This window comes from Amycolatopsis sp. CFH S0740 (assembly GCF_004522315.1).
GTDB lineage: Bacteria > Actinomycetota > Actinomycetes > Mycobacteriales > Pseudonocardiaceae > Amycolatopsis > Amycolatopsis nivea.
Map to the genome: position 1 here is coordinate 1 of NZ_SDLS01000026.1, position 56,373 is coordinate 56,373.

53 protein-coding genes (1 of these 53 only partly in view) are annotated in these 56,373 nt (G+C 69.0%); 35 read left to right on the top strand and 18 right to left on the bottom strand.

Annotated features, from left to right (window positions below; all coding sequences use genetic code 11):
• Positions 1 to 134: 134 nt before the first annotated feature.
• From EIZ45_RS33545 to EIZ45_RS33565, 5 genes are all read left to right on the top strand, one after another.
• On the top strand, positions 135 to 662 hold the full coding sequence (locus EIZ45_RS33545; protein WP_037815899.1) for a general stress protein: 528 nt from the start codon (positions 135 to 137) through the stop codon (positions 660 to 662).
• Between the two features lie 294 nt (positions 663 to 956).
• Positions 957 to 2,276: an ABC transporter substrate-binding protein gene (locus tag EIZ45_RS33550; protein WP_134668968.1), complete on the top strand. Its 1,320-nt coding sequence runs from the start codon at positions 957 to 959 to the stop codon at positions 2,274 to 2,276.
• Complete coding sequence (locus EIZ45_RS33555; RefSeq protein WP_037815896.1) at positions 2,273 to 3,220, top strand: carbohydrate ABC transporter permease; 948 nt, start codon at positions 2,273 to 2,275, stop codon at positions 3,218 to 3,220. Before EIZ45_RS33550 ends, EIZ45_RS33555 begins: the two co-directional genes overlap by 4 nt.
• Positions 3,220 to 4,062, top strand: coding sequence for a carbohydrate ABC transporter permease (locus tag EIZ45_RS33560; protein ID WP_134668966.1), 843 nt, complete (start codon positions 3,220 to 3,222; stop codon positions 4,060 to 4,062). Before EIZ45_RS33555 ends, EIZ45_RS33560 begins: the two co-directional genes overlap by 1 nt.
• A gap of 3 nt (positions 4,063 to 4,065) precedes the next feature.
• Positions 4,066 to 5,241 (top strand): ABC transporter ATP-binding protein, encoded by a 1,176-nt coding sequence (locus EIZ45_RS33565; RefSeq protein WP_134668964.1) that lies wholly within the window; start codon positions 4,066 to 4,068, stop codon positions 5,239 to 5,241.
• A 54-nt stretch (positions 5,242 to 5,295) separates the two neighbouring features.
• On the opposite strand, the gene EIZ45_RS33570 is transcribed toward EIZ45_RS33565, so the two are convergent.
• A complete protein-coding gene (locus tag EIZ45_RS33570; protein ID WP_240690914.1) occupies positions 5,296 to 6,204 on the bottom strand; it encodes a hypothetical protein in 909 nt (302 codons plus the stop codon).
• Between the two features lie 114 nt (positions 6,205 to 6,318).
• Between EIZ45_RS33570 and EIZ45_RS33575 the strand changes: the two genes are divergently transcribed.
• Together EIZ45_RS33575 and EIZ45_RS33580 are read left to right on the top strand one after the other, a co-directional pair.
• Complete coding sequence (locus tag EIZ45_RS33575) at positions 6,319 to 6,819, top strand: DUF4265 domain-containing protein (protein ID WP_167754456.1); 501 nt, start codon at positions 6,319 to 6,321, stop codon at positions 6,817 to 6,819.
• A 144-nt stretch (positions 6,820 to 6,963) separates the two neighbouring features.
• On the top strand, positions 6,964 to 7,158 hold the full coding sequence (locus tag EIZ45_RS33580; RefSeq protein ID WP_051172855.1) for a PspC domain-containing protein: 195 nt from the start codon (positions 6,964 to 6,966) through the stop codon (positions 7,156 to 7,158).
• A 56-nt stretch (positions 7,159 to 7,214) separates the two neighbouring features.
• Here EIZ45_RS33580 and EIZ45_RS33585 read toward each other — a convergent pair whose 3' ends face one another.
• The 4 genes from EIZ45_RS33585 to corA form a co-directional block, all read right to left on the bottom strand.
• On the bottom strand, positions 7,215 to 7,562 hold the full coding sequence (locus tag EIZ45_RS33585; protein WP_037815884.1) for a ClpX C4-type zinc finger protein: 348 nt from the start codon (positions 7,560 to 7,562) through the stop codon (positions 7,215 to 7,217).
• A 54-nt stretch (positions 7,563 to 7,616) separates the two neighbouring features.
• Positions 7,617 to 8,456: a chromosome partitioning protein ParB gene (locus tag EIZ45_RS33590; RefSeq protein WP_134668958.1), complete on the bottom strand. Its 840-nt coding sequence runs from the start codon at positions 8,454 to 8,456 to the stop codon at positions 7,617 to 7,619.
• Positions 8,453 to 9,106, bottom strand: a complete 654-nt coding sequence (locus EIZ45_RS33595; protein ID WP_043836938.1) for a metallophosphoesterase — start codon at positions 9,104 to 9,106, stop codon at positions 8,453 to 8,455. The genes EIZ45_RS33590 and EIZ45_RS33595 overlap by 4 nt, the downstream gene beginning before the upstream one ends.
• Positions 9,107 to 9,301: 195 nt before the next feature.
• Positions 9,302 to 10,390 (bottom strand): magnesium/cobalt transporter CorA, encoded by a 1,089-nt coding sequence (gene corA / locus EIZ45_RS33600; RefSeq protein ID WP_037815877.1) that lies wholly within the window; start codon positions 10,388 to 10,390, stop codon positions 9,302 to 9,304.
• 383 nt (positions 10,391 to 10,773) lie between these two features.
• On the opposite strand from corA, the gene EIZ45_RS33605 reads away from it, so the two are divergent.
• On the top strand, positions 10,774 to 11,277 hold the full coding sequence (locus EIZ45_RS33605) for a MaoC family dehydratase (RefSeq protein WP_037815874.1): 504 nt from the start codon (positions 10,774 to 10,776) through the stop codon (positions 11,275 to 11,277).
• A 24-nt stretch (positions 11,278 to 11,301) separates the two neighbouring features.
• Positions 11,302 to 12,420 carry a DUF2332 domain-containing protein gene (locus EIZ45_RS33610; RefSeq protein WP_167756629.1) on the top strand — a complete coding sequence of 373 codons (1,119 nt, stop codon included), beginning with the start codon at positions 11,302 to 11,304 and terminating at the stop codon, positions 12,418 to 12,420.
• 302 nt (positions 12,421 to 12,722) lie between these two features.
• On the opposite strand, the gene EIZ45_RS33615 is transcribed toward EIZ45_RS33610, so the two are convergent.
• Positions 12,723 to 13,124 (bottom strand): NUDIX hydrolase, encoded by a 402-nt coding sequence (locus EIZ45_RS33615; RefSeq protein WP_134668956.1) that lies wholly within the window; start codon positions 13,122 to 13,124, stop codon positions 12,723 to 12,725.
• Positions 13,125 to 13,291: 167 nt separating this feature from the next.
• Between EIZ45_RS33615 and EIZ45_RS33620 the strand changes: the two genes are divergently transcribed.
• The 6 genes from EIZ45_RS33620 (at position 13,292) to EIZ45_RS33645 (ending at position 17,449) form a co-directional block, all read left to right on the top strand.
• Entirely contained in the window at positions 13,292 to 13,477 is a 186-nt protein-coding gene (locus EIZ45_RS33620; RefSeq protein ID WP_037815868.1) for a hypothetical protein, read from the top strand.
• Between the two features lie 22 nt (positions 13,478 to 13,499).
• Positions 13,500 to 14,060: a PH domain-containing protein gene (locus tag EIZ45_RS33625; protein WP_037353298.1), complete on the top strand. Its 561-nt coding sequence runs from the start codon at positions 13,500 to 13,502 to the stop codon at positions 14,058 to 14,060.
• 66 nt (positions 14,061 to 14,126) lie between these two features.
• Positions 14,127 to 14,990, top strand: coding sequence for a PHP domain-containing protein (locus EIZ45_RS33630; protein ID WP_370318215.1), 864 nt, complete (start codon positions 14,127 to 14,129; stop codon positions 14,988 to 14,990).
• 1 nt (position 14,991) lies between these two features.
• A complete protein-coding gene (locus EIZ45_RS33635; RefSeq protein ID WP_134668952.1) occupies positions 14,992 to 15,621 on the top strand; it encodes a MarC family protein in 630 nt (209 codons plus the stop codon).
• Between the two features lie 71 nt (positions 15,622 to 15,692).
• Positions 15,693 to 16,541 (top strand): PD-(D/E)XK nuclease family protein, encoded by an 849-nt coding sequence (locus tag EIZ45_RS33640; protein WP_037816395.1) that lies wholly within the window; start codon positions 15,693 to 15,695, stop codon positions 16,539 to 16,541.
• 464 nt (positions 16,542 to 17,005) lie between these two features.
• Positions 17,006 to 17,449 carry a hypothetical protein gene (locus EIZ45_RS33645; protein WP_240690913.1) on the top strand — a complete coding sequence of 148 codons (444 nt, stop codon included), beginning with the start codon at positions 17,006 to 17,008 and terminating at the stop codon, positions 17,447 to 17,449.
• Positions 17,450 to 17,455: 6 nt separating this feature from the next.
• On the opposite strand, the gene EIZ45_RS33650 is transcribed toward EIZ45_RS33645, so the two are convergent.
• Together EIZ45_RS33650 and EIZ45_RS33655 are read right to left on the bottom strand one after the other, a co-directional pair.
• Positions 17,456 to 18,790 (bottom strand): hypothetical protein, encoded by a 1,335-nt coding sequence (locus EIZ45_RS33650; protein ID WP_370318219.1) that lies wholly within the window; start codon positions 18,788 to 18,790, stop codon positions 17,456 to 17,458.
• An 809-nt stretch (positions 18,791 to 19,599) separates the two neighbouring features.
• On the bottom strand, positions 19,600 to 21,198 hold the full coding sequence (locus EIZ45_RS33655; RefSeq protein ID WP_167756635.1) for a DEAD/DEAH box helicase: 1,599 nt from the start codon (positions 21,196 to 21,198) through the stop codon (positions 19,600 to 19,602).
• A 501-nt stretch (positions 21,199 to 21,699) separates the two neighbouring features.
• Between EIZ45_RS33655 and EIZ45_RS33660 the strand changes: the two genes are divergently transcribed.
• Both EIZ45_RS33660 and EIZ45_RS33665 read left to right on the top strand, forming a co-directional pair.
• Complete coding sequence (locus EIZ45_RS33660; RefSeq protein WP_199817816.1) at positions 21,700 to 22,380, top strand: ferritin-like fold-containing protein; 681 nt, start codon at positions 21,700 to 21,702, stop codon at positions 22,378 to 22,380.
• 103 nt (positions 22,381 to 22,483) lie between these two features.
• Positions 22,484 to 22,714, top strand: a complete 231-nt coding sequence (locus tag EIZ45_RS33665) for a DUF3107 domain-containing protein (RefSeq protein ID WP_009072973.1) — start codon at positions 22,484 to 22,486, stop codon at positions 22,712 to 22,714.
• A gap of 61 nt (positions 22,715 to 22,775) precedes the next feature.
• On the opposite strand, the gene EIZ45_RS33670 is transcribed toward EIZ45_RS33665, so the two are convergent.
• Both EIZ45_RS33670 and EIZ45_RS33675 read right to left on the bottom strand, forming a co-directional pair.
• A complete protein-coding gene (locus tag EIZ45_RS33670) occupies positions 22,776 to 23,096 on the bottom strand; it encodes a DUF4873 domain-containing protein (protein ID WP_134668945.1) in 321 nt (106 codons plus the stop codon).
• Between the two features lie 14 nt (positions 23,097 to 23,110).
• Positions 23,111 to 23,896, bottom strand: a complete 786-nt coding sequence (locus EIZ45_RS33675) for a TetR/AcrR family transcriptional regulator (protein ID WP_037815860.1) — start codon at positions 23,894 to 23,896, stop codon at positions 23,111 to 23,113.
• Positions 23,897 to 24,012: 116 nt separating this feature from the next.
• On the opposite strand from EIZ45_RS33675, the gene EIZ45_RS33680 reads away from it, so the two are divergent.
• The 3 genes from EIZ45_RS33680 (at position 24,013) to EIZ45_RS33690 (ending at position 27,539) form a co-directional block, all read left to right on the top strand.
• Positions 24,013 to 24,921 (top strand): diiron oxygenase, encoded by a 909-nt coding sequence (locus EIZ45_RS33680; protein ID WP_037816391.1) that lies wholly within the window; start codon positions 24,013 to 24,015, stop codon positions 24,919 to 24,921.
• Positions 24,922 to 24,955: 34 nt separating this feature from the next.
• Positions 24,956 to 25,858 (top strand): alpha/beta fold hydrolase, encoded by a 903-nt coding sequence (locus EIZ45_RS33685; RefSeq protein ID WP_037815858.1) that lies wholly within the window; start codon positions 24,956 to 24,958, stop codon positions 25,856 to 25,858.
• Between the two features lie 100 nt (positions 25,859 to 25,958).
• Positions 25,959 to 27,539, top strand: coding sequence for a hypothetical protein (locus EIZ45_RS33690; protein WP_134668943.1), 1,581 nt, complete (start codon positions 25,959 to 25,961; stop codon positions 27,537 to 27,539).
• Between the two features lies 1 nt (position 27,540).
• Here EIZ45_RS33690 and EIZ45_RS33695 read toward each other — a convergent pair whose 3' ends face one another.
• Both EIZ45_RS33695 and EIZ45_RS33700 read right to left on the bottom strand, forming a co-directional pair.
• A complete protein-coding gene (locus EIZ45_RS33695; RefSeq protein ID WP_240690912.1) occupies positions 27,541 to 28,215 on the bottom strand; it encodes an alpha/beta fold hydrolase in 675 nt (224 codons plus the stop codon).
• A 5-nt stretch (positions 28,216 to 28,220) separates the two neighbouring features.
• The gene (locus EIZ45_RS33700) at positions 28,221 to 28,844 is read right to left on the bottom strand and encodes a TetR/AcrR family transcriptional regulator (RefSeq protein ID WP_009072985.1); all 624 of its coding nucleotides are present in this window, start codon (positions 28,842 to 28,844) and stop codon (positions 28,221 to 28,223) included.
• 108 nt (positions 28,845 to 28,952) lie between these two features.
• Between EIZ45_RS33700 and EIZ45_RS33705 the strand changes: the two genes are divergently transcribed.
• The 11 genes from EIZ45_RS33705 to EIZ45_RS33760 all read left to right on the top strand — a co-directional run bounded on the left by EIZ45_RS33705 (position 28,953) and on the right by EIZ45_RS33760 (position 43,409).
• Entirely contained in the window at positions 28,953 to 29,939 is a 987-nt protein-coding gene (locus tag EIZ45_RS33705; protein WP_134668940.1) for an alpha/beta hydrolase, read from the top strand.
• A gap of 80 nt (positions 29,940 to 30,019) precedes the next feature.
• On the top strand, positions 30,020 to 31,192 hold the full coding sequence (locus EIZ45_RS33710) for a DUF3152 domain-containing protein (protein ID WP_037815856.1): 1,173 nt from the start codon (positions 30,020 to 30,022) through the stop codon (positions 31,190 to 31,192).
• Positions 31,193 to 31,290: 98 nt separating this feature from the next.
• Positions 31,291 to 32,472: an adenylyltransferase/sulfurtransferase MoeZ gene (gene moeZ, locus EIZ45_RS33715; protein ID WP_037816386.1), complete on the top strand. Its 1,182-nt coding sequence runs from the start codon at positions 31,291 to 31,293 to the stop codon at positions 32,470 to 32,472.
• Between the two features lie 618 nt (positions 32,473 to 33,090).
• Positions 33,091 to 33,888 (top strand): TIGR02569 family protein, encoded by a 798-nt coding sequence (locus EIZ45_RS33725; protein WP_043836923.1) that lies wholly within the window; start codon positions 33,091 to 33,093, stop codon positions 33,886 to 33,888.
• A 115-nt stretch (positions 33,889 to 34,003) separates the two neighbouring features.
• On the top strand, positions 34,004 to 36,040 hold the full coding sequence (locus EIZ45_RS33730; RefSeq protein WP_134668936.1) for a molybdopterin oxidoreductase family protein: 2,037 nt from the start codon (positions 34,004 to 34,006) through the stop codon (positions 36,038 to 36,040).
• Positions 36,037 to 37,461 carry an FAD-dependent oxidoreductase gene (locus tag EIZ45_RS33735; protein ID WP_134668933.1) on the top strand — a complete coding sequence of 475 codons (1,425 nt, stop codon included), beginning with the start codon at positions 36,037 to 36,039 and terminating at the stop codon, positions 37,459 to 37,461. Before EIZ45_RS33730 ends, EIZ45_RS33735 begins: the two co-directional genes overlap by 4 nt.
• A 26-nt stretch (positions 37,462 to 37,487) precedes the next feature.
• Positions 37,488 to 38,825: a NarK/NasA family nitrate transporter gene (locus tag EIZ45_RS33740; RefSeq protein WP_240690911.1), complete on the top strand. Its 1,338-nt coding sequence runs from the start codon at positions 37,488 to 37,490 to the stop codon at positions 38,823 to 38,825.
• Between the two features lies 1 nt (position 38,826).
• Complete coding sequence (gene nirB, locus EIZ45_RS33745) at positions 38,827 to 41,331, top strand: nitrite reductase large subunit NirB (protein WP_134668928.1); 2,505 nt, start codon at positions 38,827 to 38,829, stop codon at positions 41,329 to 41,331.
• The gene (gene nirD, locus EIZ45_RS33750) at positions 41,328 to 41,660 is read left to right on the top strand and encodes a nitrite reductase small subunit NirD (RefSeq protein WP_370318216.1); all 333 of its coding nucleotides are present in this window, start codon (positions 41,328 to 41,330) and stop codon (positions 41,658 to 41,660) included. Before nirB ends, nirD begins: the two co-directional genes overlap by 4 nt.
• On the top strand, positions 41,657 to 42,784 hold the full coding sequence (locus EIZ45_RS33755; RefSeq protein ID WP_134668926.1) for a uroporphyrinogen-III synthase: 1,128 nt from the start codon (positions 41,657 to 41,659) through the stop codon (positions 42,782 to 42,784). Before nirD ends, EIZ45_RS33755 begins: the two co-directional genes overlap by 4 nt.
• 10 nt (positions 42,785 to 42,794) lie before the next feature.
• The gene (locus EIZ45_RS33760; RefSeq protein ID WP_205670272.1) at positions 42,795 to 43,409 is read left to right on the top strand and encodes an SUMF1/EgtB/PvdO family nonheme iron enzyme; all 615 of its coding nucleotides are present in this window, start codon (positions 42,795 to 42,797) and stop codon (positions 43,407 to 43,409) included.
• Here the strand turns inward: EIZ45_RS33760 and EIZ45_RS33765 are convergent.
• From EIZ45_RS33765 to EIZ45_RS33775, 3 genes are read right to left on the bottom strand one after another with little or no spacing between them, the layout of a single operon-like run.
• Positions 43,406 to 44,356 (bottom strand): squalene cyclase, encoded by a 951-nt coding sequence (locus EIZ45_RS33765; RefSeq protein ID WP_134668924.1) that lies wholly within the window; start codon positions 44,354 to 44,356, stop codon positions 43,406 to 43,408. The genes EIZ45_RS33760 and EIZ45_RS33765 overlap by 4 nt on opposite strands.
• Positions 44,357 to 44,378: 22 nt before the next feature.
• Positions 44,379 to 45,497: a DNA glycosylase AlkZ-like family protein gene (locus tag EIZ45_RS33770; protein WP_134668922.1), complete on the bottom strand. Its 1,119-nt coding sequence runs from the start codon at positions 45,495 to 45,497 to the stop codon at positions 44,379 to 44,381.
• A gap of 11 nt (positions 45,498 to 45,508) precedes the next feature.
• Positions 45,509 to 45,904, bottom strand: a complete 396-nt coding sequence (locus EIZ45_RS33775) for a DUF3224 domain-containing protein (protein WP_134668920.1) — start codon at positions 45,902 to 45,904, stop codon at positions 45,509 to 45,511.
• Between the two features lie 62 nt (positions 45,905 to 45,966).
• Between EIZ45_RS33775 and EIZ45_RS33780 the strand changes: the two genes are divergently transcribed.
• Together EIZ45_RS33780 and EIZ45_RS33785 are read left to right on the top strand one after the other, a co-directional pair.
• Positions 45,967 to 46,944 carry a YafY family protein gene (locus EIZ45_RS33780; protein ID WP_134668918.1) on the top strand — a complete coding sequence of 326 codons (978 nt, stop codon included), beginning with the start codon at positions 45,967 to 45,969 and terminating at the stop codon, positions 46,942 to 46,944.
• A gap of 95 nt (positions 46,945 to 47,039) precedes the next feature.
• Complete coding sequence (locus EIZ45_RS33785) at positions 47,040 to 47,846, top strand: uroporphyrinogen-III synthase (RefSeq protein WP_134668915.1); 807 nt, start codon at positions 47,040 to 47,042, stop codon at positions 47,844 to 47,846.
• On the opposite strand, the gene EIZ45_RS33790 is transcribed toward EIZ45_RS33785, so the two are convergent.
• Both EIZ45_RS33790 and EIZ45_RS33800 read right to left on the bottom strand, forming a co-directional pair.
• The gene (locus tag EIZ45_RS33790; protein ID WP_051172850.1) at positions 47,843 to 48,664 is read right to left on the bottom strand and encodes a siderophore-interacting protein; all 822 of its coding nucleotides are present in this window, start codon (positions 48,662 to 48,664) and stop codon (positions 47,843 to 47,845) included. The genes EIZ45_RS33785 and EIZ45_RS33790 overlap by 4 nt on opposite strands.
• Positions 48,665 to 49,068: 404 nt before the next feature.
• On the bottom strand, positions 49,069 to 49,398 hold the full coding sequence (locus EIZ45_RS33800) for an MGMT family protein (protein ID WP_134668913.1): 330 nt from the start codon (positions 49,396 to 49,398) through the stop codon (positions 49,069 to 49,071).
• 116 nt (positions 49,399 to 49,514) lie between these two features.
• Here EIZ45_RS33800 and EIZ45_RS33805 point away from each other — a divergent pair, with 116 nt between their 5' ends.
• Together EIZ45_RS33805 and EIZ45_RS33810 are read left to right on the top strand one after the other, a co-directional pair.
• The gene (locus EIZ45_RS33805) at positions 49,515 to 52,688 is read left to right on the top strand and encodes an ATP-dependent DNA helicase (protein WP_134736096.1); all 3,174 of its coding nucleotides are present in this window, start codon (positions 49,515 to 49,517) and stop codon (positions 52,686 to 52,688) included.
• Positions 52,685 to 56,065 (top strand): ATP-dependent DNA helicase, encoded by a 3,381-nt coding sequence (locus tag EIZ45_RS33810; protein WP_134668908.1) that lies wholly within the window; start codon positions 52,685 to 52,687, stop codon positions 56,063 to 56,065. Before EIZ45_RS33805 ends, EIZ45_RS33810 begins: the two co-directional genes overlap by 4 nt.
• A 3-nt stretch (positions 56,066 to 56,068) precedes the next feature.
• Here the strand turns inward: EIZ45_RS33810 and EIZ45_RS33815 are convergent, their stop codons facing one another.
• On the bottom strand, positions 56,069 to 56,373 hold the 3' portion of the coding sequence (locus EIZ45_RS33815) for a DoxX family protein (protein WP_134668906.1). 79 nt of this gene lie beyond the right edge of the window; the window shows 305 of its 384 coding nt (coding positions 80-384); its start codon lies beyond the right edge, outside the window; it ends in the stop codon at positions 56,069 to 56,071.

Genomic DNA, 56,373 nt, shown 5'->3' on the forward strand with positions numbered 1-56,373 from the left:
CAGCGAAATCCAGAAAACCATCATCAGCCGCGGCCTCCTGCGGGATTACAAAGCCTGACCCGCGCTTCGCCGGAGTTCGCGCGCTTCGCCGGTTCTTGACAAGATGGAACCCTCGGACCGGACGAGCGCAGGTGATGATGGTGAGCAGTCCCTTTGGTGGCGGCCAGAGCCCGGCCGGGCTGCCGCGGCTCCCGACGCCGCCCACCGGCTGGCCGATCGGGTCGTACTCGACCTACGGCGAAGCGCAGCAGGCGGTCGATTTCCTGGCCGAAAGCGAGTTCGCGGTCACCGACGTGACGATCGTCGGCGTCGACCTGATGCTGGTAGAACGCGTCATCGGACGGCTGTCGTGGGGCCGCGTGCTCGCCGCGGGCGCGATGTCCGGCGCGTGGTTCGGCCTGTTCGCCGGGCTGCTGCTGGGGATGTTCGTCAACCAGGGCGGATTCACGCTGCAACTGCTGACCGGGCTGGTGCTGGGCGTGCTGTCGGGGCTGGCGTTCTCCGCGATCGGTTACCGCACCTCGCGCGGGCGGCGGGATTTCTCGTCGGCGAGTCAGCTTGTGGCTGGCCGGTATGACGTGCTGTGTCAGCCGCGCAGTGCGGAGCAGGGTCGGGAGTTGCTGGCGAAGCTGGCGTTGCGTCCGCCGCCTGCGACCGCCTGAACTCGCGAGACCCGCCCAGCGCCTTCCCCCGCCCGCCACCGCATAACTACCCACGGGACTTTTTCACCCGTCCTTCCGATGGTTCGCGCGCACCTGGCTGAATCGTTACCGACCCTGCTTGCGGCAGGTGATCGCCGGGCATAGGTTGACCGACACCGGTTGGCCGGTCGTGTCCTCCAGCGCGGCCTGCCGGCAACTGGCACGTCGGGGTGCTGGCTCGGGTCCGCCTCGTCGCGGCGTGCTGTCTGGGGGCGGCGCCGGACGGTGCCGTGTGCACATGGCGAGGAGGCTTGAATGGGGAAGAAACGGCCCAGCGGAAAGAAACGAGGACCTGCCCGCGCGGCGGCGCTGCTCGCCGCGGGCTTGGCGGGCAGCGGCCTGATAGCGGGCTGCGGAACGGCTTCCGGGACGACGATCAACGTCTACTACTCCCCGGAGGACCACTTCCAGACGGTCGTCGACAACTGCAACAAGACCGCCGCCGGGCGGTACCGGATCGTCTACAACAAGCTGCAGCGCGGCTCGGACGACCAGCGGATCCAGATGGCGCGCCGGCTCGCCGCGGGCGACACGTCGATGGACGTGCTCGGACTCGACGTCACCTGGGTTTCGGAGTTCGCCGAGGCGGGCTGGGTCGACGAGTGGACCGGGCAGAACAAGTCAGCCGCGTCCGAGGGCGTGCTCAAGGGGCCGCTGGAAACCGCGACGTATCAAGGAAAGCTCTACGCCGCGCCGAAGAACACCAACGTGCAGTTGCTCTGGTACGACGACCGCCTCACCCCGACCCCGCCGAAGACGTGGGACGAGATGATGCAGATGTCGCAGCGGCTCAAGAGCGAGCACAAACCGTATTCGGTCGTGTTCACCGGCGCGCAGTACGAGGGCCTGGTCGTCATCTACAACACGCTGGTCGAATCGCTCGGCGGGCACATCCTGTCCGACGACGGGAAATCGGTCGTGATGGACGAGGGCGCGGTGCAGGCGCTGGAGCTGCTGAAGAAGGTCACGTCGTCGGGCATCACCGACCCGTCGCTGACGAACCAGAAGGAGGACGACGTCCGGCGGACGTTCCAGGGCGGCGGCGCCGCGTTCGAGCTCAACTGGCCGTTCGTTTACGCCTCCTACGCCGAGGAAAAGCCGCAGGACCTGTCGCACTTCAAGTGGGCGGTGTATCCGCAGGCGAAGGCGGGCATTCCGTCGAAGAGCACGATCGGCGGGTTCGATCTCGCGGTGAGCGCCTTCTCGCAGCACAAGCCCGAGGCGTACGAAGCGGCGTTGTGCCTGCGCAGCAAGGAAAACCAGAAGGTGTCCGCGATCAACGACGGGGTGCCGCCGACGATCGAGTCGGTGTACCACGACGACACCCCGCTGGATCCTTCGAAGCCCGCGTCGGCGGACAACCCGAACATGGCCGAGAAGTACCCGATGCGCGACTCCATTCTGTCGGCGCTGAAAACCGCCGCGGTACGGCCGCTCACGCCGGTCTACCAGAACCTGTCCACGGTGATGTCGAAAATCCTTTCCCCGCCCTCGGCGATCGATCCGCAGACGACCGCGCAGAAACTGCGGGAACAGCTCGATGACGCGCTCCAGTCGAAGGGAGTGATCCCGTGACCGTCCAGGATCCCGCCGCCGCCACCAAGGAAGCGGCGCACCGCAAGGGAAAGCCCGAGCTCTCCGAGGGCAAGAAGGCGGAACGGCGGCTCGGGCTGTGGTTGTGCGCGCCCGCGTTCCTCGTGATGATCGCGGTGACCGGATACCCGATCGTCTATTCGGTCTGGCTTTCGCTGCAGCGTTACGACCTGCGGTTCCCGGCGAAGCACGAGTTCATCGGCTTCGACAATTACGCCGCGGTGCTCACGAATTCCTACTGGTGGACCGCGTTCGGCACCACGATGTTCCTCACCGTCGTGTCGGTGGCGATCGAGTTCGTGCTCGGCATGGGCCTCGCGCTGATCATGCACCGCACGCTCGTCGGCCGCGGACTGGTGCGCACCGTCGCGCTCATCCCGTACGGCATCGTCACCGTGGTGGCCGCGTTCTCGTGGTATTTCGCGTGGACGCCCAAAACCGGCTACCTGGCGAACGCGCTGGGCGAGGGCGTCGCGCCGCTCACCGACCAGTGGCCGTCGCTGTTCATCATCATTCTCGCCGAGGTGTGGAAGACGACGCCGTTCATGGCGCTGCTGCTGATGGCCGGGCTGGCGCTGGTGCCGGACGACCTGCTGAAGGCCGCGGCGATGGACGGCGCGACCGCGTGGCAGCGGTTCACCAAGGTGATGCTGCCGGTGATGAAACCGGCGATTCTCGTCGCGCTGCTGTTCCGCACGCTCGACGCGTTCCGCATTTTCGACAACATTTACGTGCTCACCGGCGGCGCGCAGGACACCGGATCGGTGTCCATGCAGACCTACGACAACCTGGTCAAGGGGCTCAACCTCGGGATCGGCTCCACGATGGCGGTGCTGATCTTCATCACGGTGGCGATCATCGCGTTCCTCTTCATCAAGGTGTTCGGCACCGCCGCGCCCGGCACGGACGACGGGGGGAAGCGCTGATGGCTATCGGAGGTGCGGCCACTACCGGCCGCAAGGTCGGCTGGGGCCTGCTGGACATCCTGGTGCTGGTGTTCGCGATCGTCCCGGTGCTGTGGGTGCTTTCGCTGTCGTTCAAGACGAAGGCGACGCTCACCGACGGCAATTTCATCCCGGTGGAATGGACGCTCAAGAACTACGCGGACATCTTCCAGACCACGGAGTTCCTGCGCGCGCTGGTGAACTCGATCGGCATCGCGGTGATCTCCACGGTCATCGCGGTGGTGCTGGGCACGATGGCCGCGTACGCGATCGCCCGGCTGGATTTCCCCGGGAAACAGGTGCTGGTGGGGCTTTCCCTGCTGATCGCGATGTTCCCGCAGGTATCGCTCGTCACCCCGCTGTTCAACATCGAGCGCGGGCTCGGCCTTTTCGACACCTGGCCAGGGCTGATCCTGCCCTACATCACGTTCGCGCTGCCGCTGTCGATCTACACGCTGTCCGCGTTCTTCCGGGAAATCCCGTGGGAACTGGAAAAGGCGGCGAAAATGGACGGCGCGACGCCGGCACAGGCGTTCCGGAAGGTGATCGCGCCGCTGGCCGCGCCGGGCGTGTTCACCACGGCGATCCTGGTGTTCATCCTCTGCTGGAACGACTTCCTGTTCGCCATCTCGCTGACGTCCACCGAGTCGTCGCGCACGGTGCCGGCGGCGTTGTCGTTCTTCACCGGGTCCTCGCAGTTCGAGGACCCGACCGGCCAGGTGTGTGCGGCCGCGGTCGTCATCACGGTGCCGATCATCCTGTTCGTGTTGTTCTTCCAGCGTCGCATCGTGGCGGGGCTGACGTCCGGTGCGGTGAAGGGCTGACCCATGGCTGAAATCGTTCTCGACAAGGTTTCCAAGCGCTACCCCGACGGTGCGCTCGCGGTGTCCGAAGTGGACATCACGATCGCCGACGGCGAGTTCATCATCCTCGTCGGCCCGTCCGGCTGCGGGAAGTCGACCACGCTCAACATGGTCGCCGGGCTGGAGGACATCTCCTCCGGCGAACTGCGCATCGACGGCAAGCGGGTCAACGAGAAAGCTCCGAAGGACCGGGACATCGCGATGGTGTTCCAGTCGTACGCGCTGTACCCGCACATGAGCGTGCGGGAGAACATGGCGTTCCCGCTGCGGCTGGCCAAAGTGGACGACAAGATCGTCCGGTCCAAAGTGGAGGAAGCGGCGCAGATCCTCGACCTGACCCAGCATCTCGACCGCAAACCGGCCAACCTGTCCGGCGGGCAGCGGCAGCGGGTGGCGATGGGCCGGGCGATCGTCCGCAACCCCAAGGCGTTCCTGATGGACGAGCCGCTGTCCAACCTGGACGCCAAACTGCGCGGCCAGATGCGGACGTCGGTGTCGAAGATCCAGAAGCAGCTCGGCACGACCACGCTGTACGTCACGCACGACCAGACCGAGGCGATGACCCTCGGCGACCGCGTCGTGGTGCTGCGGGCCGGGTACGTGCAGCAGATCGGTTCGCCGCAGTTCCTTTACGACAACCCGGCGAACCTGTTCGTGGCCGGATTCATCGGCTCCCCGTCGATGAACTTCGTTCCCGCGACGCTGGAAAACGGCGAGCTGCGCAGTTCGCTGGGCACGACCCCGCTGACCGACCGGATCCGCCGGATGGCCGAGGCGGCGAACGCCCCGCGCGAGGTGATCATGGGCATCCGCCCGGAGCACTTCGAGGACGCCGCCCTGGTCGAATCGGGCCGGGAGGGTGCGACGTTCACCGCGCACGTGGACGTCCTGGAGTCGATGGGTTCGGAGAAATTCGCGCACTTCACCGTGGACGGCGAAGCCGCGACCTCGGCCGAACTGGCGGAACTGGCCGCGGACAGCGGTTCGGCCGACGTCCCCGGCGCGGAATCGCTGATCGTGGCCCGGCTGTCGGCCGAATCGGCGGCCGCGGAGAACCAGGACCTGCAGATGTGGTTCGACGCGGACAAGGTGAAGCTCTTCGACCCGTCCGACGGCCGGAACGTCACCTACTCCGACTGAGTTGCCAGTCCGTGAAGGGCTCCTTGAGGGAATCAGATTCCGTCAAGGAGCCCTTCACGGGATGCGCGAAAAGATCGCCGCGGCAGCGGTGCGGGCGGCGGGGCAAGCAGCTTCCCCGCCTGCGCCGCTGGTGTCGACCACGCTCACCGTCGCCTGCTCCGCGCGTCCCGGAGTGGCCGGGGAGGGCTGCACCGTCCGGACGCGGCAGAACGCTCCGTCGGCCGCCACCCGCGCGGTCCGGTTGCCGAGCGTTTCCGACGGCCCCGCCGGAGCCTGCCGCACCACCGCGAACTCCAGGCTCACCTTGTCGAGGATGCAGGAATGCCCGGCGAACCCGGCCGTCGCGTCGGCACCCTGCGCCCCGGACGCGCTGAGAATCGCGCAGGAATCCACCCGCCCCCACGACCGGTCCGGCAACTGCGGATGCCGTACCCGGTTGCCGGTCACCGCGTCCAGCACCCCGCCGACCACGTCGTCCGCCGCGGTGCACCGATCCTCCGCACTGCCGCTGTCGTCCTTGTCCGTGATCGAGACGGCAAGCCGAACCCCGTCGGCGAACGTGACGGCCCGCCCGCACGTCCGCGGGGGCACGAACCCGGCCTGCTGAACCGAAACCCCGTCCGGCACCTGACCCGGATACGCGTACGCCTGCACATTGGGATCGCGATCGGCGGCAAGCGGCCCGATGGTGACCGTCCGGGGCCGCCCGGCCTGCACGAAGTCCGCCTGGCAAGCGGTGAACGAGGAATCCGGCGTGTCGGCAGTGCTGTTCTTGAGCCGCTTCGGGTCGAGCAGGCTGCAGTAGTCGAGCGTGGCGAAGTCCCCGAGCGCCGAGATCGCGGTCAAGGGCACCGGCGTGGATTGCGTCGGCGCCGTCGTCGGGGCAGACTCCGCGGCACATCCGGCCGCCGCGGCGAGAAGCACCGAACAGCCGACTGCGAGGACTCCGAGTGGGTTACGCACGGGGTGCAGTATCACCGTGAGTGGCGAAAAATCCAGCCCCCGCCGGGAAATCCCACACTTCGCTGCGTCATCACCGCTGGTCGGGCGGTTTCGGACGGGTGGCGGGATACCGCGGTGCCTGAACAATCCGCCGACCTTGATCAGCCGACCCACGTCGAGGTGGTGTTCGAACTCCCTTCCGAGTACGACGACTGGCCGCCGGTGAGCCGGGAAGGGCTGTGGGCGGTCCCGCTCGGACCGGATCACGTCCGGCTGGCCACCATTCCGTGGTTCGCCCGGGGCACCGCCGAAGGCGACGTCTTCCGCGTCGAGCGGGACGAGGAGGGGGTGCTCCGGCCGGTCGAACGGGTGGAATGGTCCGGGAACTGCACCATTCGGATGATCGTCTGGGCGGACGGCCCGTTCGGCGGCGACCTCGGCCGGGCGATCGACCATTTCGCTCCGTTCGGCTTCGAGGGCGAACAGCTCAGCCAATTCGGCATGGTCGGGTTCACGGTCCCGCCGGGAGCGAACCTCGCGGAGGCGAAGCGTGCGTTGCAGGAGGGCCGGGCGGACGGTTCGTGGGCCTACGAGGAGGGCTGCGTCAGCGACGCATGGCTCGCGACCGGGTCCTGACCTGCGAGTTCCCGCCCCGACCCCGACTTCTCCCCACCGCCGCCCCCCCAACCCCTTAGGGGTCCAGATCGTCCCCCGGAGCGATGTGCCCGGACGCCGGACGTGGTGACATAGAGGTACGAACCCAAACGGGAGGGGAACACGATGACCGCACCTGTCACTCGCCGGTTGAGCCGGCCGCGGGAGGGGCGCATGATCGGCGGCGTCTGCGCCGGGCTCGCCCGTCGCTTCGGGACCACGCCGGGCAAGGTCCGGGTGCTCGCGCTGCTGTCGTGCCTGCTGCCGGGGCCGCAGTTCGTCGCGTACCTGATCCTCTGGGCCATCATCCCCAACGACTGAGCAGACCATCGAGCTCGATCGGCCCCCTCCCGCCGCCAGACGGGAGGGGGCCCTTCTCATTTCCGCTCGGCGGAAAACCGCTCCCAGGCCGATTGCCGTGTCACTCCGAGCGCCTCGCCGATCCGCGCCCACGCCACGCCGCGGTTCCGCAGCAGGTCCACCTGTTCCTGGATCCGCGCGTCCGTCTGCGCGCTGACCTTCGCCATCCGCGGGATGCTCTCCAGGATCTCCTCGTCCGTCTTCCGCTCCCACAGCGTCACCTCGGGCGTTCCCGGCTCGTGTTTCCCGGCCAGGATCTGTTCGCACAATCCGACGCAGCCGTCGCAGATGTAGACGCCGGAGCCGGCGATCAGCTTGGCCACCTCGTCGGCCGGTTTGAGGCAGAACGAGCAGTACGAAGTCATCGGCAACCTCCTGGTGTCAGGATCATCCTGACACGTCAGGGGTGGCCTGACAAGTCACCGCTGGGAGCGCAGCGTCTCGATGACCTCCTCGTCCCAGCGATGCGTCCGGATCAGCCGGTACCGCTCGCACGCGACCCACAGGTACGCCTCGGCCTCGGTGCGGTCGCCGATCAGATCCGCTTGCCGCAGCATCGCCACCACCGGCGTGAATTCCTCGTCGAACCAGCGTTGCGCGATGGTCGCGCGGTCGGTGAACCGGCCCTCGTCCTGCATGAGCCGGAAACCCCACGCTTCGACGTGCTCGCCGAGTTGCGCGTAGTTCCATGGATCCGTCATCAGCACCGACGCGCGGGCGTGTCCGGACAGCGGGACTCGTTCCAGGAACAGCCGCCGGTAGTCCTTCACGATCAGGTCGCCGCGATACCGGATGCCGCTCGGGTCCAGTTTGGTGCGCACGACCGTCACCGAAGCTTCTATTGTGGACAGTCCTTGCGCCAGCGCGACCGAAACCCGGTGGTGGCCGTCGATGATGAAGTGCAGCTCGCCGATCCGGTACACCTCGATCGGCGGGATCGCTTCGCCGCGCCGGGCGGCCAGTGCGAGCCGTTCCCAGCGTTGCCGGACGCGGGCGGACGTCGGACGGAAGCGGCGGTCGAAATCGCGGCTCCGGTCGACGGTGCCGACGATCGAGTCCAAAGTGATCACTCGCGTCCCGATCCGCGCCTCGCTGACGTAACCGAGCGCCTGCACCACTTCGTGGAACGGCAGCATGATGTTGACGTCGTCGGGTTCGCGGCGCAGCCACGTGGAAAGCCGCGACAGCACCTGCCTGCGGCGGGCGCGCAGGAAGTCGTTTTCGGCGTCGGCACGCGGGAAACCGGTCGGTCGGGTCATCGCGGGAACTCCATCACCTGATAGCCCACCACATTGCGGATCCGGGTACGGCCTGCCACGCGATCGGGCACCGGTTCGCCGTGCGGGTGGATGTGTCCGTGCAGCAGCCACTGCGGCCGCAGGGTGTCGATCGTTCGGTGCAGACAGGTGAAACCTTGGTGCGGCGGGTCTTCGCGGTCGCCGAGATGCCGCGGCGGCGAATGCGTCAGCAGGATGTCGATTCCGTTGCCGTCGCGCCATTTCCGCCAGCGGAACCGGCGCTCCAGCCGCCGGGCCCGGCGCGCCTGCTGCCGCTGCGTCCATTGATTCGGGCCGTCGCGGTAGCGGATCGAACCGCCGAGCCCGGCGATGCGGAGCCCGGCGACGTCGACGATCCGGCCGTCGGCGTTGATCCCGCCTGCCGGGCCCGGCCATTCGGTCGGGAAACCGTCCTTCATGGACAGTCCGCCGTAGCGGGTGAAGCCGCTCAGGTCCGGATCGTGATTGCCGGGGACGAACACGCACGGCACGTCGAGCATGCCGGCGAGGAACTCGAGATACGCGAACGGCAGATCGCCGGCGGCGACGACGAGGTCGACCCGCAGCGAGCGGACCGCGGAGGTCCACAGCCGCTCGTCGGCCTCGTCGGCCACCACCAGCGCTTTCGGCATGCGCCAAGGTTACGGCGCACGCGGCGTCACTTCATGCCGTGCGCGAACCCGGGGTTGAGCGCGATCATCGCGACGATGCCGACGATCCAGACGAGGCAGAGGGCGAGAGCCCAGAACTTGAGGTTGGACAGCAACCGGGACATGACGAGACAAACCTCCTGCGACCGGGGGAAGAAAAGGGGACCGCGAGGGCGGCTACAGCCAGCCGTTCTTCCGGAATATTCGGTACAGCAGCAGACAGATCGCGAGAATGATCGTGACCACGATCGGATAGCCGAACTGCCAGTGCAGTTCGGGCATGTAGTCGAAGTTCATGCCGTAGATGCCCGCGACCATCGTGGGCACCGTGATGATCGCCGCCCACGCGGTGATCTTGCGCATGTCGGTGTTCTGCTGCAGCGAGATCTTCGCGACGGTCGCGTCGACCAGGGTGCTGAGCAGTTCGTCGAACGCCGCCACGCGTTCGGACACGGTGGCGAGGTGGTCGGCGACGTCGCGGAAATACGAGCGGACCTCGTCGGGCACCAGCCGCGTGTAGCCCTCGGCGAGCCGCGACACCGGCGTGGCGAGCGGGACCACCGCGCGCCGCAGTTCGAGCACTTCCCGCTTCATCAGGTAGATCTGCTCGGCGCTCACCGACGAACGCGGCGCGAACACCTGCGCCTCGATCTCGTCGATGTCCGCCTCGATCCGGCTGGTGACCTCCAGGTAGTGGTCGACCACGTGGTCGGCGATGGCGTGCACGACCGCCGCCGCGCCGAGGGCGAGCCGCTCCGGGTCGTCGTCGAGGTCGCGGCGCAGCCGGGCGAGCCCGGAGTGGTTCCCGTGCCGGACGGTGATCACGAAATCGCGGCCGAGGAACACCATCAGCTCGCCGGTTTCCACGATCTCGTTCGCCGTGGTCGGCGACTGGTGCTCGACGTAGCGGACTGTCTTGAGCACCAGGAACAGCGTGTCGTCGTAGCGCTCCAGCTTCGGCCGCTGATGCGCCTCCAGCGCGTCCTCGACCGCCAGTTCGTGCAGGCCGAAGGTGTCCGCGATGCCCTGGATCTGGTCGGAATCGGGCTCGTGCAAGCCGATCCAGACGAAACCCGCGTGGCGCTTGCGCACCTCGCGGATCGCCTCGGCGTGCGTCCAGCGCCCGGGCAGCCGCTTGCCGTCGACATACACCGCGCAATCGACGACATAGGCCGACAGCGGCACCGGGATCGGCCGGTCGAGATTGGCCTTGGCCCGGTTGTTGCCGCGGCCGCGAAGGCCGCCTAGCGAGGGAATGGCAGGCATGGGTTCTCCTGGGCAGGCGTCGTGAAGCACGAAGACGACGGCCAGGCGGACTGCGGGGGTCCGTCCGGCGGCACCGTGAGTTCCCGGACGCGGGCTACCAGGAAGGGAGAAGGCCGGCCGGCGAGGCGGGAACACTGGGCAAAGCTGCGCGGCGCAGCCGCACCGTTGAGGGCGGGGGTGGGGCGGCAGCCGGGCTACTAGTGAGCGGACTATCACCACTGCTCATGAGCGGTTCCTCACCTCCTTTCGGCCGGGACACGCCAGGGCGTGCGAAGTGGCAGGGGTCGCGTTGACGCGCGATCACCGATGGTCGAGGGTACTCCTCACCACGGATACGTGTCGCACCTGGTTCGGCAGGTGTTACCCGGACAGGAGGCGCAAGCGTGCAATTCGGCCGGTATTACGAGGAGTTCGAGGTCGGCGCGGTCTACAAGCACTGGCCCGGCAAGACCGTCACCGAATACGACGACCATCTGTTCTGCCTGATCACGATGAACCACCACCCGCTGCACCTGGACGCGCACTACGCGGGCGAGACGACCGATTTCGGCAAGAACGTCGTGGTCGGCAACTACATCTACTCGCTGCTGCTCGGCATGTCGGTGCCCGACGTGTCCGGGAAGGCCATCGCGAACCTCGAGGTCGAATCGCTCAAGCACGTCAAGCCGACGTTCCACGGCGACACGATCTACGGCGAGACCGAGGTGCTCGACAAGACCCCGTCGAAGTCCAAGGACGACCGGGGAGTGGTGTACGTCGAGACGCGAGGGTACAAACAGGACGGCACCATCGTGTGCATTTTCCGGCGCAAAGTGATGGTGCCGAAGCGGTCCTACGGCGACACCCGCGGCGGGGAGCAGCCCGGCCGTCCGACGCCGCACGAGTGATCGATCCGCCGAAGGGGAGCACGGGTGGCCATCGCCCTGGAGAAGATCAAGCAGACGCTGCGCAAGTTCGCCGAGGTGGAGGCGCGCGGGGTTTCGCCGCTGTATGACCACCTCGCCACGCACGCGGCCGAGGACGACGACGTCGCCGCGCTGCTGACCGACGCTCGCGGCGGCGAAGCGCGCGGGACCTTGCTGTTCGCCGCCGCGCACCGGCTGGTGCAGGCGGATCCGATCCATCCGCTGTCGCGGTACTACCCGTCAGTCGGCGGTTTCGACGGCGTCGACGGCGAGACGTGGCCGTTGTTCCGCTCGTTCCTCCTGGAACGCGCGGACCAGGCCCGCGAGATCATCTCGACCCGCTACACGCAGACGAACGAGGTGCGCCGCGCCGCGCTGCTGTACCCGGCGGTCACGGCGGCGGCGAAGGAAGCGGGCGGCAAGATCGCGCTGCTCGAGGTCGGCTGCAGCGCGGGGTTGCTGCTGGGGCTCGACCGGTTCGGCTACCGCTACCAGTGCGACGGCGGCGAACAGCTCGCGGCGGGTCCGGCGAAGGCCGCTGTCGGGCTGCACTGCGCGATCGACGTCGCGCCTGGTGCGAAGCTGCCCAAGCTGCCGAAGAAGGTCGCTGTGGCGGCCCGAGCGGGCCTGGACCGGGCACCGGTGGACCTCTCGGACGAGGACGAACTGGCGTGGCTGGAGGCGTGCGTCTGGGCCGACCAGGTCGACCGGATCCGGCTGCTGCGCACGGCTGCCGCGGAACAGCGGAAGCACGCGCCGGAGCTGATCGCCGGGGACGCGGTGGACGACCTGGCCTCGGCGGCGTCGCGCCTGCCCGAGGAACTGCCGCTGGTGGTGCTGACGAGTCACGCGCTGGCGTATCTCGGGGACCGGCGGGCGGACTTCGTGGCCGAGCTGGCGCGATTGTCGTCGGAACGGCCGGTGTGGTGGGTGAGCCAGGAGTTCTACCGGGCCGGGCTGGAGACCGTCATGCCCGGCCGGGACGACCTGTCCTCGGACAGCTCGGCCACCGGCGAGCCCGCGATGGCGGTGCTGGGGCTGACGAGCTGGGTCGGCGGGGAACCCGAGGCCCGCGCGCTGGCCAGGACGGCGCCGCACGGGCAGCGGATGACCTGGCTGCCGTGAGCTGATTCGTGCGCGGCGACCGCGGCTGGAACCGTGATCGCCGCGCACGACGTCGCTCGGTGCCGCTCGGCATCGCTCGGGCGCCGTGAGTAACGTGTGTCACATTCACCCCATCAGTCACACTGTCCCGCCCGCGCCCGCGCCGCCGGACTGATGCGTGTCCGGCGATATCGAATACGCGTTCCGCGCATTTTCCGTGCTCATCGCGGATGCTTGAACGCCTGCGAAACTTTCCGACAACTCCGCAATGCGTTCGCAATCGCGGACGCCGCCGGAGGCAATACGGAAATAACCGCTCCGGATTACGCGGCGGGCCACTCATTCCAGTCACGCAGCGTTATGAGCAACTGGTCCACCAGGTGGCCCGCTTCGTCCAGATTGACCAGTTCGGCCGAGTTGACCCACCGCGCGTCGGTGGCGTCGTCGCCCGCGGTGAGGATTCCGCCGGTCCACGTGCATTCGTAGTCGTGGATGTCGTAGCTGCCGCGGACGACCGACCCGGCCAGTGTGTGCGGTCTCACGTCGAGCCCGGTCTCCTCGCGGAGCTCCCGGACCACGGCTTCGTGGTCCGTTTCGCCCGGTTCAACCCGGCCGCCGGGCAGTGACCACTGGCCTTTGCCCGGATCGTTCGCGCGCCGGATGAGCAGGAGTCTGCCCTGGTCGTCGAACACAATTCCGCCCACGCAGCGCTCGAGGCCGTCCATGCTTCGACGGTAGCCGAACCCGGCCGCGCCCCCTAGCGTTCGGGAACCTGTACACGGAGAGTAGCCGTACGGTACACTTCGAGCGCCTGGCTGACCCATGCGCGGGACTTTCCTCCCGCGTGAGTGGTCAGTGCGGTACAACGTAGAAAGTCAGTTTTCCGGGTGTCATGGAAGAGACGGGATTGATCGCTGTGAACGCGAAGAAGCTTGCGGGACTCGTGGGTATCGCGTTGGTGCTGTTCTTCGTGATCGCTCAGCCGGGCCATGCTGCTGGTCTTGTCAGCAACATCGTGGACTTCCTCCGCAGCTCGGCCGAATCGGTGATCACGTTCGTCAGCAACATCTTCCACTGACGACAGGGGATACCCTCGAACCATGTTCGCGCCACGCGACCCTGACGAGTACCTTCTCGACACCGAGCGGCGGGTCATCCGGATCCGCCGCCACTGGGCGGTGCTCCTCTGGGACACGTTCGAGGCAGCCGCGCTGCTGATCGTGTGCGTGCTGGTGTCGTATCTGCTGCCGCCCTCGCTGTGGGTGGTGCAGAACATCCTCTGGTACGTCGCGCTGGCGGTGGTGCTGCGGTTCGCCTACGTGATCATCGAGTGGTGGGTCGAACGCCTGGTCGTCACCGACAAACGGTTCGTGATGACCACCGGCGTCTTCACCACCAAGGTGCTGATGATGCCGATCAGCAAGGTCACCGACCTCACCTACCAGCGTTCGGCCTGGGGCCGGATGCTGGGCTACGGCACGATGGTCGTCGAATCGGCGGGCCAGATCCAGGCGCTGAACCGGATCGACTACCTGCCGCGGCCCGAGGAGTTCTACGACACGATCTCCGAGCTCGTGTTCGGCGACAAGCAGAAGCAGGCCGAACGGTTCTCGATGATCAAGGCGCAGCGCGCGGCGCGGGGCAAGAAGCCGGTCGGCTGACCTCGGGGCGCGTCGGCCCTGGTCCCGGTGCCGAGGTGACGCAGCGCATCGTCGAGAATGGGTCCGATGCGCATCGACCTGCACGCCCACTCCACGGCCTCCGACGGTACCGACAGCCCTGCCGAGCTCGTCGGCGCTGCCGCGCGTGCCGGTCTCGACGTCGTCGCGATCACCGACCACGACACCACCGCGGGCTGGGAACCGGCCGCCGCGGCCCTGCCCGCCGGCCTGACGCTGGTGCCGGGCGCGGAACTGTCGACGGTCTCGATCGACCCGGACACTGGCTACGAAATCAGCGTGCACCTGCTCGCGTACCTCTTCGACCCGGCCGCGCCCGCGATCGTCGCGGAACAGACGCGGCTGCGGATCGAACGGCGCACCCGGTTGCGGCGGATGGCCGAGCGGATGGCCGCCGACGGCCTCCCGGTCGACGCCGACGAAATCCTGGGCCTGCTGCCGGCGGACTCGCCCGCGGGGCGGCCGCACCTCGCGCAGGCGCTCGTCCGCGCCGGGCTGGTCAGCTCCGTCGACGAGGCGTTCAGCGACTATCTGCACAGCCGTCGCGGCTATTACGTCGCGCGCCGCGACACCCCGGTCGAGGACGCGATCGACATGGTGACCGCGGCAGGCGGGGTTACCGTGATCGCGCACCCCTTCGCCTTCAGCCGCGGCGCGACGATCAGCGAGGACACCCTGCGTGACCTGGCAGCGCGCGGGCTGACCGGCGTCGAGGTCAACCATCCCAACCACGATCCGGCCACCCGGGCGCGCACCCGGGAACTGGCCGACGAACTGGGCCTGGTCCGCACCGGGTCCAGCGATTACCACGGCACGAACAAGACCATCGGGCTCGGCCAGGAAACGACCGAACCGGACCAGCTGGAGGAATTGGTGGGGCGGGCGACCGGCTTCCAAGTGGTGAAAGGCTGAGATGGCCGTCTCGGATTTCTTCGACGCGAAGCTCTTCATGAGCGCGACGATCACCCTCGTCGTGATCATGGACCCGCCGGGCACGGTGCCGGTGTTCCTGAGCCTGGTCGGCCGCAAGCCGATGGCGACGCGGGTGAAAGCGGCCCGGCAGGCGGTGCTGGTGTCGCTGCTGGTCATCTCGCTGTTCGCGGTGGCTGGGCAGGCGATCCTGGCGTATCTGGGCATCGGCATCCCGGCACTGCAGGGCGCGGGCGGCTTGCTGCTGTTGCTGATCGCGCTGCAATTGCTCACCAGCAACGCGGGCAGCAACGAGCCCGAGGCGGCCGAGGACGTCAACGTCGCCCTCGTTCCGCTCGGCACGCCCCTGCTGGCGGGTCCGGGCGCGATCGCGGCGACCATCGTGTTCGTCCGGCAGGCCGACGGGCGCCTCGGCGCGTACATCGCGCTGGCGCTCGCCATCGTGACCGTGCATTTCGTGCTGTACACCTGCATGCGGTTCTCCGGCGTGGTCATCCGGCTGATCAAGGAAAGCGGCATCACGCTGCTGGCGAAGATCGCCGGCCTGCTGCTCGCCGCGATCGCCGTCGAGCTGGTCGCGAATTCCGTGCAGGGCTTCATCGCGGGCGGCTAGCCCACGCCGGAAAGTGTCGGTGGTGGTGCGTAGCGTGGGCGTCGATGGAAGGGGGCGGCGTGAAAGAACAGATGGGGTTCGACTTCGGCGTCGAGCAACCGCAGCGGCTCACCAAGGTCTCGCCCGCACGGCTGAGCACCTTTGACGATTGCCCGCGCCGGTACCGGCTGGCTTATCTCGACCGGCCGACACCGCAGCGCACCGGGCCGTGGGCGCACAGCACGCTGGGCGCGGTGGTGCACAACGCGTTGCGGGCGCTTTTCGACCTGCCAGTGGCGAAACGGACGCCGCAGCGCGGGATCGCGCTGGTGGCCGAGCACTGGAAAGACGCCGGTTTCGCCGACGACGACCAGGCCGCGCGCTACCGTGCGCGCGCGAAGGGCTGGGTCGCGGAGTACGTGGAGGACAACGACGTCAGCGACGACCCGGTCGGCCTGGAACGCTGGGTGTCCGCCCCGGTCAGCACCACCGGCGGCCGTCCGACGATGATCATCGAAGGCCGAGCCGACCGGATCGACCAGCGCGGCGGCGAACTGGTGATCGTGGACTACAAAACCGGCCGCCGAGCCCCGGACGAACACGAGGCCCGCGCGTCGCAAGCGCTGGCGATGTACGCCGTGGCGGCCACGCGCACGTTGCGCATGCCGTGCACGAAGGTCGAGCTGCACCACTTGCCGTCCGGCACGATCGCCGCGGCGGAACACACACCGGAAACCTTGAAGCGCCACCTGGAACGCGCCGAGGAGACCGCGGGGGATTTGCGGTTGGCAGCAGATACCCTTGACGCAGGCGGCGACGGAGACACGTTGTTCCCCGCTCGCCCCGACCGCCGCTGCGCATGGTGCGACTTCCGCCCGAGCTGCGTGGCGGGACAGCAGACCGCCCCTGCCGCGCAACCGTGGGATTTGCTTGCGCCGTAGGGGGTTTCCCGAGACGTGGATTGGACCCGAGGATCGTGGCGTCACCGGACATCGAAAAACCGTCCCGCGGCGGGGCTGGTGCCGCGCATGGTCGCGACGCTGGCCGGGGCCGTGGAGTCGCGGGTGATGGGTCGGTTCACGGCGTAGCAAGGAAGGATTCTGCTGCTGTGTCGACGAATCTTGCCGCGGGATCTGGCGGGGTTCGTGACGGTCGTCGTGTCAAGGACGCCAGCTCGCATGCGGTCAGCACGGCGGGGAACGGCCGTGCGGACACGCGCGGTGCCGCGATGTCGCATGGTGGAAGCGATAGCGCGGCATGGGGCAGCGGTGTTGCGGCGGAGGGTGCTGCTCTGACTGGTTCTGAGGTGAAGCGGACTGCGATGGCGTCGCGGAGTTCAGTGGCGGAGGGTGCTGCTCTGACTGGTTCTGAGGTGAAGCGGACTGCGATGGCGTCGCGGAGTTCAGTGGCGGAGGACAGCGCCGGGTTTGAGGTTATCCATGACTCGACCGCCGCCGATGGTCTTGTGCCTGGCGAGGATGCGGTTATCCATGAATCGCCCGCGCGCGACGACGCGACCGGCGAAGACGAAGCGCCAGTCAAGGCGGCACCCGAGCGCCATGAGTCGTCACGCAAGCCGCGTGGGCGGTGGTGGCGCGGGTTCACCGGGTCGGTCGCCGCGGGGCTGGCGGTCCTGGCCCTCGGGGTGCTCGTGGTCGGCGTGTTGTGCCTCGTCAACGGAGCACCCGGGCCAGGTCCGCTCAAGCTGGTCGGGCATCCCGTCGCCGCGGTGATTGCGCTTGTGCTGCAACGGGTTGCCGACCGTCGCGTCGGGAAAGTGGCGGTCGGGGCGGGTGCCGGGGTGCTGGTCGTCGCGGGAGTTGCGTTCAGTCTGTTGTGGTGGTTCTGAGGGAGGTCAGCGCAGGGCGGCGAGGGTTGGGCCGCGTTGTTCGAGCAGTACCGGGCCTAGTGCGGTGAGGCGGACTGGGCCCGTGTAGGCACCGCGGTCGATGCCGACTGTGCGCAGCGTTGCGCCGTTCATTTCGTTCAGCACGGCCAGGCCGCCGCGGATGGGCACGACCAACTGGGTCGCGAAGGTGATTCCCGGGCCGAGCGTGCCGTCCAGGGTCCAGCGCGGGGACAGGTCGTCTCGGGACAGGGCAACGGTTTTGGAGCCGGTGTACCAGTAGATCCCCGCAGCGGTGCGGGTCGTCGCCTCGGTGCCGCCGACCGGGTCGTTCGCGGTGTCCGCGGCGGGGAGATCCATGGGGTAGGCGGCTTTTTGCGAACCGTCCGCGCCGTACACGACGTACAGCTTCTGGTCGGGCAGCAGCACGCCGGTGAGGTCGCCCGACATCGCGATGACCCGGGCCCGCTTGCCGGCCAGCAGGGCGGTGTAGGTGACCTTCGGTTCGTCCTCGTGCTCGGCGGTCGCCTTGTAGACGGTCAGGCGGTCCGTGCGATCGCCGGGGCAGCGTTCGATCACGCCGATTTTGTCGGCGCCCGCTGCTACCGTGCCGTAAGTGCAGTTGGGGCGGGGTTGTTTGTTCGCGTTTTGCAGGAAGGGGACTTTGCCGTACTCCATGCTCTTCACGAGATCGTCGCGCCACGTGTCGAGGAGATGTTTGCCGGTCGTCGTGACGTGGCTGCCGTCGTTGATCAGGCGGGTGCCCAGTTCGGCGTCGCCGTTGCGCTGAGCGGTGATGCGGCCGGTGGCGGGGTCGAGCTGCGTGACCTCGCTGCAGCCCATGGACTTGTGGTACACCGCGTTCACCCGGCCCCATGCGGTGTCCACAGTGCACAGTTGCAGATTTTTGCGGGTGTAGTGCCAGCGGATCTGCCCGGTGAGCGGATCGCGGCCGGCGACCTCGCTGCCGTCCGCGGTCACGACGGAGTCGGACTGTCCGATCGGGATCGGCGTCGCGGAACTCGGGGCCTGCCACAGCTGTGTCATCGACCCAGGCACGGAAGTCGGCGGCGCGGGGAGGGCATGCGGCGGATCCGCGAGCGCGCGGCTGGTGTGCAGATTGTCGCTGTTCACGGCGACGATCGCGGTGACTACCGCGACCACGACCACGATCGCCCCCGCGATCACCCGGTCCCGCCCCCGATTCCACGGCGAGCGACGGGCTTTCCCCGGCGGCGCAACGGAATCCGCGGCGGCAGGCTGGCGGGGGAGAAGGTTTTCGGAACCGTAGGACTCGGCGGAGGTGCTGCTGACCCCGGCGGGTTCGTCGGTGACGCGCGCGATCGGGCCGGTTTGCTCCTCGGGGGTGACCGGGGGGATCGCGGCGTGGGCACCTGCGGGGGAAGCCTTTTCGTGCGCAGGCTCGATCGGCTGGCCGGTTTGTGGGCCTGGCGCGGCGGGGGTGTCTCCGGCCGCGCGGGAGGCCGCAGAGGGCCGGTGGGGTTCGGCGGAAGGTTCGTCGGCGGCGTGCGCGGCGGAGTCTCCGGGCTGCGAGCCGGGAGCGGCCGGTGTTGCGGGAGTGTTTCCAGCAGGACCGGAGGGCCGTTGGGGTTCGGCGGAAGGTTCGTCGGCGGCGTGCGCGGCGGAGTCTCCGGCCTGTGAGCCAGGAACGGCCGGTGCCGCGGAAGCGTTTCCGGCAGCACTGGAGGGCCCACGGGGTTCGGCGGGAGCTTCCCCGGCATCACGCGCGGCGGAGTCTCCAAGCTGCGAGCCAGCAGCAGCCGATGCGGAAGCGCTTCCAGCAGCACCGGAAGCCGCCCCGGTAGAGCCCCCAAACGGCTCCTCTGCCGCGGCGGAAGCACCGTCGGCAGCGGAAGCGGCCGAGCCCCCGGCCTGCGACCCCGAAGCGTCCCCACCAGAACCAGAGCCCACAACAGCGGAATCCCCAGACAACGAAACGCCCCGCTCAGCGGAAGGCACCTCGCCCACCCCAGCAGGGGCCTCGTCCGAGACGTGCTCCCCGGCCGGATTATCCGGCCGGGGGCGTTCGTCGGGATTCGCGGGAGTGCCCGCTACGTTCGATCCGGGTTCGGGGGGCGTTTCGTCGGTGCCGTTCCCGTGGTCGTTCACGTAACTGACTCCCGGTGTGTCGCTCAGTCTGCCGACGCAGGTGTATCAGATGCGGACGGACGACGGCGACGGCGGCGGCGTGCCGGGCGGTCTCCGGTTTCTCCGGAGTCGGACGTCGTCGCGGGGGTGGCGTTGCCGGCGGAGGTCGCCGGGCCGGTCGCGTCTGCTCCCGAGCGGGTGCGGCGGCGGGTCCGGGGGCGGTCTTCCTGCTGGTCCGAGGCAGTCGACGCGGCGTCGGCGGCTTCGATGGCCGCGGCGGAGCGGGCGCCGCCGCGGGTTCGTTTGCGCGGGGTGCGGTTGCGCTTGCGCGGGGCTTCCTCTTCCGCAGCGGGCGAGGAAGGACCGCTAGCACCGCGACGGCCTCGGCGTTTGCCGCCCAGGTCTTCTTCCTTCTCGGCGGACAGGCCGGCCCGCGTGCGCTTCGACAGCGGCAGGCGGCCCTTCGTACCCTCCGGAATGCCCAGGTCGCTGTACAGGTGCGGCGACGACGAGTACGTCTCCACCGGCTCTGCCAGGTCGAGGTTCAGCGTGTCCGAGATCAGCTTCCAGCGCGGTTCCTCGTCCCAGTCGACGAGCGTGACCGCGACACCGGTGCGGCCCGCGCGGCCGGTGCGGCCGATGCGGTGCACGTAGGTCTTCTCGTCCTCCGGGCACTGGTAGTTGATCACGTGCGTGACGTCGTCGATGTCGATGCCGCGCGCCGCGACGTCCGTGGCGACCAGGACGTCGACCTTGCCCGAGCGGAACGCGCGCAGTGCCTGCTCGCGGGCGCCCTGGCCGAGGTCGCCGTGCACCGCGGCCGCGGCGAAACCGCGTTCCACCAGGTCGTCGGCGATCTTCTGCGCGGTGCGCTTGGTGCGGCTGAAGATCATCGTGAGCCCGCGGCCCTCGGCCTGCAGCGCCCGCGCGATCAGCTCCGTCTTGTCCATCGAGTGCGCCCGGTAGACGAACTGCGAGGTGCGCTCGTGGATCGCGCCGGCGTCGTTCTCCTCGGCCCGGATGTGCGTGGGCTGGTTCAGGAACGTGCGCGCGAGCGTGATGATCGGGCCCGGCATCGTGGCGGAGAACAGCATCGTCTGCCGCTCGTCCGGCACCATCCGGAGGATCCGCTCGATGTCCGGCAGGAAGCCGAGGTCCAGCATCTCGTCGGCCTCGTCCAGGACGAGCCCGCGGATCTTGCCCAGCACCAGGTGCTGCTGCTCGGCGAGGTCGAGAAGCCGTCCCGGCGTGCCGATGACGACGTCGACGCCCTTGCGCAGCGCCTCGATCTGCGGCTCGTACGGCCGCCCGCCGTAGATCGCCAGCGTGCGGATACCGAGGTGCTTCCCGGCACCCTTCAGGTCGTTCGCGACCTGGATGCACAGCTCGCGCGTCGGCACCACGACCAGCACCTGCGGGGTGCCGTCGCCGGGCACCTGGACGCGGTGCAGCAGCGGGACGCCGAAGCCCAGCGTCTTGCCCATGCCGGTGCGGGCCTGGCCGATGAGGTCGTCGCCGGCCATGGCGAGCGGCAGGGTGAGCGCCTGGATGGCGAACGTGTGCTCGATGCCCGCTTCCGCGAGCGCTTTGACGATTTCCGGCTTCACACCGAAGGACTCGAACGTCGGCGCCTCTTCGGTCACCGGGGCACCGGCCTGCAGCGGGTGCGACGTGTCCAGCGCGGCCGGTCCGTTTTCGCTGTGCTCGAGAGCGACAGCGGCGGTGGCCTGCGCGGTTTCGGTCTGTTCGGTTGTGGACTGTTCTGCGGTCAGGGTGATCGCCTCTCTCGTGACCAGCGCGCACAGGCCGGTTGTCACTCGACACTCGACCGGGGGCCTGACTCACGCCGCGGCCTCGTCTGCGGAGGCCTGTGGCGCCGGAGCCGCCCTCCCGGGAATGCCGCTAGGAGGCGTGCACGCACACTTGCGGCGAACCCCGGCCGCCCTGGTGGCACCGGCCGTTCGCCTGGTTCCCGCCGCTGTCGGGGCCCTCGAAAAAGGGCGATCCGGTGCGGCGAAGCTCTGTTTATCCGACCCCACTGTACCTGGTCAGGTGTTTTCCGGGGAATACCGGGAGCGGGCGGCGCGGCGTGGGATCGGTCTCTTCGCGGCGCGGGCCTGCGGTTCGGCGATACCCTCGTCGCCGTGACCGACCCCGCCGAAGCCGCGCCCGCAACCTCCCCGCCCGCGATCAGCGAAGGCGTCGTCGACCTGCTCGGCGTGATCGCCTACCTCGAACTGTCCGCGTTCGACCGGATGGCCGAGGACGCCCGCAGCGCGCCGACGCTGGCCGGCCGCGCCGCGCTCGCCTCGATGGCGGCCGCTGAGATCGGGCACCTCGACCTGCTGACGAAGCATCTCGCGGCGAACGGCGTCGCGGTCGAGGACGCGATGGCCCCGTTCGTGTCGCAAGTGGACGCCTGGCACGGCTCCACCCGGCCGAAGTCGTGGCTGGAGTCGCTGGTCAAGGCGTATGTCGGGGACGGGCTCGCGGCCGATCTCTACCGCGAGATCGCGAACTGGCTCGATCCGGAGACCAAGGACCTGGTGCTGACCGTGCTCGCCGACACCGGGCACTCCGCGTTCGCCGAACGCGAAGTCGCCGCCGGGATCAAGGCCGATCCGAAGGCCCGCGACAAGCTCGCGCTGTGGGGCCGCCGGCTGCTCGGCGAGGCGCTCACCCAGGCCCAGTACGTGGTGGCCGAGCGCGATGGCCTGGCCGAACTGATCGTCGCCGGGTCCGGCGATCTCGCGGGAATCGGCGCGCTGTTCCGCCGGTTGCAGCAAGGGCACACCAAGCGCATGCAGGCGCTGGGGCTGGGCTGAGCGAGTGGTCGCGAATCACCTGCTGGTCGCGCGCCACCGCGGCGGCCCGCTTCGGTTAGCCTTGCCGGGCGTAGTCACAACGAGTTTCCAGCGGAGGTCCCACGTGGAGGTCAAGATCGGCATCAAGGACACGCCGCGCGAGCTGGTGGTGTCCAGTGGCCAGACTCCCGAAGAGGTGGAGAAGCTGGTCGCCGAGGCGCTGACGGCCGGTGACGGGCTCTTCCGCCTCAACGACGAGAAGGGCCGCAAGTACCTGGTCCCGTCCGACCGCATCGCGTACGTCGAGATCGCCCCGTCCGACGTCCGCAAGGTCGGGTTCGGCGTCGGCGACTGATTCAGCCGTACACGCGAAAGGCCGCTCCGGAGCACAGCTTCCGGAGCGGCCTTTTTCGTGGTCAGGCCGTTGCTTCCTCGACCTCGGCCAGTGTTTTCGGGACTGAGAACGGGGGCGTGGACGTGCCGGTGAGCCGGTAGCGGCCCCACGGATCCGGATCGGACAGCTCGCCCTCGGCCGTGTGCTCGCCGACCCGCACCTCGCACGCCTTCTTGCGCCCGCCGACCGCCTCGGCCAGCTTCGGGTTCGCGGCGACGCGGCCGTACCAGTGGTAGTACCCGTCGATCGGCTGGAAATAGCCGCGCAGGTCGAGGTCCGCGGCGATCTCCGCGCCGTCGACGACCAGCGTCGCCGAGCCCGTGTAGCCGTCTTCGTCGCTCATCCGGGGTCCTCTCGTCAGCCGGCCTCGTCGCCGGCGGCGGTGTCGTTCTCGGTGCGTCCGAGCTGGACGACCTTGTTCTCCTCGAGCGGCAGGTTCGGGTCGATCACCACGCCTTGCTGGCGGGTGAGCCCGTCGATCGCCGCCCAGATGATCTGGGTGAGGTACTCGACCACCGAATCGCGGCCCATCGAGCGCCGGTCCAGCCACCATTCGCCGGTGCTCTGGACCATCCCGACGATGCCGTGCGCCCACGGTTCGGCCGCGCCGGAGTCCATGTTGAACATCCGCATGTAGTCGCCGAGCAGGGCGGTCAGCGCGGTCGCGATGACCTCCTTGTCCTCCGCGACGACGTCCGAATCGGTGGTTTTGCCCGGCAGTCCGCCGTGTGCCAGCAAGCGGTACAGGTTCGGGTGTTCCTCGATGACGCCGAAGAACGCGTCGAGCGCCATCCGGATCCGCGGCACCGGCGCGAGTTCCGCGTTGATCGCCGGGATCAGCCGTTCGAAAAGGATCTCCGTGCCGCGCTGGCCGAGTGCGACGTACAGGTCGGCCTTGTCCTCGAAATGCCGGTACAGCACGGGTTTCGTGACGCCCGCTTCCGCGGCGACGTCCTCCATGCCGAGGTCCGGGCCGTGCGCGTCGAGCGCGCGCAGAGCCGCTTCGACGAACTCCGCGCGACGGGCGATGCGGTGCTTGCGCCAGCGATCGCGGCGCGCGTCCCCGGTGCTCGTTTCGGTGTCGGCCGCCTGCTTGCCGGACTGCTTGCTGGAGCGCTTGACACGTTCGATCACGGCGGTCATGCTACCAGAGGTAACTGTTACCACAGGTTACATGTTCTAGGCCACAGAGTCCGTGGGAGCAGGCGGGACGCGGCTTCTCGATTCAACGGCGAGTCAGGCGCTGGAAGGGGCTGATGATGACGCGGACGCTCAAGGTGACCGACCGGGAGGCGACGGCACAGCGGTTGCTGAAGTCGGCGGCGAACAAGTTCTACGACCCGGACGTCGACATCGACTGGGACGCGCCGCTGGTCGAGGGCAAGCGGTACATCCTGCCGGAGCGCTCGTCGCTCTACGGCACCCCGCTGTGGGACCGGCTGAGCCCGGAACAGCGGATCGAGCTGGGCAAGCACGAGATGGCCAGCATCGCGACCACCGGGCTGTGGTTCGAGATCCTCCTGATGCAGATGCTGCTCAAGGAGGTCTACGCACAGGACCCGACGACGGCGCACGCGCAGTTCGCGCTCACCGAGATCGCCGACGAGTGCCGGCACTCCACGATGTTCGCCCGGATGTCCGCGCGGATCGGCTGCCCGACCTACGGTCCGGTGCCGGTGCTGCGGCAGTTCGCGAAGCTGATGCCGACCATTTCCTACGGCCCGGCGCGCTACGGCGCGATCCTGGTCGCCGAGGAGGTGCTCGACCGGCTGCAGCGCGAGCAGATGAACGACGACCAGATCCAGCCGCTGGTCCGGATGGTCAACCGGATCCACGTGCTGGAGGAGGCGCGGCACGTCACCTTCGCCCGCGAGGAAGTCACCCGCGGCATGGCGAAACTCGGCCGCGCGGAGGTCGCCTACCAGCAGTTCAGCATCGCGCTGATCTCGTACTTCGTGACGCGGGCGTTCATCAACCCGAACGTCTACAAGGCGGTCGGGATCCGGCCGCGCGAGGGCGTCGAGACGGCGCTGAACAACCCGCACTGGCGCGCGACGATCGCGTGGGCCGGGGAGAAGATCATGCCGTTCCTGCAGGAGTCCGGTCTGGTCGGGTTGCCAGGGAAACCGTTCTGGCGCAAGTCTTTCCTGTTGCCGGAGGGCAAATGACTACCGCCGACGTACTTTTTCCCGCGGAGGCGAAATGACTACCGTCGAGCGGCTGCGCAATCCGGCTCGTGAGCACCGGTTCGTGACCAGTGACGGCTGTGCGCTGCACGTCGAACTGAGCGGCCCGGCCGATGCCGCGGTGACGCTCGTGCTGGTGCACGGCTGGACGCAGGACCACCGCACGTGGGACGGCGTCATGGACCACCTCGGCCCCGGCGTCCGGACGCTGCGCTACGACCTGCGCGGGCACGGCGGTTCCGCGCCCGCGACCAAGGAAACCGGCACGATTCCGCGGCTGGCCGACGATCTGGCCGAGCTGATCGCCGCGCGCGTGCCGTCGGGTCCGCTGGTGCTCGCCGGGCATTCGATGGGCGGCATGACCATGATGGCGCTGGCCGAACGGCATCCGGAACTGGTCCGGGACCGGGTGGTCGGTGCGGCGTTCGTGGCGACGTCCTCGGGGCAGATGGACCGGATCACGTTGGGGCTGCCCGGAATGGCGGGCCAGTTCTCCGCGCGGTTCGAGCGCAGGCTGGCGAAAGCGTTGTCGCACCGCAAGGGCGAGCGGCTGCCGTTGAGCCCGGCGATGGTGCGTTCGGGCGCGCGGTTCCTCGTGTTCGGGGAGCATCCGCGCCGCGCGGACCTGCGGCTGGTCGCGGATCAGCTGTTGTGCGCGCATCCGGCGAGCCTGGGCGCGTTCCAGGACGCGATTTCGACGCACGACCGCCGCGTCGCGCTGGCGACCTTGCGCGGTACGCCGTCCGTGGTGCTGGCGGGGGAGAAGGACCGGCTTTGCCCGCTGCCGCACGCGAAAGTGATCGCGGACGAGCTGCCGGACGCGGAGTTTGTCCGTTTTCCCGGTGCCGGGCACATGTTGCCGCAGGAGCGGGCGGGCGAGGTCGCGAAACGCATCGGGGCGCTGCTGCGGGTTTCGTGACCCTTCGCGTTCGCGCTCGTACCTGTCTGTCGGCTGTTCCCGGCCGCCCGGCGCTGTCACGCTGGGTGGCTGGGATGTCGCCGACAGACAGGACGGGTGCATGGGGCAGCCGCTGAGCGCGCACGTCAACCGCAGCCTGATGGCGATTTCCCGGCGGGCGGAGAGCGTGGACCGGCACACGCTGGCCAAGACCTTCGTGGTGGCCGGGTCGTTTTCGGCGATGCTGCATTCGGCTGACCACCAGATCTTTTACGGCCGCCGCGGCACCGGGAAAACGCACGCCTTGCTGTATCTGGCCGATCTGGTCGAGGAAACGCACGATGTCGCGGTGTACCTGGATCTCCGCACGATCGGGTCCACCAGCGGACTGTATGCGAATCAGCAGCTGCCGGTGTCGCTTCGAGGCACGCAGCTGCTGGTCGACACGCTGGAAGCGGTGCACGAACAGCTGCTGACCACGGCGATCGAGACGCAGGTGTCCGATCAAGGAGGCTTGCTGCAGGGCCTCGACGAGCTGACCGAGGCGGCGACGACGGTCGAGGTCGTCGGCAATGTCGAGCGGGAGACGACTGTCGGCGGTTCGGCGGAGCAGGCGACCAGCGCCGATGCTTCGGCGTCCTGGGGGCCGGGCGGTCCACGCGGTCGGGTGACGATGTCGGGCAGCAGCCGGCAATCGGTGACGGCCTCGGATCGCCTGCGGCGCACCGGAACCGAGCATCATCAGGTCATTTTCGGGCCGCTCAGCCGGGCGCTGGCCCGGGTCACGGCCGCGTTGGCACCGGCCCGGCTATGGCTGCTGCTGGACGAGTGGAGCTCGATTCCCCTTGAGCTGCAACCGTTGCTGGCGGATCTGCTGCGCCGCAGCGTGCTGCCGACGCGCGGGACGACGGTCAAGATCGCGGCGATCGAACGCCGGTCCCGGTTCCGCGAACCGGGCTGCGACGGCGATTACGTCGGCATCGAGGTCGGCGCGGACGCGGCCTCCGCGGTCAGCTTCGACGACGTGCTCCTGTTCGACCACGGCCGGACCCAGTCGAGACAGTTTTTCGCCGAACTCTTCCTCAATCACGTACGACCGCGGATGCCGATGACCGACGACCCGGCGGAATTCGTGGCCACGGCGTTCAGCCGCACCGCGTTTCCCGAACTCGTGCGCGCGGCCGAGGGCGTGCCCCGCGACGCGATCAACATCGCCGCGCTGGCCGCGCAGCACGCGAATACCGCGACGATCGGGATCCGGCACGTCCGGCAGGCCGCGCAAGATTGGTACCTGCGCGACAAATACGCCGCCATCGCGGGGAACGAACCGGCCTTGACGACGCTTCGCTGGCTGGTGGACGAGGTGGTCGGCCGGCGCCGCTCGCGTACTTTCCTGCTCGAGCACGCCAGCGGCGCACACGACGAGACCATGCGCGATCTGCACGACGCCCGGCTCGTTCACCTGGTACGGCGCGGGATCGTCAACCGCAAGCGGCCGGGAACGCTCTACGACGGGTTCGCCATCGACTACGGCTGTTACGTCGCCTTGTTGTCAGACAGCGAACAACCGTCGCGGCGAAGCAAAGCCGACGCCTGGCTGACCGATCCGCACGGCGCGCTGCCGGACCATCTCGAACAGCTGCTGGTCGAACTGCCCGGAGCGGCGAGATCGGTGCCCCGCCAGCGAAAACCGCGCGAATGAACTAGCGGAGCCGTTCGAGCGCGGCGACGGTGGCCGGGACGTCCTCCCAGATCGGCGAGTGCCCGGTCTCGACGGTGACGAGTTCGCTGTCCGGCAGGTGGTCGACGAGGTGCTGGGCGTCCGCGAGCGTGCGGGCGCGGTCGTGGATTCCGTGCAGCACCGTGACCGGACAGCGGATCGCCGCGAGCCGCGGCGTGAGGTCCAGATCCCGTTGGCTCGTCAGGACTTCCAGCGCGGCTTCGGCCGGGACGCGGGCGGCGTAGTCGAGCAGTTGAGCGCGCAGATCCGGCGGCAGCGGGGCGGCGAAGGACCGGTCGAGGACGGCTGCGTGCAGGTCGGGACCCCATTCGGTGGCGATCGTGGCGAGGATCCGGTCGACGTCGCCGTGACCGCGCATGTGCGCGCCGGTGTTCGCGAGCAGCAGCGCGGAAACCAGGTCCGGCCGGGTGGCCGCGACCGTCGCCGCGACGCAGCCGCCCGTGGAGTGCCCGATCACGGTGACCGGGCCGCCGTGCTGTTCGATGCGGTCGGCGACGCGCGCCGCGATGTCCTCGATCCGCCACGGACCCGGTGCGGTCATCCAGCCGACCGCGTCCAGTCCGCCGGGCAGCGCGGCCGCCAGCGGTGCGTAGATCAGCGGGCTGCACAACGTGCCCGGCACCGCGACCACGCGCACGGGCGTCAGTTGTCCTTGAGCGGGAAACCGCCGCCGATGCCGCGCCACGCGAGGTTCGCGGTGAGCGCCACCGCGTCCTCGCGGCTCATCGACTGGTTGTGCTGCAGCCAGTAGCGCGCGCTGACCTGGCTCATCCCGACCAGGCCGACCGCCAGCAGACGGGCCTTCTCCTCGTCCAGCCCGGCGTCGGAGGTGATCGTCTCGGTGATGGCCTCGACGCTCGCCGAGGTCGCGCGGTCCACCGCCTCCTGCACGGCGGGCTCGCCGCGGAGGTCGGATTCGAAGACCATGCGGAACGCGCCGGCGTCGTTGTTCACGAAGTCGAAGAACGCCCCGACCGTGGCCGGGACGCGCTGGCGGTTGTCCGTGGTGGAGTTCAGCGCGCCCTGCACGCGGCCGACGAGGTCGTCGACGTGGCTTTCCAGCAGCGCGATGTACAGGTCGAGCTTGCCGGGGAAGTGCTGGTAGAGGACCGGTTTGCTGACCCCGGCCTCCTCGGCGATCTCGTCCATCGCCGCCGCGTGGTAGCCGTGCTCGGCGAAGACGCGCTGCGCGGCCGTCAGCAACTGGGCCCGGCGCTCCGTCCGGGGCAACCGGACGCCTCGTTGCAGTCGCGCCATCTCCGTCATTCTTCCTCCGTCCGCAGCCTTCGCCGGGCGGGTTCACCACCGCGTGAAGTGAATCTGACATTACCCGTGGGTACGCCCGAAATGCCAAGGGTCAGGCATCCTGGACCGGTGACCACCACGACCTCCCGCCCCACCGCCGCGGCGGCGGTCCGCCCGCCGGTGACCCAGGTGCCATTGTCGACTACGCCCCTTCCGCCGCTCGACGGGGCGCTGCCTGCCTGGCCGGGAACGGTCGAGGACGGCCTCCACATCCGGCACACGCCCGGTCCGGACGGCACGCCCGCGGTGTACGTGCACGGGCTCGGCGGGTCGTCCACGAACTGGACCGACCTCGCCGCGCTGCTCGCCCCGACCGCGTCCGGACAGGCCGTTGACCTGCCCGGATTCGGCTATTCGGAGCCCGCGGAAGGATTCGCCTACAGCCTCGACGACCACGCCGACGTCATCGCGAGCAGGCTGGAACGGCTCGGCGAGCCGGTGCACCTGCTCGGCAACTCGATGGGCGGCGCGATCTCGCTGCTGGTCGCGGCGCGGCGGCCGGAGCTGGTGAGAACTCTCACCCTGATTTCCCCGGCGATGCCGGACCGCCGCCCGGACCCGCGCCGGCTGTCCGATCCGCTGATGGCGCTGGCCTACCTCCCGGTGGTCGGGGCGCGGGTGCGCCGCCGGATGGCCGGGATGACCGCCCGCGAACGCGCCGCGCAGGTGATCAAGCTGTGCTTCCACGATCCGTCCCGCTTCCCGGACGCCCGGTTGGACGAACTGGTCGAGGAGCACGCCGCGCGCGCCGGGTTCCCGTGGGCACTGGCCGCGATGGAGCGCAGCACGTTCGGCATCTTCCGGCGCTGGACCGCGCTCGGCGCCGCGTCGCTGTGGTCGGTCGCCAAACAGGTCCAGGCCCCGACGCTGGTCGTCTGGGGACTCCACGACCGGGTGATCTCGGTCAAGCGCGCGCTGCGGACCGCGCAGACGATTCCGCACGCCCGGATGCTGGTCCTCCCGCGCACCGGACACGTTGCGCAGATGGAACGTCCGCAGGTGGTGGCCAAGGCCGTGCTGGGTCTGTGGGAGGGCGCGGACAAGGGCTCCTGGTAGCCCGGACGGGGGACCGCGGATCGCCGGGGAGCCCGCCAGTCGCTGCCGGGAAGGTCGCCGTCGTGTGGCACCCTGGGTCGGTGGACCGGCTGAAGCAGGACGCGCGAGCGAAGGACCGGCGGGGCCCGACCGCCGGGTCGGCCCGGCGTTCAGCGTCCTCGGGGTCGGCGGGCTCCGGCGATGCGGAGGCCGACTCTCCGCGCGTCGGCCAGTACCGGCCCGCGCGCAAGCCCGCCCAGCGTGTGGGCGACGACCGGTACCGGCCGGGCGGGCGCCGCACCAGCGCCGAGCCGCTCGCCGCCTCCTGGAAACCCAAGGACGGCGGCTCCGAGAAGCGCCCGGCGCCGAAAAAGAAGCAGTCGCCGTTCGCGCGGTTCGTGAAGACCTACGGCTGGCGCGTGTACGCGCTGCCGATCCTGGCCGTGATCACCGTGCTGGTCGCGGTCAACACCGCCTCCGGCCCGTCCGACGCCGGGGTCGCGGGCAGCAGCGGCGAGGTCGCGTCCGGCGACACGTCCTCGGGCGCGATCGACGGTGGCGGCGGCATCCCGGAGAACCCCGCGCAGCCGGTGAACCTCAACGTGCCCACCGCGGACCTGCCCGCCGGCGGACCCTTCACGCAGACCGGCAAGGGCACCTGGCACGTCGTGCCGGGGTCCAGCGACGTCGTGGGCAAGGGCGGAAAGCTCTACACCTACACCGTCGAGGTCGAGGACGGCATCGATCCGTCGAGCTACGCGGGCGACGACAGCTTCGGCACCGCGGTGCAGGGCATTTTGTCCGATCCGCGCAGCTGGACCTGGAACGGCGAGATCCGGTTGCAGCGGGTCGACGCGAGCTATCCGAACCCGAGTTTCCGGGTGAGCCTCACCACGCCGGACACCACGCACCGGCCGGACGCGTGCGGGTTCCAGATCAAATTCGAGGCCTCGTGCTACCGGCGCAGCATGGGCCGGGTGCTGATCAACCTGTCCCGCTGGGTGCGCGGCGCGAAGGTCTACATGTCCGACATGACCGGGTACCGGCAGTACGCCATCAACCACGAGGTCGGGCACGCGCTGGGCAACAATCACGTGGGCTGCCCCGGAAACGACCAGCCGGCTCCGGTGATGATGCAGCAGTCGTTCGGCGTCGCCGACGACTACGTCGCGATGCTCAACAACATCCCCGGCGGCGACAAGGGCAAGGTCGCGGCGGACCATCGCGTGTGCAAGCCGAACGCGTGGCCGAACCCGACCCCGCCGGGCCAGTAACAACGTCCCACGATCTGAGAGCAGGGAAGTCTCCCTTGCGGGCGGGCGTTGAACATACTGGGATCGACTACGCGACCCGCGCGAGTATGGAGGACCCGATGTCAGACACGGCACTGCCGCCGCTCGTCGAGCCGGCAGCCGAGCTCACCAAGGAAGAGGTGGCCCGGTACAGCCGTCACCTGATCATCCCGGACGTCGGGGTGGTCGGGCAGAAGCGGTTGAAGAACGCGAAGGTCCTGGTCATCGGTGCGGGCGGCCTCGGAAGTCCGGCGCTGCTGTACCTGGCGGCCGCCGGCGTGGGCACGCTCGGCATCATCGACTTCGACGTCGTCGACGAATCCAACCTGCAGCGCCAGGTGATCCACGGCCAGTCCGACCTCGGCAAGCTCAAGGCCGCGTCGGCGCAGGAATCGATCGCCGAGATCAACCCGCTGGTGAAGGTGCACCTGCACACCGAGCGCCTGGAATCGGCGAACGCGCTGGAGATCTTCAACCAGTACGACCTGATCCTCGACGGCACGGACAACTTCGCCACGCGCTACCTGGTCAACGACGCGGCGGTGCTGGCCGGCAAGCCGTACGTGTGGGGTTCGATCTTCCGGTTCGAAGGCCAGGTGAGCGTCTTCTGGGAGGACGCCCCGAACGGCAAGGGCCTCAACTACCGGGACCTCTACCCCGAGCCGCCGCCCCCCGGCATGGTCCCGTCCTGCTCCGAAGGCGGCGTACTGGGCGTGCTGTGCGCGTCGATCGGCTCGATCATGGTGACCGAGGCGATCAAGCTCATCACCGGCATCGGAGAGCCGCTCCTCGGACGGTTGATCTCCTATGACGCGCTGGAGATGAAGTACCGCGAGGTCAAGATCCGCAAGGACCCGGAGACCCCGAAGATCACCGAACTGATCGACTACGAAGCCTTCTGCGGCGTCGTGTCGGACGAAGCCGCCTCGGCCGCCTCGGGCAGCACGCTGACCCCGGCGGAACTGAAGGCCAAGTTCGACGCGGGCGAGGACTTCGCCCTGATCGACGTCCGCGAACCGCACGAGTACGAGATCGTCAACATCAAGGGCGCCACGCTGATCCCGAAGGACCGCATCCTGTCCGGCGAGGCATTGGCGGAGTTGCCGCAGGACAAGCCCATCGTCCTGCACTGCAAGTCCGGCGCCCGCTCGGCCGAGGCACTGGCCGCGCTGCACGCAGCAGGCTTCAAGGACGCCACCCACCTAGGCGGCGGAGTCCTGGCCTGGGCACGGCAGATCGACCCGAGCCTGCCGACTTACTGAGCACCGTTTGGCCGTGAAGGGCTCCTTGAGGGACTTAGATTCCCTGAAGGAGCCCTTCACGGCTTGTTGGCGTACGTGAGGGCCACCCTGAGGGAATCTGATTCCCTGGGGGTTCCCCTCACGACTCGCGATGGTCCGTGAGGGACCCCTTCACGGACTTGGATTCCCTCAAGGAGCCCTTCACGGCGCGCCCGCTCGCTCTCGCACGCGGAGCGTGCCCGTGTCCGCCCGCTGCTTGCCGCGCGCCTGCTCGGGATGCTGCCCCAATGCGGCATTGGGTGCGTCCCGCGCACCGAACGCCACATTGGGTGCGTCGCATGCACCCAATGCCACATTGGGGCGCAAGCCCCACATCACGAGAAACCGCCGCCGATGCACCCAACGAGCGAGGCACCCAGCCCTCCCCCGCACCCCGATACGAAGCTCTCCTGCGGTCTGAGGGTGCTTGTCAAGGCATCTTTCCCGCCTTGACAAGCACCCTCAGACCGTCAGCACAATCAAGCTTCGGGGTGCCCACCGCACCCTCAAAAAAGCAATGTCGCCGCCAGGCGACGAGCCGACAGAGGACCAGCGAGTCTCCCCCATAATCCGACCACCCCCGGGGTAACCTCCCCCTTTGTGCGGTCAACCCTCGAACGCCCCTCCGAACGCGTCTGCAACGCGTTCGGCAGCGACGCCGACGCCATCACCCTCCTCCCGGACTCCGAAACCTGGCACGCCGGCGACGTGGTCTTCAAACGCGTCACCGACCGCTCCCAAGCCCTCTGGACCGCCCGAGCCCTGGACTTCGCCGAGGACCCCGGCCTCCGCATCGCCAAACCGGTCCGCTCACGAGACGGCCGCTGGATCGTCGGGGACTGGTCAGCCTGGCGCTACCTCCCCGGCACCGCCGAACACCGCTGTGACGAAGCGGTTCTCGCCGCGGTACGCCTCCACCGGACAACCGCCGACCTCCCCCGGCCGGACTTCCTCTCCGCCCGCGACGACATCGACGCGGTAGCCGACCGGATCGCCTGGGAAGAACTAGACCGCCCGCTGTCGGAGGAAAAAGGCGGCCGCTGGTTCGAAATCCTCGCCCCGGCTCGCCGTCCGATCAAGCTCCCGCACCAGGTCGCGCACGGCGAACTCCTGGCCGGCCTGCTCTTCGATGGTGACGAAGCCCCCGGCGTAGTCGATTTCGTCCCGTACTACCGCCCAGGCGAATGGGGTGCCGCGATCGCCGCGGTCGACTCGCTGATCTGGGGCGGCGCGACCGGAGCTCTCCTGGAGCGCTGGGCCCACCTCCCCGAATGGCCTCAGCTCCTGCTGCGCGCCATCCTCTTCCGCCTCGCCTCGCACGCACTCGACCCCAGGTCCACGAACGCCGCGTTGGACGGCCTGCGCGCGGCGGCCCGCGAGGTCAGCGCGATCCTCTGACTCACTGCGCGCCTCCGCCATGACGGCGGGCAATGTCAACTGCCCGAAACATTCCGGCACGTCGAGGTAACACAGCGTCCTTACCGTCGGGTCATCGCCGACCCGAGGAGCGCCTGTGCCGCACGTCGACACACATTGCCCGTACTGCGCCCTGCAGTGCGGGATGCGCCTGGATGAGACCCGGGTCACCCCAAGGAACTTCCCGGTCAACGCGGGCGGCCTGTGCCAGAAAGGCTGGACCGCCGGCGCCCTGCTGGAATCCGGCGCACGCCTGACCTCGCCGCTGCTCCGCCGAGACGGCGAACTGCAGCCGGTTTCCTGGGGCGAGGCACTGGATTTCGTCGCGGACCGACTGCTTGCCTCGCGCCGGGAACACGGTGCGGATTCGGTCGCCGTGTTCGGCGGCGGCGGGCTTACGAACGAAAAGGCCTACCTGCTCGGGAAATTCGCCCGGGTCGCGCTCGGAACGTCGCAAATCGACTACAACGGCCGATTCTGCATGTCCTCCGCCGCCGCGGCCGGGATGCGCGCGTTCGGTGTGGACCGCGGGCTCCCGTTCCCGGTAACCGATCTTGCGAACGCGGACGTCGTCCTGATCGCCGGGGCGAACCCGGCCGAGACGATGCCGCCGTTCATGCAGCACCTGGAAAGCGCGGAACTGATCGTCATCGACCCGCGCCGCACGCCGACCGCCGAGCGTGCTGCCCTGCACCTCGCCCCGGCGCCAGGAACCGATCTTGCGCTGGCGTTGGGAATTCTCCACGCGGTCGTCGCCGAAGGACACCTGGACAAGTCCTATGTGGATCTTCGGACGTCCGGATTCGACGAAATGTGGCGTATCGCCGCGACGTGGTGGCCGGAACGGGTCGAGCGGGTCACCGGGGTCTCGGCCGCCGACCAGCGGCAGGCCGCGGAAATGCTGGCCCGGGCTGGCAACGCGTATGTGCTCACCGGGCGCGGGACTGAACAGCACGCGTCCGGAACCGCGACGGTCGGCGGGTGGATCAATCTCGCCCTCGCACTCGGTTTGCCTGGGCGTGCGGGATCTGGCTTCGGGTGTCTGACCGGACAAGGCAACGGCCAGGGCGGGCGCGAGCACGGGCAGAAAGCGGATCAGCTGCCGGGCTATCGCAAGATCGACGACCCGGCGGCGCGTGCGCATGTTGCCCAGGTTTGGGGTGTGCAGCCGGAAAGCTTGCCGGGACCGGGGCGTTCCGCCGTCGAGCTGCTCGACGCGCTGGGCGATTCAATCAAGGCCCTGCTGGTGTTCGGAAGCAATCCGGTGGTGTCGGCTCCGCGCTCGTCCCGGGTGCAGGAACGGTTGGCCGGACTGGATCTTCTCGTGGTGGCGGACTTTGTCCTCTCGGAAACCGCGGAGCTGGCCGACGTGGTGTTCCCGGTCCCGCAGTGGGCCGAAGAGGAGGGCACGTTGACCAACCTCGAAGGCCGAGTCCTCTTGCGACAAAGGTCGATTGAGCCGCCGGACGGAGTACGCAGCGATCTGTCGCTGTTGCGGGATCTCGCGGTCCGAATTGGACAGCCTGCGGAAAGGTTTCCGGACGACGCGGTGGAGGTCTTCGAGGAGCTGCGAGTCGCGTCGAAGGGTGGAGCCGCGGACTACTCCGGGGTGACTTACCAACGGCTGCGTTCCGGGGAAGCATTGCACTGGCCGGTGCTGGACGAGACACACCCGGGCACGCCGCAAATGTTCCTCGACGGATTCGCGCATCCAGACGGCCGGGCACGGTTCGCCGAGGTTGACCACAGTGGACCCGCGGAACTGCCGGACGAGGTTTTTCCGTTGCAGGCAACGACTGGACGAGTTTTGCAGCACTACCAATCCGGTGCGCAGACTCGCCGGATCGCGGAGTTGACGGCGGTCGTGCCGGAGGCGTTCGTCGAGGTGCATCCGGATACCGCGGCGCGGTCCGGGTTGGCCGACGGCGACCACGCGGTGGTGCGGTCGCGGCGCGGGGAGACCGTCGCGCTGGTGCGGTGTGTGCCGTCGATGCGGGCGGACCTCGTCTTCCTGCCGTTCCACTTTCCCGGTGCGGCGCGGGCGAATCTGGTGACCAACCCGGCGCTGGACCCGGTGAGCCGGATGCCGGAGTTCAAGGTGTGCGCGGTGTCGTTGGCGAGGGCGGAAGCATGAGCGCGCGGAACGTCGTCGTCATCGGATACGGGATGGCCGGAGCCCGGCTCGCGGACGAGATCCGGCGGCGCGATCCGGAAGGCGACCGGGTACGGCTGACCGTGCTCGGCGAGGAGGCGCATCCGGCCTACAACCGCGTGCTGCTGTCCACTGTGGTCGCTGGCGGGATGAGCCCGGACACGGTGCGGCTGCACGATTCCGAGTGGGCCGCGCAGACGCGAGTCGATTTGCGGCTCGGAACGCGGGTGACGCGGATCGACCCGATGCGCCGGGTTGTCTGCACCGAAGACGAGGATTTCCCTTACGACGCGGTCGTCCTCGCGACCGGAGCCGCGCCCTGGCTGCCGCCGGTCGAAGGGCTCGAACTCGGACCGGAGGTCGTGGCGTTCCGCACGCTGGACGACTGCGCGCGCATCGTGGACGCCGCACGGCCAGGCGCGCCGGTCGCGGTGCTCGGCGGCGGGTTGCTTGGCTTGGAAGCCGCACGAGGGCTGGCCGGGCGCGGAGTGAACGTGACGGTGGTGCATCCGCAGCCGCATGTGCTGGAACGGCAGCTGGATTCCGGCGCTGGCCGGGTGCTGGCGCGGCGGTTAGCGGAGCTCGGCGTCACGTTCCGCTTCGAAGTGACGGCCGCCCGGCACCTGCCCGGAGACGGGCTCAAACTCGATGACGGCAGCTTCGTTCCCGCTGACCTGGTGGTCGTCGCGGCGGGGGTGCGTCCGGAGACGTCGCTCGCCGAAGCCGCCGGGCTCGAGGTGGACCGCGGAATCCTGGTGGACGATCTACTCCGGACCAGCGACGGCCGGATCCACGCACTGGGCGACTGCGCTCGACACCCGGGTGCGCCGCCGGGATTGGTGCAGCCCGCGTGGGAACAGGCCGCGGTGCTCGCGGACCTGCTCACCGGCTCAGACGCCACGGCGCGCTATCGCGGCACCCGCACGGTGACCCGGCTCAAGGCCCGCGGCATCGACCTCGCCGCGCTCGGCGAAACGCAGGTGACCAGCGAGGACGCCGCCGCCGAGGTCGTGACCTTCGACGATCCGTCCGGCGGCAGGTACGGCAAGCTCGTCGTCCGCGGCGACCGCGTGACCGGTGCGATTCTGCTCGGCTTGCCGGACGCGGCGGCGACCGTGACGCAGCTGCACGACCGAGGCACGCCGGTCCCCGGAGACCGGCTCGCGGTGCTGCTCGGCCGTGCGCTGCCCGCAGGTGCGCCAACGGCGGCGAGCCCAGCGGATCTTCCTTCGTCCACAGTGATCTGCCGCTGCAACGCGGTGACCAAAGGCCGGCTGATCGAAGCCTGGCGGGGTGGCGCCACCGACGCTGCCGCACTCGCCCGCACCACCCGCGCCACCACGGGATGCGGCAGCTGCCGCGACACGGTCGGCGCGGTCGCGGACTGGCTGGCCGCGCAATGACCGCGCCCCGTAACGAGGAGGACGCCATGACCCGCCGTTGGATCGAGCACTGGGATCCCGAGGACGACGAGTTCTGGGAATCGACCGGCAAGCGCGTCGCCCGGCGCAATCTGTGGTTTTCCGTGTTCTCCGAGCACATCGGCTTCTCGATCTGGACACTGTGGTCGGTCGTGGTGCTGTTCATGGGCCCGGCCTACGGGTTCAGCGCGGCGGACAAATTCCTGCTCGTCTCCACCCCGACGGTGGTCGGCGCGATCATGCGGATCCCGTACACCTTCGCGGTGGCGCGCTTCGGCGGTCGCAATTGGACGGTCATCAGCGCGGTGCTGCTGCTCATTCCGACCGTGCTGACCGCCATCGTGCTGCACCCGGGTACCTCGCTGGGCACGTTCGTGCTGATGGCCGCGCTCGGCGGCGTCGGCGGCGGCAACTTCGCTTCGTCGATGACGAACATCAACACCTTCTATCCCGAACGGCACAAGGGCTGGGCACTCGGGTTGAACGCCGGCGGCGGAAACCTCGGTGTCGCGGTGATCCAGCTCGTCGGACTTCTCGTCATCGGCACCGCTGGTGCGACCGCGCCGCGATTGGTGCTCTACATCTACCTTCCCCTGATCGTCATCGCCGCCACCTGCGCCGCGTTGTTCATGGACAACTTGGCCAGCGTTCGCGGGGACACCAAAGCCATGCGCGAGGTAGTCCGTTATGGACACACCTGGGTCATGTCGCTGCTGTACGTCGGCACGTTCGGTTCCTTCATCGGCTACAGCTTCGCCTTCGGTTTGGTGCTGCAGAACCAGTTCGGCCGGTCACCGTTGCAGGCGGCCGCGGTGACGTTCCTCGGTCCGCTGCTGGGTTCGCTGTCGAGGCCGATCGGCGGGTGGCTGTCAGACCGCATCGGCGGCGGCCGCGTCACCTTCGCGACGTTCGGCGCGATGGCGTTGGCGACCGTGGTGCTGGTGCTGGCTTCCTCGGCGGACTCGCTGGCGACATTTACCGCCGCGTTCATCGTTTTGTTCGTGCTCACCGGAATCGGCAACGGATCGACGTACAAGATGATCCCGGCGATCTTCCAGGTCAAGGCGCGAGCAGCGATTCAGGCTGGTGCGGACGAGGCGACGGAATTGCGCAACGCGCGTCGACTGTCCGGTGCGTTGATCGGATTGGCCGGTGCGATCGGTGCGCTGGGCGGGTTGTTCATCAACCTCGCGTTCCGGCAGTCGTTCGCTGACGCGCACAGCGGCGTTCCGGCGTTCGTCGGCTTCTTGGTCTTCTACGCGGTGTGCGTGGGTGTGACGTGGTTCGGCTACCTGCGCAAGCCGGCGGTGCGCGCGCAGGTGGCGTTGGCAGGAGCGGAGGTCTGAAATGCCTACAGTGGTGGTTGCCGGGCACGGCATGGTCGCGCACCGGTTCGTGGAGGCACTTCGTGCGGCCGACAAGGCGGGCGAGTGGCGGGTCGTCGTCTTCGGCGAGGAGAACCGTCCCGCTTACGACCGGGTCGCGCTTACCTCCTATGTGGACAGCTGGGATCCGGCGGCATTGGCGTTGCCAGGATCGGACTACGCGGACGACGACACGGTCGATCTTCGCCTTGGCGAAGTGGTCGTGTCGGTGGATCGCGAAGCCAAGACGGTGACGACGGCTTCCGGACAGGTCGAGTCGTACGACTCGCTGGTGCTGGCGACCGGTTCGCGTCCGTTCGTGCCGCCGGTGCCGGGGCGGGATCTGCCTGGCGTATTCGTGTACCGGACGATCGAGGACCTCGACGCGATTCGGGCCGCGGCTGAACGGCAGGGTCGTGGCCGTCGGGCAGCGATGGTGATCGGCGGCGGTCTCCTCGGGCTTGAGGCAGCGAAAGCCTTGCGTGACATGGGTTTGTCGCCGCACGTGGTGGAGATGGCACCGCGGCTGATGCCGTTGCAGGTCGACGATGGCGGCGGCGGCCTGTTGCGTCGGCTCATCACCAACCTCGACGTGACTGTCCACACCGGAACCTCGACGGATGCGATCGAAGCGGACGGTACGCGGTTGCTGGCTCGGTTGGGCAACGGCACCGAGCTGGACGTCGACTTGGTGGTCTTCTCCGCCGGGGTCCGTCCTCGGGACGACTTGGCTCGCGAGTCCGGTTTGGACGTTGGCGAGCGCGGCGGCGTGCTGGTCGACGCGACGTGCCGGACCAGCGATTCGTCGGTGTACGCGATCGGCGAGTGCGCGGCGGTCGAGGGCCGGGTGTACGGCATCGTCGCGCCGGGATACGCGATGGCTGAGGTGGTCGCGGCGCAGCTCACCGGCACGACGGCGAGCTTCCCCGAGCCGGACACCGCGACGAAGCTGAAGCTGATGGGCGTGGACGTCGCCAGTTTCGGCGACGCGCACGCGGCCACCGAAGGAGCACTGGAAGTCGCGGTGAACGACGCCGTGGCCGGGACGTACAAGAAGCTGGTGGTCACCGACGACGGCCGGACGCTGCTCGGCGGGGTTCTGGTCGGCGACGCGGCGGAGTACAACACGCTGCGGGCGTTGGTCGGGCGTCCGCTGCCCGCCGACCCGGGCGCGTTGCTCGCCCCGGCCGGCGGCGGTGCGGCGGTCGGCGTGGACGCGTTGCCGGACGAGGCGCAGGTCTGTTCGTGCAACGGGGTTTCCAAGGGCGCGCTGACCCGGGCGATCACTGAGGACGGTTGTGATTCGGTCGGGAAGCTGAAGGCGTGCACGCGCGCGGGAACGTCGTGCGGCTCGTGCGTGCCGATGCTGGCGAAGCTGCTGAACGCGTGCGGTGTCGAGCAGTCGAAGGCATTGTGCGAACACTTCACGCAGTCTCGTGCGGAGCTGTTCGAGATCATCCGTGCGACGCAAATGACGACGTTCAGCGAGGTAGTGAGCCGCTACGGCACCGGGACGGGGTGCGCGGTGTGCAAGCCCGCGGTCGCGTCGATCCTGGCGACGCTGGGCAACGGGCACATTCTCGGCGGCGAGCAGGCGGCGCTGCAGGACACCAACGACCGGTTCCTGGCGAACATGCAGCGCAACGGCAGCTATTCGGTGGTGCCGCGGATTCCCGGCGGCGAGATCACGCCGGAGAAACTGATGGTGATCGCCCAGGTCGCGCAGGATTTCGGGCTGTACACGAAGATCACCGGCGGACAGCGGATCGACCTGTTCGGGGCCACGGTGGACCAGCTGCCGGACATCTGGCGGCGACTGGTCGACGCGGGCTTCGAGTCCGGGCACGCGTACGGAAAGTCGTTGCGGACAGTCAAATCCTGTGTCGGCTCGACCTGGTGCCGCTACGGCGTGCAGGACAGCGTGGGGCTGGCGATCGATCTGGAGCTGCGGTATCGCGGATTGCGGTCACCGCACAAGATCAAGGCCGGAGTATCCGGTTGTGCGCGTGAATGTGCCGAAGCGCGCGGCAAGGACTTCGGCGTGATCGCCACCGAACACGGATGGAACCTTTACGTCGGCGGCAATGGCGGAGCGACGCCACGACACGCAGAACTGCTCGTGTCTGATGTGGACACCGAGACGCTGGTGCGCACGATTGACCGGTTCCTGATGTTCTACGTGCGCACGGCGGATCGGTTGCAGCGCACGGCACCGTGGATCGAAGAGCTCGACGGCGGCCTCGACCACCTGCGTGCGGTGATCGTGGACGACAGCCTCGGCATCTGCGAGGACCTGGACGCGGCGATGGCGAAACACATCGAGGGTTACACCGACGAATGGCGAGGAGTGTTGGAGGATCCGGACAAGCTGGCGCGGTTCAGTTCGTTCGTGAACGCGCCGGGGACGCCGGACCCGTCGATCTCGTTCCGTGCGGAGCGGGAGCAGAAGATCCCGGTGCTGCTGGGAGTTCCGGAGGTGCGGCGATGACCATGACTTCATCCTGGACCGCGGTGTGCGCGGCGGCGGAGATTCCGGAGTTCTCCGGAGCGGCGGCGCTGATCGACGGCCACCAGGTCGCGGTGTTCCATGCCGGCGACGGCTGGTACGCACTGTCCAATTGGGACCCGTGCAGCGGCGCGGCGGTGCTGTCGCGCGGGATCGTCGGCGACGCCGGGGGAGAGCCGGTGGTCGCGTCGCCGGTCTACAAGGAACGGTTCTCGCTTCGCAGCGGCGCGTGTCTCGACGCGGAAGGCGTTTCGGTGCCGGTGTATCCGGTTCGCGTACGGGACGGGGTGATCGAGGTGGGCTCGCCGTGACGGACGTCCGGCCGTTGGCCGGGTTCACGGTGGGAATCACGGCAGCGCGCCGAGCTGAAGAGCTGGGCGCGCTGCTCGTGCGCCAGGGTGCGGCCGTCCGGTACGGACCGGCGATCCGGATCGTGCCGCTGGCCGACGACACCGAACTGCACGCGGCGACGATGCGGTTGCTGGAGTCCTCAGTGGACATCGTGGTGGCGACGACCGGGATCGGCTTCCGCGGCTGGATCGAGGCCGCGGAAGGCTGGGGTCTCGGCGAAAAGGTGCTGGAGCATCTATCGAGCGCCTCGTTGCTCACTCGCGGTCCGAAGGCGGCCGGAGCGGTGCGGACGGCCGGGTTGGCGGAGGACTACTCGCCCGCGTCGGAGAGCAGTGCGGAGCTGTTGCAGTACCTCACGCAGTCCGGAGTGGACGGACGACGGATCGCGCTGCAGTTGCACGGCGAGCCATTGCCGTACTTCGCGGAGACTCTTCGGCAGGCGGGGGCCGAGGTGATCGAGATCCCGGTGTACCGCTGGGTGGCTCCGGCCGATCCGGGACCGTTGGACCGGCTGTTGGACGCGGTCCTGGAAGGCACGATCGACGCGTTGCCGTTCACGAGTGCGCCCGCTGCCGCGTCCACTGTCGCGATGGCGCGGCGGACCGGTCGGCTTGCCGCGTTGATCGAGGTGTTGAGCACCCGCGTGGTCGTGGCGTGCGTGGGCCCGATCGCGGCCGCGCCGCTCGCTTCGCTCGGCATTCCGACCGTCCAACCGAGACGGTCGCGGATCGGAGCGCTGGCGAGAACGGTCGCGGACGCCTTGGTCACCGCCTCGCCGACGCTGTATGCCGCCGGACATGTGTTGCAGATCCGCGGGACTGGCGCGCTGGTGGACGGCGAATGGCGCGAGATCGCTCCGGCCCCGATGGCGCTTCTGCGTGCGCTCGCGCGACAGCCCGGCCGGGTGGTCGCGCGCCGGGAGTTGTCCGCTGAGCTTCCGTCCGGCGGCGAGGCGCACGCGGTGGAGACGGCGATCGGCCGGTTGCGGACGTCTCTCGGCGGTGCCGGTGTGGTGCAGACGGTGGTCAAGCGGGGGTATCGGCTGGCAGTGAATCCCGGCGACACCCCAGCGTCGATCGGCTAGCCTCGGCACGGTGCGGATGGTCCCGATTCCGCCGGGAACGGTGACGCTCACCGACCGGCGGACAGAACGCAGTTGGACAGTCGACGTGCCCGCTTTCGAGCTTGGCGCGTTCCCGGTCACCCGGGCGCAATACGACGGCGGCGATGGTCTCCCCGCTGTCGAGGTGTCCTGGCTGGACGCGGTGCGGTTCTGCAACACACTGTCCGAACGGGACGGACTGGCACCGGCGTATCGCCTTGACGGCGGAGAAGTGGCGTGGGATCGGTCCGCGTCCGGCTACCGGCTGCCTACTGAAGCCGAATGGGAACACGCGTGCCGCGCGGGAACTGAGGGACCGAGGTACGGCGACCTGGACGAGATCGCTTGGTACGAAGGCAACTCCGGCGGTCGGCTGCATCTGCCTGGCGAGAAACGTCCGAACGCGTGGGGTGTTCACGATTTTCTTGGCAACACGTGGGACTGGTGCTGGGATCTCTACGATCCGGCGGTCTACGGCGAGTACCGGGTGCTCAAGGGCGGCGGCTGGGCGGACGAGCACTGGAGCGTCCGGGTGTCGGTGCGTCGGCGGAGCCACCCGACGTTCCGGGTGGACGACGTCGGCTTTCGCGTCGCGCGGTCCAGTTAGGACTGCGCGGAGTCCCACCAGGACAGAATGCGGGTGCCGTACAACGTGAGCCACTTCGAAGGTTCACCGGCCGGGACGTCGACCTCGAACCACATGTCCCCGGGCAATCGGCCGTCCTGCAGCCAAGTTCCGTCTGGTTGCCGGGCGGCGCGAACCCGTTCCACGGCGTCGGCGAGGCGCGGGTCGGGCGGAATGTCGTCCACGATGGCGGCTTCGCGGAAGTATTCGAGGGCGTTGATCGCGCTGTAGTGCCACCGCGTCGGGTACCCGAAGTGGTCGACCCAGGGAGCCACCTGTTCGCCGGTCGAAAGCCGATAGAGCAGACGACGCTTCAGCAGGTACTCCTCACCGGCGCGGCGGGCGGCGTGCGTCTCGTCGGTACCGCCGGTCGCGATGTCGTAGGCGAGCAAGCCTTTCACCGCGTTCAGCGTCGAGTGGAAGGACGAGCGCTTCGAGTCCTCGACCCATTCGCAGTTCCAGCCGCCGTCGGCCATCTGGTGCTCGGTGAACCAGTGGGCGAGCCCGGAGACGTCGACGCCGAGCCAGCCGCCGTTCGCGATCGTCCAGGCGTTGATGCAGACGTCGACCTCGCCGCCCCAGTACGGTAAATCGTCGTATTCCCACCGGGAATTCTCCGCGAGCAATTCTGCGGTGCGATTGGCGCGCAAGACCGCGGGATCCATTCCCCATTCCCGCAGCATGTTGAGCGACCAGGTGGTGGCTGTCCACGGCTGCCCGGTATCGGGACCGGGCGTGAATTGCGCCGGGAAGTAAGCACCGCCCGCCCACTGACCGTCCGGGTCCTGCCGGGCGAGGAGCTGCGCGCCGAAGCCCTCGGTCGCGATCTTGTGCCGGGTGGCCGTCCAGACCTCGGGCGGCGCGTCCGCCAAGTCCCGTTCGACCTGCCAGCGCAGCGTCGGGTCTGAGTCGAGCAGCCATTTCAGCACGTCAGAAACTGTAGCCCGCCGGTCAAGCCCAGGTCACGGAAAAGTCCTGGTAGCCCCGCGCGGTCGCGGCCCGGGCCGCCTCGTCCTCGGCCGCCGCGCGGTCCGGGCGGCGGAGCGGATCGAATTCGGCCAGCGTGAAAGTCAGCCGTTTGCCGGACGCCTTCATCCGCCAAGTGCCCAGAATCTCGCCGTCGACCAAAAGAGCACCCGGGCTGCCGAGAATTTTCCACACCTCTTTCGCCCGCGCTTTGTCCGGCACGAGGACGGCTTTGTCGCGGCCCTGCGTGTACGGATCGAGCGGCGGCAACAGGCGTACTCCGGCAGGCGACGGCGGGTTCTCCAGCGCGGCCAGCCGGTCATTCGGGATGAAGGCCCGGCGGCTGTCCACTTTGACCTCGGTGACCGCGGCAGGCCACGTTTCGTTGATGCACGTCTTCGCGGTGCCGACGAAACCGGCCGCGTCGCCCGGCGTCGCGGGTCCGTTGAAGCGCAAATACTGCTCAAGCACCCGCGAAACCGCCGCCGGAACCGGGCGCGTGGACATCCGTCCGCGACCCTCCAGCGGCGCGAGCGTCGCCGGACTCTGCCCGGCTTCGAGCCGCGTGCCGCCGTGGAGCGCAGCGACGCGCATGAGCTGCTCGTGCACGTGGGTGACATTGCAGGGACGGCACCAGCGGCTGAACGAGGGCGGCAACAACTTCGTGATTTCCCCGCTCACCGCCCCCTTGGTCATCGGCTTGGTGACCACCTTGCGGATCGCCCGCGCGGTGGTGAACACAATGTCCACTGGGGACTCCGCTGCCGCCTGGATGTCCTTCTTCTGCCACAACATCCGCGCCAGCGCGTCCGGATCGCCGATCGGCACCAAAGCGGCCGCCAGCTCCGGCAGATCCGGGCGCCGGTGGAAATGTGGCGCGCCCCGGTGCGACCACACCAGGGCGAGCCGCTGATCGTCCACAAGAGACTCCGGCGTGACCGGACCAGGCATCCGGGCCGTCAGCGAGAGCAAAGCGGTGTCGCGCATGCTGTCCTGCAGACCCAGGTCCAGCAGCGGCAGGTCGTACGGATCGGCGACGGAGCGGTGCAGCCCCTGCTCGGCGATCCGGTACGCCAGCGCCTGTGCGCGCGACACCTCCAGCATCCCGGCCTCCTTCAGAGCGTGTAATCGAAGGTGTACGACACCGTCGGCTCGCCCAGTACGCCGTGCACTGTCCCGGAGCCGCCGATGCCGGCCAGTTCGCCGGTGCCGGAGCCCGGCACGACCTCGAATTTCGAGCTGATGCTCTTCGGGTCGAAGCTCCACTCCTGGCGGACGACGAACGTGCCGCGGCGGCCGTCGACAGTGCCCTCGAACCGGTCGTAGCCCGGCGACGTGGTCGCGCCGCCGTCGTAGCCCTCGCCCGGGTAGTACAGCAGGTAGTCGCCCGTGGCCGCACCCTGGATCACGCCCGAGTAGTCCATCGCGGCGTGCACGTACGCGACGCGCGGGCCGTCCTCCTCGCCGCTCGCCACGTGCTCTTCCCACTTCGTCATGCCAAACGTGTTCATGCCGCTTACTCAATCACCTATACCTGCCATCTTGTGTCAGGTATTTCAGTCATACTTGCCACATGCGTGCCGGCCGTTTGCTCACCGTGCTTCTCCTGCTGCAGAACCGCGGCCGGATGACCGCCGAGGAACTGGCCGCTGAGCTGGAGGTTTCGGTCCGGACCGTGTACCGGGACATCGAGGCGCTGTCGGCCTCGGGCGTGCCGGTCTACGCCGACCGCGGCCGCAGCGGCGGCTACCAGCTCGTCGACGGCTACCGAACCCGGCTGACCGGGCTCAACGAGGACGAAGCCCAGTCGCTGGCGCTGGCCGGGCTCCCGGTGGCGGCCGCGGAACTGGGGCTCGGGACGGTGCTGGCGGCGGCGCAGCTGAAGCTGTACGCCGCGTTGCCGCACGAGCTGCGAAGCCGCGCGGGCCGCGTCGCCGAACGCTTCTACCTCGACGTTCCCGGCTGGCATCGCGGCATCGAAAGCCTGCCGACCCTGTCCGCGGTCGCCGACGCGGTGTGGGCCGGGCGACGGGTCCGCGTCCGGTACGAACGATGGGGCCAGCGCGAGGTCGAGCGGGTGCTGGAGCCGCTCGGGCTGATCCTCAAAGCAGGCAACTGGTACCTCGCCGCCCGGTGCGAGGGGACCGATCGCACCTACCGGATTTCGCGCATCCACGAGCTGACCGACCTCGGCGAGGAGTTCGAGCGACCGGCGGAATTCGACCTCGCTCGTTACTGGCAGGAGTGGTCCGAGCAGTTCGAACGCCGGATGTACCCCCGAAAGGCGACAGTCCGCCTCTCGCCGAGGGCCCAAGCTCTCGTACCGTTCTACGCGGGCAGCGTCGGTGCCCGGGCGCTGCGCGAGGCAACCGCCGCCGGAGCGGAACCGGACGGCGACGGATGGTTGACAATCGACCTGCCGGTCGAACCGGGAGAAGCCGCGATCGGCGAACTGCTGCGGTTCGGGCCGCATCTGGAGGTGCTCGCGCCGGAGGGGCTGCGGACGGAACTGGCGGCGGCGATCCGGGAGATGGGGCAGGCGTATGAGTAAGTGCGGCGGGGCTCGGCTGGCTGCCCGCCTTCGCCGGAGACGGGACGAGCGGATGAGCGAGCTGATCGGATTTTCGCAAGAGACGGGGCAAGCGAATGGGTGAGCTGGACGGCGTGCGGATCGGCGTCACGGCCGAGCGGCGCGCGGACGACCTGATCGGCGCGTTGCTCCGGCACGGCGCGGAAGTGCGGCACGCGCCGACGATCACGATCGTCCCGTTGGCCGACGATCCGGAACTGCGTCGCGGCACCGAAGCCGTGCTCGCCGCGCCGGTCGACCTCACCGCGGTCACCACCGGGGCCGGGTTCCGCGGCTGGCTCGACGCGGCCGAGGGCTGGGGACTTCGCGAGGCGCTGCTGGACGCACTGGCCGGGTCGCGCATCTTCGCGCGCGGGCCGAAAGCGGTCGGCGCGGTGCGGGGCGTCGGCCTGCGCGAGGAGTACTCCGCGCCCGGCGAGACCAACGACGAGCTGTTCGGCGCGCTCACCGAAGCCGGTGTCGAGGGTGCGCGCGTCGCGCTGCAACTGCACGGCGCGCCGCTGCCGGAGTTCACCGATCCGCTCGCCGCAGCCGGGGCGTCGGTGCTCGCCGTGCAGCCTTACCGCTGGCACACGCCGCCGGATGCGGAGCCGGTGTTCTCGTTGATCCGCGAAGTGCTGTCCGGAGAACTGGCCGCGTTGGTGTTCACCAGCGCGCCGGCCGCGACGAATTTCCTGACCCTCGCCGACGAATCCGGCCACGGCGCGGAGCTGCGCGAGACCCTGCGCGGTGGCACGGTCGTCTGCGCGTGCGTTGGTCCGGTGACCGCGGCGCCGTTGGAGGCAGCCGGGATCAGCACGTTACAGCCGGAGCGTCAGCGGCTCGGCGCATTGGTGAAGCTGGTGGTCGCGAAGCTCGGTTAGGACGCTTCGGCCTGCTGTCGTCCCGCAGCTTCTTCGCTGAGACCTTGTCGCCAGTAGCCGGTGAAGCAGATGGCTGTCTTGTCGAAGCCGCGCTCGCGGACAAGGTGTCGCCGAACGAGCTTCACGACGCCTGCTTCGCCGGAGACCCACGCGTACGGCGTGCCGTTGGGCAGCTCAGCCGCGCGTACGGCGTCTACGAGCGCTTCGCCGTGCGTACGTGCACCGCGGACTACCCAGTGCACCTCGACGACACCGTTGGTCTCGAAGGTCTGTCGCTCCGCGCGGTCCGGAATCTCGACGTACACCGACGCGCGCGCCGACTGCGGCAACCGCTCGAGGATCCCGCCGATCGCCGGCAGCGCGGTTTCGTCGCCGACCAGCAGCTGCCACGTCGTCCCGTCCGGCACGTCGTACAGCCCGTGCGGCCCGAGGAACGCCACCCGGCCGCCGACCTCCGCCTGCCCGGCCCACGTCGACGCCGGGCCGCCGCTCTCCTCGTGCAGCACGAAGTCGACGTCCACCTCGCCGGTCTCCGGACGCGCCGCGCGCACCGTGTACGTCCGCATCGGCGGCCGGACGTCGTCGGGCATCGCGAGGTAGCGGCGATACCAGGACAGGACGTCGTCCTCGCCCACCTCGGCGGGCGGCAGGTGCGGCTCCTCGTCGCCGGGGAGGGGGAAGAACACCTTTACGTACGCGTCCGGCGCCGCCGGGCCCGCCGCCGCGAGACCCGGGCAGTCGAAGGTGACCCGCGCCATGTGCGGAGTGACCCGCCGGACCGCGGTGACCCTGCCGGGGTGGTAAGTCAGGACGCTCATGAGGTGAGGCTAACCTAAAACATGCGGGCCGGGCTATGGCCGGGGAGGATGGCGGACGCCACGGTTTGCCGGGAGGGAGCCAGTTCGCGCCCCAATGACAGGACCTTAAGCCGCGTCGCCCCGCTGCCCGGCGCACCGGACGCGCCGGGCAAGGCGAACGTACGTGAGGGGAACCCTGAGGGAATCAGATTCCCTCAGGGTGGCCCTCACGGACGTTCACCGGGGTCACGCAGCCCGGGCAGCCACGACTCAACCGCACCCGCAACCTCGCCCTGAGCTCCTGGCATAGGGGCGGTTGTTTGCCGGGCCGCATGCCGCTGCTTGGCGGGCCGCACGCGCCGGTAGGTCGTCGAGCGGAGGCGGTCGCCCGGCGGCCGTCGTGCGGAAACAGTCCCGCGGCAGCCCTAGAACAAGCCGACCGGCTCGTCCTCCCCGGGCTCGTCACCGTCCGGGCGCCAGCGGTACTTCCGCAGGTCCACCTTGTCGCCGTCCGCGAGAACTCCCTCGGCGCGCAGCCGCTCCAGTTGTTCGTGCAGCAGATGCGGCGCGGGGGTCCCGTTCGCGCGGAGGATGCGGTGCCAGGGCAGGTCGTGGCCGTCCTCGGCGAGGGCGCGGCCGACCATGCGCGGAGAGGGAGCGCCGGAGAGCGCTGCGACGTCGCCGTACGTCGCGACTGTCCCCGCGGGTACGTCGGCGATGACTGCGCGTATCCGCTCGTGCAGTTCGTCGTTCATGACCCGGGGAATGATAGTCCCGCCGAGGGGTGTGCCGGTGCGCCACCCGGGTGAGCGGGCATGGTTCCATCGCTGATGTGCACGTGCGGAGAGCAGGGACTGGGCAGGCGCGGCTGGTGCGCCCGCCGGTCCCCGCCGCACCCACGTTCACCTGGGACGAGGACGCTCGACGGCTGCTGTCGGCGCCCGCGGGATTCCGCCGCGTGCTCGGCGGGCCGGGCACCGGGAAGACGGCGCTGCTCGCCACCGCCGCCGCGCGCCGGATCGCTGAGGGGGCGGAGCCGGAGAGCGTGCTGCTGCTCACGACGTCCCGCCGGGCCGCCGACGCGCTGCGCGCCGACCTCACACGGCGGCTCACGTCGGACCCGGATCAGGAGTCTCCGCTGCCGCGCACGGTGAGTGAACCGCTTGTGCGCACAGTGCATTCGTACGCGTTTTCCTTGCTGCGTCTGGAAGCTCGCGCCGAGGAACTGCCGCCGCCGCGGTTGCTGGCAGGGGCGGAGCAGGACGTCGTCGTGCGCGAACTGCTGGAGGGCGACCTGGAGGCGGGCGCGACCGACTGGCCGGAGCAACTGCGTCCGGCGCTGACCGTGCCCGGGTTCGCCGAGGAGCTGCGCGACCTGCTGATGCGGGCGGCCGAACGCGGGCTCGGGCCGGAGGATCTGACTGAACTCGGGCATCGCCAGGACCGCGAGGAGTGGGTCGCGGCGGGGCACTTCTGGGCGCAGTACGAGGAGGTCACCCAGCTGCAGGGGGCGGGTGGCAACGCGCTGGGCCTGCCTGCCGCGCCCGCGCTGGACGCCGCGGAGCTGGTGACGTCGGCATTGCTCGCGCTGGAGGACGACGAGGAATTGCGCGAACGTGAGCGCGGCCGCGTCCGGCATTTGTTCGTGGACGACGCACAACACCTGGATCCGTTGCAGGTACAGCTGATCCGCACGATCGGGCACACCGCGGAGGAGTTCGTGGTGGCCGGCGATCCGGATCAGTCGGTGTTTTCCTTCCGCGGCGCGGATCCGAAACTGTTCGCCGATTCCGACAACGACGGCGACCGGACGGTCATGCTGACCACCTCGCACCGGCTCGCTCCGACGGTCCGGGCGGCGGTCGCGAAGCTCGGTGCGACGTTGCCGGGTGCCTCGCCGCATCGGAAGTTGGTTACTCCGCAAGGGAAACGCGGCGGCAAGGTGCGGGTGCGGCTGATGCCGACTCCGGCGGCGGAGGCCAGCTGGATCGCCGACCAGCTTCGGCGGGCGCATCTCGTCGAGGGAGTCCCGTGGTCGGAGATGGCGGTGCTGGTCCGGTCTCCGGCTCGGACTTTCCTTGTGCTGCAACGTGCCTTGCGTGCGGCTGGGGTGCCGATCGGTTCGGCCACTGAGGAATTGCCGCTGGCGAAGCACTCCGCGGTACGGCCGTTGCTGGCGGTGTTGCGGATCGCGGCGGAGCCGGAATTGCTGGACGTCGACATCGCGGAAATGTTGCTGTCCTCGTCGCTCGGCGGAGCGGATCCGTTGGCGTTGCGACGGTTGCGACGCGGTCTTCGCCGGCTGGAGTTGGCCGGCGGCGGGCAGCGGTCGAGTGATGAATTGCTCGTGGAAGCGTTGCGGGGCGGTGACATTCTCGTCGGTCTCGCTGATAACGAAGCGTTGCCGGTTCGCCGGGTCGGCAAGCTGTTGAGCGTCACGCACCAGGCGGTGAGCCGCGGCGAAAGCGTCGAGCAGGTGCTGTGGGAGCTGTGGCGGGCGAGCGGGCTGCAGGAACGGTTGCTGCGTCTGGTGGATCGCGGCGGCTCGCTCGGTGCGCAGGCTGATCGCGACCTGGACGCCGTGGTGGCGTTGTTCGACGCGGCAGGCCGGTATGCCGATCGGTTGCCCAAGGCGAGCGTCGCGGCGTTCGCGGATTACCTGTCGTCGCAGAACATCGCGGGGGACACGCTCGCACCGGCGGCGATTCCGGGCGAAGGGGTTTCCCTGCTGACAGCGCACGCTTCGGCGGGTCGCGAGTGGACAGTGGTCGCGGTCGCCGGGGTGCAGGAGGGCGCGTGGCCGGATATGCGGCTGCGTGGCTCGTTGCTGGGTGTCGAGCGGCTGGTCGACCTGCTGTCCGGAGTGGACGAACACGACAAGGTGTCCGCTATCGCGCCGATCCTCGCCGAGGAGCGGCGGCTGTTCTACCTCGCGGCGAGCCGCGCGCGCCGGACGCTGCTGGTGACCGCGGTCGCCGGGGAAGACGAGCAGCCGTCCCGGTTCCTCGACGACCTTGAGGAGAACGGTGCCGACGACGGCATGCTCGACTCCCGGATGAAGCCGCCGGGCCGATCGCTCGTGCTGGCCGAATTGGTCGGCGAGCTGCGCGAGGTCGTGTGCGACGACAAGACGGATCCAGAACGCCGGAAGCGGGCGGCGAAACAACTCGCCCGGCTGGCCGCGGCTGGGGTTCCGGGGGCGCATCCGGACACTTGGTACGGATTGATGGAAGCGTCCACTGAGGACCCGGTGCACGGGCCCGGCGACCTCATGCGGATCTCGCCGTCCACTGTGGAGATCCTGGTGAAGTGTCCGCTTCGCTGGCTGATCGAGCGCCACGGCGGCAGCGATCCGGCGCAGCTGGCGGCGGTGACCGGAACTCTGGTGCACGGTTTGGCGCAGGCGATCGCGGGCGGCAGCACGGAGGAGCAGATCCAGGCCGCGCTGGACGAAGCGTGGGTGCGCGTCGACGCCGGCGCGCCGTGGTTCTCCCGGCGCGAACGGTCGCGGGTGGAGCAAATGCTGCGCAACTTCGTGTCGTGGCTGGAAAAATCGCGGCAGGAGCTGATCGAGGCCGGGGTCGAGCAGGACATCGAGGTCGAGTTGCCGATGGGCGACGAAGAAGTGCGCGTGCTGCTGCGCGGACGCGTCGACCGGGTCGAGATGGACAAGGACGGCCGTCCGGTGATCGTCGACATCAAGACCGGCAAGGTCCCGGTGTCCGGCGCGGACGCGGAGAAGCATCCGCAGCTCGCGGCGTACCAGCTGGCGGTGCTGCTGGGCGCGGTCGAGGGCAAGACGACGCCCGGCGGCGCGAAGCTCGTGTATGTCGCGAAGGGAAACAACAAAACCGGGGCCACCCAACGGGATCAGCCGCCGATGGACGAGGACAACGGACGCGAGTGGCTGGAACTGGTGCGCTCGGCCGCGGCCGCCGCGGTCGGTCCGGACTACCAGGCGCACGAGAACGCCGACTGCGACCGGTGCCCGGCGCGCGGTTGCTGCCCGTTGCGTCCGGAAGGCCGTCAGGTGACCGGACCGTGAGCCCGGTGGTGATCGCCAATCCCGTCGGGCCCGCGGAAATCGCCGACGCACTGGGGTTGCACCGTCCGACGCCCGAGCAGGCGACCGTGATCGCGTCGCCGGTCGAGCCGTCGCTGGTCGTCGCGGGCGCGGGCGCGGGGAAGACCGAAACCATGGCCGCGCGCGTGGTGTGGTTGGTGGCTAACGGAATCGTGAGCCCGGAACGCGTGCTCGGGCTGACCTTCACCCGGAAAGCCGCGCGTCAGCTCGGGGAGCGAGTGCGGGCGCGGTTGCGGCGGCTCGCTGGTTCGGGGCTGCTGGAGCGGATCGATCCGTCGGGCGCGTTGCGGGCCACTGTGGTCGCCGGTGAGCCGACGGTGCTGACCTATCACGCGTACGCCGGGCGTTTGCTTTCGGAGCACGGGTTGCGGCTTCCGGTGCAGCCTGGTGTCCGGTTGTTGTCGGAGACTTCGTCGTGGCAGCTGGCGCATCGAGTGGTGTCCACTTGGGACAATGACCTGGACACCGACCGCGTGCCGCCGACGGTCACCGCACAGCTGCTCGCTTTGGCCGGGGAACTTGGCGAGCATCTGATCTCGACGGAGAAGCTCGGGCAGTACACCGAGTGGCTGTGCGAGGTCATCGAGAATGCGCCACGCGCCAAAGGCCAGCGCGCGTCACTGCCGGTGAAGTTGCAGGAAGTGCTGGCAGCGCAACGGTTCCGGCTGGCGCTGCTGCCGTTGGTCGAGGATTATCATCGCCGCAAACGGGCGGAAGGCGCGCTCGATTTCGCGGATCAGATGTCTCTCGCGGCGCAGCTCGCCGACGGATATCCGGCGGTGGTGGCGGGGGAGCGCGAGCGGTACGGGGCGGTGCTGCTGGACGAATACCAGGACACCGGGCACGCGCAACGAGTGTTGCTGCGGTCGTTGTTCGGCGGCGTTGAGCATGCGCCGATGCCGGTGACCGCGGTCGGCGACCCGGCACAGGCGATTTACGGCTGGCGCGGTGCGAGTGCGGCGAACCTGCCCCGGTTCACCACGGACTTCCCGCGCCGTGGCGAGGAACGGCTCGAAACCGCGCACGAATTCGGGCTGCTCACCAGTTTCCGCAATCCGCCGGAAATCCTGGAACTGGCCAACGCGATCTCGGAACCGTTGCGGCAGCGCGGACTTGGCGTCGAACGGTTGCGAGCGCGGGACGGTGCCGGCCCGGCGGACATCGCGGTCGCGCTGTTGCCGGATGTGCGCGCGGAACGCGAATGGGTCGCTGACGCGATGGCCCAGCGTTGGCATGCGGAGAAAGAAGAATCCGGCAAGCCGCCGACCGCCGCGGTGCTGGTGCGCCGCCGCGCGGACATGGCGCCGATCGCGGCGGAAATGCGGATGCGCGGGCTGCCGGTGGAGGTCGTGGGCCTCGGCGGGTTGCTGGACGAACCTGAGGTCGCCGACCTCGTGTCCACCCTGCGGGTGCTCGCCGATCCGCTGGCTGGCAGCGCGGCCGCTCGGTTGCTGACCGGTGCGCGCTGGCGGATCGCGGCGGCGGACGTCGCGGCGTTGTGGCGGCGGGCCAACGAACTCACCTCGCCCGAGCCGCGGGCGAAGGAGGGCGAAGAACCGGAACTGGTCGCCGAACGCGCGGAACAGGCCGGGCTGATCGACGCCGTCGACGAACCCGGTGCGCCTGAGCGGTATTCCGCGGAGGGCTACCGGCGAATTCGCCGTCTGGGCGCGGAATTGACGGCATTGCGCCGTCGGTTGGACCAGTCGCTGCCGGAATTGGTGGCGGACGTCGAACGCACGATGCTGCTCGACGTTGAATCGCTCGCCCGACCTGGGTCAGCGGGTCGCGCGCATTTGGACGCGTTTGCCGAAGTCGTTACTGACTACGCGGAGACAGCGCCGACAGCGACTCTATTGTCCTTTGTGGACTACCTGAACACCGCGGCGCACGCGGAAGACGGGCTCACGCCTGGTGAGGTGCAGGTGGTTCCGGATCGCGTGCAGGTGCTCACCGTGCACTCCGCCAAGGGGCTGGAGTGGGAAGTGGTGGCGGTCCCGCATCTGGTCGCTGAGGTGTTTCCGGGCAAGCGTCGTTCGTCGTCGTGGTTGCGTACTTCTACTGCGCTGCCCGCGCATTTGCGCGGTGACGCGGCGGATCTGCCGAAGCTGCAGATCGCGGAAGGCTATGACCGCAAAGAAGTGCAGGAAGCGCTGGAACTGCACGAGGAAGGATTCGTCGCCCGCGAGGCCGACGAGGAACGACGGTTGTGTTACGTCGCGCTGACCCGTTCCGAGCGGGCGCTGCTCGTTTCCGGACATTGGTGGAACGAAAGCAGTACTCGAGCCAAAGGGCCGTCGATCTTCCTCTCCGAAATCGCTGAGGTGATGAACGAGGCCGATCCGCCGCTGGGCGTGGTGGACGTCTGGGCCGAGGAGCCGGAGGAGGGCGAGGAGAACCCGCTGGTCGCGGACTCCCGGACGGCGCAGTGGCCGGTGGACCCGCTGGGCGAGCGGCGGTCCGGCGTCGCCACCGGGGTGGATCTGCTGCTGGCGGAAATGGCCGCCCTGGAAGAGGAACCGGAGCCCGAACCGGAAGCCGAGCCGCTTCCGGCGGCTGACGACGACGAAATCCCGTTGCCGCCGGAACCCGAGGACGAAGAAGAATTCCTGCCGGACGACGAGTACTTCGAAGACGACGAGGACGTCATCGATCCTGAAGACCCGGACGGCTGGGCTGCCGACACCGACGTCCTCCTCGCCGAACGCGCCCGCTCGCAGTCCACAGTGGATCGCGTTGCGCTGCCCGCGCAGCTGAGCGTGAGCCAGTTGGTGGACCTGGCGTCCGATGCGGACGCTCTGGCGCAGCGCCTGCGCCGACCGCTTCCGTTGCCGCCCAATACTTTCGCTCGCCGCGGCACGGCGTTCCACAGCTGGCTGGAGCAACGGTTCTCCGGCGACCGGCTGCTGGAGATCGACGACCTCCCGGGCGCGGCCGACGTCGGCGAAGCACCGGACACCGATTTCGAATCCCTGCAAGAAGCTTTCGAGAACAGCGAATGGGCCGACCGGGTCCCGGTCGCCGTGGAAGTCCCGTTCTCCGCGGACGTCGAAGGCATTACCTTGCGCGGCAGGATGGACGCGGTGTACGCGGACCCCGACGGCGGCTGGACCGTCGTGGACTGGAAGACCGGCTCCGTCCCGTCCGAAGAACGGCTGCCGGCCTTGGCTATTCAGCTCGGTGCGTACCGATTGGCGTGGGCCGCGCTGAAGAAAGTGCCGGTGGAACGGGTGCGCGCGGCCTTCCACTATGTCCGGCATGGACACACGCTGCGCCCCGCCGACTTGCTGGACGCGGAAGGCCTGCGCGCCTTGCTGCGCAACGTTCCGCAGGAATAGAAGCTAGGCCCGATCCCGGACGGTCAACGCCCAGTTCACCAACGGCCATTGCAGCGGCAACCGAAGCCACGCCACCGCGCGGTCGCGGGCCGGGCGACCCCGCCGCTGATAATCCAACGCCATTTTCACATTCCCCGGAAACACCCCGACGAACAGCAGCGCCGCCGCCAATCCGCCGAGCCGGCGCGTGCGCGGCATCGCGATCCCGGCGGCGACGGTCAGCTCGGCGACGCCCGACGCGTACGTCCAGGTGCGCCGGTCACCGGGCAATTCCTTCGGGACCAGCGCGTCGAACTGCTTCGGCCGGG

What these genes read in the sequence shown, in the direction of transcription:
- EIZ45_RS33790 (WP_051172850.1), bottom strand. Translation starts at nt 48,664, where the DNA reads ATGAGCGTCCTGACTTACCACCCCGGCAGGGTCACCGCGGTCCGGCGG.
- EIZ45_RS33560 (WP_134668966.1), top strand. Translation starts at nt 3,220, where the DNA reads ATGGCTATCGGAGGTGCGGCCACTACCGGCCGCAAGGTCGGCTGGGGC.
- EIZ45_RS33585 (WP_037815884.1), bottom strand. Translation starts at nt 7,562, where the DNA reads ATGACTTCGTACTGCTCGTTCTGCCTCAAACCGGCCGACGAGGTGGCC.
- EIZ45_RS33620 (WP_037815868.1), top strand. Translation starts at nt 13,292, where the DNA reads ATGGAAGAGACGGGATTGATCGCTGTGAACGCGAAGAAGCTTGCGGGA.
- EIZ45_RS33590 (WP_134668958.1), bottom strand. Translation starts at nt 8,456, where the DNA reads ATGACCCGACCGACCGGTTTCCCGCGTGCCGACGCCGAAAACGACTTC.
- EIZ45_RS33735 (WP_134668933.1), top strand. Translation starts at nt 36,037, where the DNA reads ATGAGCGCGCGGAACGTCGTCGTCATCGGATACGGGATGGCCGGAGCC.
- EIZ45_RS33680 (WP_037816391.1), top strand. Translation starts at nt 24,013, where the DNA reads ATGACGCGGACGCTCAAGGTGACCGACCGGGAGGCGACGGCACAGCGG.
- EIZ45_RS33550 (WP_134668968.1), top strand. Translation starts at nt 957, where the DNA reads ATGGGGAAGAAACGGCCCAGCGGAAAGAAACGAGGACCTGCCCGCGCG.
- EIZ45_RS33685 (WP_037815858.1), top strand. Translation starts at nt 24,956, where the DNA reads ATGACTACCGTCGAGCGGCTGCGCAATCCGGCTCGTGAGCACCGGTTC.
- EIZ45_RS33565 (WP_134668964.1), top strand. Translation starts at nt 4,066, where the DNA reads ATGGCTGAAATCGTTCTCGACAAGGTTTCCAAGCGCTACCCCGACGGT.
- EIZ45_RS33595 (WP_043836938.1), bottom strand. Translation starts at nt 9,106, where the DNA reads ATGCCGAAAGCGCTGGTGGTGGCCGACGAGGCCGACGAGCGGCTGTGG.
- EIZ45_RS33615 (WP_134668956.1), bottom strand. Translation starts at nt 13,124, where the DNA reads ATGGACGGCCTCGAGCGCTGCGTGGGCGGAATTGTGTTCGACGACCAG.
- EIZ45_RS33675 (WP_037815860.1), bottom strand. Translation starts at nt 23,896, where the DNA reads ATGACCGCCGTGATCGAACGTGTCAAGCGCTCCAGCAAGCAGTCCGGC.
- EIZ45_RS33800 (WP_134668913.1), bottom strand. Translation starts at nt 49,398, where the DNA reads ATGAACGACGAACTGCACGAGCGGATACGCGCAGTCATCGCCGACGTA.
- moeZ (WP_037816386.1), top strand. Translation starts at nt 31,291, where the DNA reads ATGTCAGACACGGCACTGCCGCCGCTCGTCGAGCCGGCAGCCGAGCTC.
- EIZ45_RS33740 (WP_240690911.1), top strand. Translation starts at nt 37,488, where the DNA reads ATGACCCGCCGTTGGATCGAGCACTGGGATCCCGAGGACGACGAGTTC.
- EIZ45_RS33580 (WP_051172855.1), top strand. Translation starts at nt 6,964, where the DNA reads ATGACCGCACCTGTCACTCGCCGGTTGAGCCGGCCGCGGGAGGGGCGC.
- EIZ45_RS33700 (WP_009072985.1), bottom strand. Translation starts at nt 28,844, where the DNA reads ATGACGGAGATGGCGCGACTGCAACGAGGCGTCCGGTTGCCCCGGACG.
- EIZ45_RS33785 (WP_134668915.1), top strand. Translation starts at nt 47,040, where the DNA reads ATGGGTGAGCTGGACGGCGTGCGGATCGGCGTCACGGCCGAGCGGCGC.
- EIZ45_RS33635 (WP_134668952.1), top strand. Translation starts at nt 14,992, where the DNA reads ATGGCCGTCTCGGATTTCTTCGACGCGAAGCTCTTCATGAGCGCGACG.
- EIZ45_RS33690 (WP_134668943.1), top strand. Translation starts at nt 25,959, where the DNA reads ATGGGGCAGCCGCTGAGCGCGCACGTCAACCGCAGCCTGATGGCGATT.
- corA (WP_037815877.1), bottom strand. Translation starts at nt 10,390, where the DNA reads ATGCCTGCCATTCCCTCGCTAGGCGGCCTTCGCGGCCGCGGCAACAAC.
- EIZ45_RS33775 (WP_134668920.1), bottom strand. Translation starts at nt 45,904, where the DNA reads ATGAACACGTTTGGCATGACGAAGTGGGAAGAGCACGTGGCGAGCGGC.
- EIZ45_RS33670 (WP_134668945.1), bottom strand. Translation starts at nt 23,096, where the DNA reads ATGAGCGACGAAGACGGCTACACGGGCTCGGCGACGCTGGTCGTCGAC.
- EIZ45_RS33625 (WP_037353298.1), top strand. Translation starts at nt 13,500, where the DNA reads ATGTTCGCGCCACGCGACCCTGACGAGTACCTTCTCGACACCGAGCGG.
- nirB (WP_134668928.1), top strand. Translation starts at nt 38,827, where the DNA reads ATGCCTACAGTGGTGGTTGCCGGGCACGGCATGGTCGCGCACCGGTTC.
- EIZ45_RS33545 (WP_037815899.1), top strand. Translation starts at nt 135, where the DNA reads ATGATGGTGAGCAGTCCCTTTGGTGGCGGCCAGAGCCCGGCCGGGCTG.
- nirD (WP_370318216.1), top strand. Translation starts at nt 41,328, where the DNA reads ATGACCATGACTTCATCCTGGACCGCGGTGTGCGCGGCGGCGGAGATT.
- EIZ45_RS33770 (WP_134668922.1), bottom strand. Translation starts at nt 45,497, where the DNA reads ATGCTGGAGGTGTCGCGCGCACAGGCGCTGGCGTACCGGATCGCCGAG.
- EIZ45_RS33640 (WP_037816395.1), top strand. Translation starts at nt 15,693, where the DNA reads ATGGGGTTCGACTTCGGCGTCGAGCAACCGCAGCGGCTCACCAAGGTC.
- EIZ45_RS33630 (WP_370318215.1), top strand. Translation starts at nt 14,127, where the DNA reads ATGCGCATCGACCTGCACGCCCACTCCACGGCCTCCGACGGTACCGAC.
- EIZ45_RS33780 (WP_134668918.1), top strand. Translation starts at nt 45,967, where the DNA reads ATGCGTGCCGGCCGTTTGCTCACCGTGCTTCTCCTGCTGCAGAACCGC.